Source organism: Pandoraea pnomenusa (assembly GCF_040391475.1).
Classification (GTDB): domain Bacteria; phylum Pseudomonadota; class Gammaproteobacteria; order Burkholderiales; family Burkholderiaceae; genus Pandoraea; species Pandoraea pnomenusa_C.
The window spans coordinates 113,017-153,532 of sequence record NZ_JBEBXS010000014.1 but is presented as its reverse complement, the minus strand read 5'-3'; the positions used below and the strand labels follow the sequence as shown (position 1 = coordinate 153,532).

The following is a 40,516-nucleotide window of genomic DNA, read 5'->3' as shown; positions in this document are numbered from 1 at the left end:
AACGCCATGTGCAGGCTGACTTCCAATTCCTGGGCAATCATGCTTCCTCCATCACGCACTGCAGCGGGTGCCCGGACTGCCTTGCATGGCTAACAACTTGCTCAACTTTGGTCGCCGCGACGTCGCGCGTAAAGACCCCACAAACTCCCCTGCCCTCGCGGTGGACCTTGAGCATGATCTGCGTTGCAGCCTCTCGGTCCTTATTGAAATATTCCTGAATGACCATCACCACGAATTCCATCGGGGTGAAATCGTCGTTCAACAGTACCACCTTGTACATCGACGGCGGCTTGAGCTGTTGCTCCTGCCGCTCCTGTACGGTGTCGTCATGCGTTGTCGGTAAGGTTGCCATACGTGGATTCTAAACAACTCCCGGGTGCAGGAAGCAATCGGAGCTCCTATTGCCGCCTGCCGTCCGGTAGCCCACCGGAATGCCAACACTCGTCGATCAGCGCGTGCGTTGCCCAGCAAGGCGCCGCAGCCCCGACCATCGGGGGTGCCACACCCATATGAGTCAGCTTAACCCAAATTTCAAGGGTGTGTCGCGGCACCCCTTATGCCCTTCCACATATAAGGGTAAAACCTGATCGAACCTATCTTCTATCGTTCAAAAAGGGCTTGACACTATTGGCAGTTAGCGAAAACAATCATCGTGGCGCTTTTCCTCTATAAGCGTTTTAAAAGAAAAGATGCCTGGGTGAGCCTAAGAAGCCGCCGCCAGCCGGCGGGTTTTTCAGATGTGCTCGTTGTTGCGGTGATATGTAGTAGTCGTAATTGTTTAGGGGAAGTTTGTATGGCAACCGGTACGGTCAAATGGTTTAACGACGCCAAGGGTTTTGGTTTCATCACGCCGGATGAGGGTGGCGAAGATCTGTTCGCTCACTTCTCGGCGATCCAGATGAACGGCTTCAAGACCCTCAAGGAAGGTCAGAAGGTGCAGTTCGAGGTCGTCCAAGGCCCGAAGGGCAAGCAGGCATCGAACATTCAGGCAGCGCCCTGAGCTCACGTAGTTCGAAGGCATTGCAAACCCGGCTTCGGCCGGGTTTTTTATTGCGTCGCAACAATTCGTGCACCATGTTGTTTCATTTTGGATCCGATTTTGAATGCAAAATCGTGCGCAACTTTCCACTCACCCCCTGAACCTTTACAGAATTTAACTGCGTTTAATCCGGGATAAAACCGGATTCATCGCAACATTCCACTCAGTTATTAAAATACCTGCCGTTACTCATGGATTGCGGAAAACAATTACGCAATCATCTGGAACGACTAAGTAATCCTACTTAGTACATCCTTCAGACTTCAGTCTCGCAATACCCCCTTTTGCGCAACGACAAGCATCGGAAAGGAAAAGACTTTTAACGTTTCCACAAGCACTGCGCGGACGCTGCTGGCAGGCACGCGAATGATCCGTTTGTTTCACAAAGAACCATATGATTCACGTTGAGCCCGATGCGCCGCGCTTTGCGCAGCCGTGCCGGCATGGCACGGCGACCGGTCGGTCGGGCAAGCTTCGCGACATTTCATGCCGCGCAAATGCGACGGGCTGCCCGTCAGGCAGCCCGTTTGGAAGCATTCCCCTAGATTGGGGTTGCCGCATGCTCGCCACCGTGAGGCCGTGAGGCCGTGACGACGCCGATGCGCGTCTCACCCCAGATCGACGTACACCTTATCGGCCTCGATGCGAATCGGGTAGGACTTCACCGCCTCGGTCAGCGGGGCGCACATTGCCGCCCCGGTTCGCACGTCGAACCGCCCCTGATGCAGCGGGCACTCGATCTCGTGCCCCTCCAGGAAACCGTCGCACAACCGTGCGTTGCCATGCGTGCAGACGTTGTCCGTGGCGAACACTTCGCCCTCCACGCCATACAGCGCGATGTCCCGGCCACCGACGATCACGCCGATCACGTCGTCCTCGGGAATGGCGTCGCGCGACGCCGCCTCGATCCAGTTACCGCTCATGTCGCTCCTCGCTTCAAATCGGGTAGATCAGCGAGTTGGGGATCATCTCGCTGTCGAAAATGCACTGACGCGACGCGAACTTCCAGCCGTCGCCCGTTCGTTTGATGACATCCAGATACCGGCCGACCGACAGAATGTCGCTGAGCTGATCCGGCTTGGTGCGGAACACTGCGTAGTTCGCCTCGACCTGCAGCGTGTCGACGTCCGTCTGCCGGATCGACGGCAGTCCGATCACGTGACGCTGGTAATACGGGTCGTGAAACAGCGTGTCGCGAATGCCGTAGATGCGATCGCGCAGCATGCCCTTGCTCTCGAAGGAGAGCGTGGCGAGCGGCAACCCCATTTCGAAGTTCTCGCGCGGCTGAATCCGGTACACGCAGTCCTCGAGGAAGAACTCGGGCCAGGCGTCCCACTGTTGCGCGTCGAGCGCCGCCGCATAAGCCGCATTGAGCTCGACCACGGCCTGAAACGTTGCAAAATCCACCATCGGGTCGTCTCCTCAAACATCCATCACGCGGCGCCAATAGGCGTACATGCCGCGAATCAAGGTTTCCGTCACCATGTGGTCGGTGTTCTCCACGCCCGTGCCGCCAAGCTCCGCGATCACGCGGTGCCAGGGCTTCTGCGCAAAGCCCTCCTGCGAACACTCGATGGCCTCGCCGTCGTCTGCGGACACAAAACCAGCCGGGCCGAACAGATTCGCCTGGCGCAACCGGCGCTGGGTCATTTCCTCCGTGTCGTCTTCGAAGCCGAAATGCGTCCAGACGAAGTCGAACGAATCGTGACCACGCGGCTGGATGTGTCGCGTGGACACCGAATTGACCTGCTGCTGAAGAATCACGCTCGGGAAGAGCGTCATGAGCACCGCGGTCGGCCCCTTCCACCAGTCTTCCTGCACGATGTCGAGAAAGCGCATGTCGTTGAGCGACATCGATTCCTTGAAGCTCGACACGCCCGACGTGACCTCGCCGCCACCGCCCTGGCCGCGCGTTGAAATCATGGCCGCGTGACGGCCGTGCTCGTCCATCACCAGACGCGACTTGTTATCCGCGCGCCAGAGCCCGAACGTGACAAACCAGGTGTGCAACAGGCCCGGGTGATACGGGTCCTTGATGTTCTCCTGCATGAGCTTCCAGTTGCCCGGAATGCGCTGCTTGTTGTAGCCGAGGAGCTTGAGCTTGCGCCCGTCGAACAGGCGGTCGAAGTAGGCACAGATCTCCGGCCCCAGAAAGTCCTCGAGCGATTCGATGTCGTGATCGAACGACGCAAAGATCACGCCGCCGCGCGTGGCGACCTTCAGCTTCGTCAGGCCGTGATCTTCCGGCTTGAAATCTTTCGGCATGCCCCCGTTGACCTTGCCGTCCTGCTTGACGCCGCGCCGGAACGGCACGCCTTGCAGATTGCCTTTGAGGTCGTAATTCCACTGGTGGTACGGGCAATGAAAATCCGTGCGGTTGCCGCGCTTTTCCCGGCAGAACTTCATGCCGCGATGGGCACAGACGTTCTCGACGACATTGATCTCCCCTGCGGCGTCGCGCGTCACGATGACCGAGCGCTCGCCGATGACCGTGCGCTTGAAATCACCCGGGTTCGGCACTTCGGCTTCCAGCCCGACGTAGTTCCAATGTTTGCGGTAAAAGCACTGTTCCAGCTCGCGTCGGTAGAGCTGCTCGTCCGTGTAGACGCGAAACGGAATGCGGCTCGAACCCTCGGCGGGCCAGATCGCGGATGCGCCGTCGCCCGGCTGGCCGTCGGATTGCGCCGGGTCGAGCCCGGTCTGGGATGTAGTACTCACGGTCGTCTCCTTTGGGGAATGCAAGGGGAATGCACAACGGCAAGAACGGTCGGGCGCCGGTGTCACGATGCGTCAGACGCGTCGTCACCGGGCCCGTTGGTCCGGCCGTTCAGGCGGCCTTGGCGTAGAACGCGTCGGCGTAGATATGGGTGCTATCGATGCCCCGCTCGCGCAGCAGCCGCGTCGCGGCATCGACCATCGGCGGCGCACCGCACAGGTAGGCGCGCCACCCGGCGAGCGCGTCGGATGCGGCGTAGTCGGCGGCGAGCGCGTCGGTCACGTGACCGACGCGGAATGCGGTATCGCGCTCGGCGTCGCCGACCGCTTCGGCAGTCGTCGTCACGACGTGGACACGGATGCCGCCATGACGCGACGCCAGTTCGCGCAGCCACGTCAGCCCGTAAACATCGGCCGGGGAACGGGCGCCGACATAGATCTCGATGGGATTGGTCATGCCACGCGCGAGCGCGCCGCGCACGATCGACAGTACCGGCGCGAGGCCCGTCCCGCCAGCCACGCAGAGCATCGGCCCTTCGTGTCGGGCGCGCAGGTACGACGTCCCCAACGGCCCCGACACGCGCACGGCGTCGCCCACTTTGAGTTGCTCATCGACGTAGCCGGTCACCGCACCGCCCGGTACGCGGCGGATATGGAATTCGAGCGTATCGTCCGCATCGAGGCCAGCCATCGAGTAAGGACGGATATGGGCGGGGGTGAATTGCAGCGTGGCGTACTGGCCCGGCGAGAAACTCAGCGGTTTCGCAGGCTTGAGCACCAGTCGCTTGATGTCGTGGGTCAGTGTCTCGATGGCCAGCACCGTCGCTTTCAGGATCTTCGCGGGATGCACGACGACTTCGTCGACTTCCGGCAATTCGATTTCGCAGTCGCCCTGAATCGTCGATTGGCACGCGAGGACGTAGCGCTCACCCGATCTTCCGGACACGCTGTCCGACACATCCGCACCGCCGTCGAGCACGTCGTGATGGCGATATTCGACGCCGGGCGCTTCCTGAACGTCACCCGAAATGACCCGACACCGGCAGGTGCCGCAACGCCCGGACATGCAACTGTAGGAAATGGGAATCTGGCGATCCGTCAGTGCTTTGAGCAGGTTATCGCCGGGGGTGACATCGATACGCTCGCCGAGCGGCTGCACGTGAACTTGCATGGGGTTTGTCTCCGTTCTGCCGGCACTCGCGGGGCACCGTGCGTGGCGTTCGGACGCCGTTTGCCAGAAGGATCGCGCAACCTGCGATATAAACCAATAGAATCTCGTTTATATGACCCATAAATTTCAGTGATTATGCTGGGCGCCGCATGGACCTCCATTCCGTCGATCTGAACCTGCTGGTGGTTTTCCAGCATCTCTACAACGCGAGACGCGTTTCCCGTGTCGCCGAAACGCTCGGAGTGACGCAGCCCGCCGTGAGCAACTCGCTCGCGCGCCTGCGCAAGCTGTTCAACGACGAACTGTTCATCCGCACCTCGCGGGGCATGCTGCCTACACCGATGGCCGTCGAGTTGGCCGAACCGGTCGCGGCGGCGCTCGATGCACTGCACGGCGTCTTCAACCGCCAGTTGGCATTCGATCCGGCGACCAGCCAGCGCGCTTTCCAGATCGCCATGACGGATATCGGCGAAGTGCACTTTCTGCCGAAACTCATGCACGCGCTGGGCGAGCGCGCGCCGGGCATCACGATCAGCACGGTGCGCAATACGGCAGTGAACCTGCAGGAAGAAATGGCAGCGGGCCAGGTGGACCTCGCCGTGGGGCATCTGCCGGACCTCACGGCCGAGTTCTTTCAGCGGCGGCTGTTCCGGCAGAAGTACGTGTGCATGTTTCGACCGGGGCACCCGCTCGACCGACCGGGGCAGACGCGCATGTCGCGCGAGGATTTCGAGCGCGCCGAACAGGTGATGGTGGTCGCTGCCGGCACAGGGCACGGACAGGTCGACGACTTCATGGCACGCGCCCACGTGCAACGCAATATCCGGTTGCGCGTGCCGCACTTCGTCGCGCTGGCAGACATCCTGCACGCGACGGACCTCATCGCGACCGTCACCGAAAAGTTCGCCCAGCGAAGCGCGCAGCACTTTGGCTTGCGCTATGTCGATCATCCGCTCGACGTGCCCGACGTGCAGATCAACCTGTTCTGGCATGCGCGGTATCACCGCGAACCGGCGAGCCAGTGGATGCGCACGCTGTTGTTCGAATTGTTCTCGGAATAGGCGGACGGTGACGGCGCGGGGAGCGCACGTTGCACCGTCCTCCGACCCGGCGCTTCAGGCGTTGATTTGCGTGTGGAGTTACGCGTTGAAACCGCCGTCGATGGTCAGGCTCGCGCCGGTGACGAAACCGGCTTCTTCGCTCGCCACGTAGGCGACCATCGCCGCGATTTCTTCGGGGCGCGCATGACGCTTGAGCGCCATCAGGTCGTGCATCGCGCCTGCGAAATCGCCCGCTGCCGGGTTCATGTCCGTGTTCGTCGGGCCCGGTTGCACGTTGTTGACCGTGATCCCACGCGGCCCAAGGTCACGCGCCATGCCCTTGACGAGGCCAACGAGCGCCGCCTTGCTCATCGCGTACGTTGCACCGCCGGCGAACGGCATGCGCTCCGCATTGCACGAGCCGATATTGATGATGCGCCCACCCTCGCCCATGTGCGCGAGCGCCGCCTTCGACGCAACGAATACGGCTCGCACGTTCACGTTGAGCATCCGGTCGAAGTCGTCGAGCGCCAGATCCGCGACCGACGCCATCGAGAACACGCCCGCGTTGTTCACGAGAATGTCGATCTTGCCGAGTTGACGGGCGGCGTCGTTGACGGCCTGCGTCAGCGCGGCGGCGTCAGCGGCATCGGCGTACAGGGCGAGTGCCCGGCCCCCCTTGGCCTGAATCGCCGCGACCAATTCCTCGGCCGCCACTTTCGAGCCCTTGTACGTGAAGGCGACCGTTGCGCCGCCATCAACCAGACGCTGCACGATGGCCGCGCCGATACCACGCGAGCCGCCCGTCACGAATGCCACCTTGCCTGCAAAGTTCGTTGCCATCTTGTTACTCCATCGGGTTAAGAAGTGACGTCAGTATCGGTGGCGAATTACCTCCCAACTAGACCATAATGTCGATCATCACTTTCAACCAAATGGAATAAGTGACCGATGGACGCCTTGCATCTGATCGAATCTTTCGTGCTGAGCGCCCGGGCCGGCAGCTTCTCCGCCGCCGCCCGTCGACTGGGCATGACGCCCGCCGCGGTCAGCAAGAACGTGGCGCGTCTGGAGGCGCAATTGGGCTTGCGGCTGTTTCACCGCAGCACGCGCAGCCTTACGCTGACGGCGGGGGGTGAGCGCTTTTTGCTCGACGTCGACGCGCCGTTCGCCGCGCTGGCCGACGCGTTTTCTCGCGCCGCCGAGCGCGAAAGTGCGCCGTCGGGAATTCTCAAAGTGAGCGTGGCACACGCGTTCGGCCGCGAGTATCTGGTGCCGCTACTGGGCGATTTTCTCGCGCGGTATCCCGACATCGTGCCGGACTGGCGTTTCGATAACCGAAGTGTGGATGTCGTCGCCGAAGGCTTCGACGCCGCCATCGGCGGCGGTATCGAGCTCACGCCCGGGGTCATCGCGCGTCGACTTGCCCCCACGTACGCGGTGATCTGCGCCTCTGCCGAGTACATGGCCACACGCAAGGCGCCGCAGCATCCGTCCGAACTGGCCACATTCGACGCCATCATCCGACGCTCCGGCGCGACCGGACGTCTGCGCGCCTGGGAACTGCGCAATGCGGTGGAAGAGCGCGTCAATGTCGAGCCGCGCACGCGCATGATCTTCGACGATCCGGAAGCCATGGCGCACGCCGTCGCGCTAGGCTACGGCGTGGCGCTGCTGCCAATGCCGCACGCAGCGCCATTGCTCAAGTCCGGCAGAATTCAGCGGCTGCTGCCCGGGTGGTGTGAAGAGTACGTCGGCGTGTTCATTTACTACTCGAACAAGAAGCAATTGCCGCTGCGTACCCGTGTGTTCGTCGACCATGTCGCGCAGGCATTCGAACGGCAACGGCTGGCGGCGTATTTCGACGGGCGCTGAATCCTGCTCCTTGCCTTGTCAGCCTGGGTGGACTGTAATGAAAGCGTCGTGCTGGCGGCAGTCTTGGGCGAGGAGAACGCGCGAGGGCCGGTCACACAGGGGGGTGGGAGATCTGTCATGGATACCACCGGATTCGCGCGGCGCGCGACGATGCTTGTCGTGTTCGCGCTGACGACTGGCGCGGCGCGTGCGGAGGTCACCCTTCCGCCGTATCCCCCGAATCAGATCGAGCTCACGGTCGCGATCGGGCAAAAAATCGCCGTTTGGGTACAGCCCAACTACAACGTGTTGTGCCGCTCGCTGGGGCAGCCAACGTTCGAACTCGATTCGAAGCCGGCGCTCGGCGAACTGACGCCCGAGTGGATCGACTACACCGTTCCCGCAGGTCAGCGCTGCGAGACGATGCGATTTCCCGGCATGATCGTCTGGTATCAGGCGGGGCAGGCGCCGGGCACCGATGTCGTTGTGTGGACCGTCGGCTTTCCGCGCGAATTCACCAGTCACACGCCCTCGTCGGGCGATCATCGCGTCACGACCACGATCACCGTGCAATAGCGCGATTCGGGCGCGCAATCGGCGAGCGCCCGGGGAACGCGAGGCCAGATACAGCGCGCACACAGCATTCAGGACTTATCCGATTTGCATGGCGATCTGCGGCAAAACGCTTGCGCTCGACGTATGGGGGCGAAATAGAATTTCTCTCATCCCCCTCGTGATCGTGTCGCATTCCTCTTTTGCCCTACGCGTCCCCATGATTAAGATCTCCTCGGAAACACGCCTGAAGTTGAAGGCCATTGCAGGCTACGCAGTCCTTGGGTCATTCCTGGCCGGCCTCACTTACAGCCGTGGTGACCTGCCATACGATCCACGTGACATTGGCGCCATCATCGGCGCTGCGCTCTCCGCCCTTTGGCTGTTTCGTCCACGGTGATTAGGCATGTGGCCAACGTTTCCGTTCGATGCCAATTGGGTGGACCTCGGTGCAGTGCTTTGCGGCTTCTGTTACGTCCTCTGGCGAATCTGGCGAACACACGGCTCGGCGCATCGCACTGCCACGACACGCTCTTCGGAGTTTGCGTTCGGTGTCGCCTTCTTTCCCCAATTCCTGCTACTGATGTGCGTGATGTCGTCGGCAATCATCGATGGACTTGCCAACTCGAGCCGCGCGAGTCTCTGTGTCGCAGGTAGTCATGCGTTGGGGGCAATGTGGGAAGCCCAGCGGTTGGAACGCTCGCGTCGGCGGCACAAAGGTGGTTAGCGAAGGGGGTCAAACGGCAAATCGTTCGCGCAAAAAATCCCCGGCCAGCATCGCCAGTCCGGGGATTCGTTTCATTAGCACTCCATCGGAGCCTGGATTACATGTTGTCGATCATCACCGTGCCGAAGCCCGAGCACGACACTTGCGTCGCACCTTCCATCAGACGGGCAAAATCGTAGGTCACCTTCTTCGACAGGATCGACTTCTCCATCGATTCGATAATCAGGTCGGCGGCTTCCGTCCACCCCATGTGTCGCAACATCATCTCTGCAGAGAGAATCTCCGAGCCCGGATTCACGTAATCCTTGCCCGCATACTTCGGCGCGGTGCCGTGCGTCGCCTCAAACATCGCAACAGAATCCGACAGATTGGCACCCGGCGCGATGCCGATGCCACCGACCTGTGCAGCCAGCGCGTCGGAGATGTAGTCGCCGTTCAGATTGAGTGTGGCAATCACGTCATACTCTGCGGGGCGCAACAGAATCTGCTGCAGGAACGCGTCGGCAATCGAATCCTTGATCGTGATGTCCTTGCCCGTCTTCGGATTCTTCACCTTGCACCACGGACCGCCATCGATCTCCGTCGCACCGAATTCCTGCTTCGCGAGCGCGTATCCCCAGTCGCGGAACGCCCCCTCGGTGAACTTCATGATGTTGCCCTTGTGCACCAGCGTCACCGTTTCGCGGTTGTTATCGATGGCGTACTGGATCGCCTTGCGCACCAGGCGCTCCGTGCCCTCGCGCGACACCGGCTTGACGCCGATACCCGACGTCTCCGGGAAACGAATCTTGCTCACGCCCATTTCGTTCTGCAGGAATGCAATCAGCTTCTTCGCGCCTGCCGACTCCGCTTCCCACTCGATACCCGCGTAGATATCTTCGGAGTTCTCGCGGAAGATCACCATGTTGATCTTCTCGGGCTGACGCACCGGCGACGGCACGCCCTTGAAATACTGCACGGGACGCAGACAGACATACAGGTCGAGTTGCTGGCGCAGCGCCACGTTCAGCGAGCGGATGCCACCACCGACTGGCGTCGTCAGTGGCCCCTTGATCGACACCACGTAATCCTTGACCACCTGAAGCGTTTCGTCCGGCAGCCAGACGTCCGGCCCGTAGATGCGCGTGGACTTCTCCCCCGCGTAGATTTCCATCCAGCTGATCCTGCGTTTGCCGCCATAGGCCTTCTCCACCGCGGCATCGACGACCTTGAGCATCACCGGCGTAATATCCACCCCCGTACCATCGCCCTCGATGTACGGAATGATCGGATTGTCCGGCACGTTCAGTGAGAAATCCTTGTTGACGGTGATCTTCTCGCCTGCCGGGACCTTGATGTGCTGATACGACATGGTGGGGCTCCAATGGAATGAATCGGGCTGCGCACGCCGAACGTCTGCGGGGGATCAACGCTCGACGCATTTCCGCCCTATTGTAGTCACAGCGTCGGACGCCGCACATGACGCGCCTGAAGTCTTATATAAGACATAAGACTCATGTTCTGGATTATGCATTAACATGACGGGGCTGACCAGCGCCTCGCGCCCCGTACCAAACGTTCGGATTCCGTGCGACGTCACGCAATATCGCAGGGCTTGGCATCGGCAATTTCCGATTTTGTTCTTCCGGTATGACACTTCTCGCACTCAACAAACCCTTCGGTACGATCTGCCAGTTCTCTGCGCACCCGACGCGTCCGACGCTCGCCGAATGCATCGCGCAGCCGGGCGTCTATCCGGCCGGACGGCTCGACGCTGACAGCGAAGGATTGCTTCTGCTCACCGATGACGGTCGCCTTCAGGCACGTATCGCCGAACCGGAACGCAAGCTGCCCAAAACGTATTGGGCGCAGGTCGAAGGGGACTACGACGAGACGGCCGTCGCGCGCCTGCGCGGCGGCCTCGATCTGGGCGACTTCGTCACCCTGCCCTGCGACGCGCGACGGATTCCCGAACCCGAAGCACTCTGGCCGCGCAATCCCCCGATCCGGTATCGCGCGAGTATTCCGACACACTGGCTGGCGATCACGCTCGTGGAAGGCAAGAACCGTCAGGTCAGACGGATGACCGCTGCCGTCGGCAAACCGACGCTGCGTCTCGTGCGTGTCGCCATCGGCCCCGTCGACGTGTTCTCACTCAATCTCGCGCCCGGACAGTGGTGCGAACTACCGCAACAATTACTTACACTTTCCGGTCAACGCCGCAGCGGTCCATCTCGTTGAGGGAACAGGTGCGCAACATACGCACCACGAACCGAAACGAGGAAACCAAGTCATGAACAAACTGCTGCTCGCACTGACCGCCGGCCTGATCGTGTCCGGCGCCGCGATGGCCCAACAATCGGCGCCGGCCACGGCGCCTGTCGCACCGGCGGCGCCTGCAGCAGCAGCGCCCGCACCTGCGGCACCGGCAGCGGCTGACCACGCCGCACCGGCCAAGAAGGCCAAGCACAAGCATCATCACAAGAAGTCCGGCAAGAAGGCTAGCCAGCCGCCGGTCGGTAACAAGCCGTAATACTTGAAATCGAAAAAATCCGCGAACGGGTTGTCAACCGAAGTCCCAACAGGGCGTTAAAGGAGATGACTCACTTCACTTCGCGGGTCAACGAGTACACCACCCAAACATCGAGCTTCAACGAGGAATCTCATGAAAAAACTGATCGCTGCCCTGGTCGCTGGCCTGTTCGCAACTGGCGTGTTCGCTCAAGCTTCGGCTCCGGCTGCTGACGCAGGTGCTGCTCCGGCCGCCGCAAGCAAGCCGGCTGCCAAGAAGAAGTCGTCGCACAAGAAGTCGCACAAGAAGTCGGCAAAGAAGGCCGCTGCTGCTGAAGCGCCGGCTGCTGCCAGCAAGTAAGTACCGCGTCGCGCAGCCCGCCTGCGCAACGGACGGTAATAAGCAGGTTGCGTTTGCAACCTGCTTTTTTTTCGTCCGGCGGCTACAATGGTCCGCCACTTATCTGACGTTCCCCCGATCTTCTCAGGAGTCGTTTGTGATCCGGATTCCACGTCAGCTGGCCGCGCTCGCCGCCAGCGCCACGTTTGCGACCACCGCAGCCATCATGGCCCTCGCGCCTTCGAGCGCCGCCGCACAGATCAAACAGCCCGGTCAATTCCCGACCGTCCAGCTCTCTGCGGGCATGTATCTCATCAAGGCCGAAGTCGCGGCCAACGAAGCCGACCGGGAGCAAGGTCTGATGTATCGGACAACGATGCCGGACAATGCCGGCATGCTGTTCGTGTTCGATCAGCGCGCGGGACACTGCTTCTGGATGAAGAACACCAACCTGCCGCTGTCCATTGCATTTCTGGCCGACGACGGCACGATCGTGAACATCGAAGACATGGCCCCGCAGACGGAAGACAATCACTGTCCGCGTGCCGCCGTTCGATATGCACTCGAAATGAATCAGGGCTGGTTCAAGAAGCGAAACATCGGCCCGGGCGCGAAGATTTCCAGCCTGCCGCGCTGATCGTCCTGCTCACGAAGGTGCGCGCTCGTCTTCCTTGACGCATTCAGCGCGCGCCGCTCGAAATTTCCAGCGCCTCACCCAGTGAGCGCTCGAGAAAGCGATCGAGCAGCCACGGATCGAAGTGACGTCCTCGCTCGGCCAGCATTGCGCCGACGATCTGCGCGGGACTGAGCGCCGCGCGATACGGACGGTGACTCGCGAGCGCGTCGAACACATCCACCAACGCAACGATCCGCCCCGCCAACGGAATCCGATTGCCCGAGAGTCCGAAGGGATAGCCCGCGCCATCGTAGCGCTCGTGGTGGGTCTGTGCGGCGGTGGCCGCCAGGTCACATGCTGCGCCGCCAATCGCGCGGAGCACGTCGGCGCCCAGTTGCGGATGCATGCGCATCACCTGAATCTCGTCGTGCGACAGCCTGCCCGGTTTTTCCAATATGGAATTCGGAATGCAAAGCTTGCCGGTATCGTGCAGCGCGGCGGCGAGCCCGAGCGCCTGCGCCTCGACGGCAGGCAGGCCCAGCGCCTGAGCAAAGCGCCACGCGAGCGCACCGACGCGCCACATATGCGTTGCCGTGCCACCGCGCTTGTGCTCGGCAAGTCGGAAAAGGGTCCAGGCGGCGGGCGGCAAACTGTGCATGAGATGGGTGTCTGCCAGCCAATGTCCGGGCGTGTCGGTGGAGGCGGCATCCGTATCGCGGCATCGCCTCGACCGGTGGCACAGGAAGTTCGTGTGGAACGTATTGGGGCAAGCGGATGGTGCAGGGTCTGGCATACGGTCGGACTTTTGGTTTGAAGCCCTCACTCTAACGACGCGCGCAACGCCGAACGTTGATGTCGATCAAGCACGCGGCACACCCGCGCGGTCCTGCGAATGCTGAAATCAAAAAGCCCACTGCAAGCAGTGGGCTTTTTTTGCCGGTGACGTCGTACGCTCGGGTCGGGCGGCCGACGCTGCCGGACTTCGCCTCCCGACATCCATCGCAGATGTCGTGAAGGCAGTTCCGGGAGAATCGATTACGCGAAATTCTTCGCGGCGAAATCCCAGTTGACCAGGGTCCAGAATGCCTCGGCGAACTTCGGACGGGCATTGCGGTAGTCGATGTAGTAGGCGTGCTCCCACACGTCGATCGTGATGATCGGCTTGTCGGTGGTCGTGAGCGGGGTTGCCGCGTTGCTGGTGTTCACGATGTCGAGCGAACCGTCGGCCTTCTTCACGAGCCACGTCCAGCCCGAACCGAAGTTGCCAACGGCCGACTTCGTGAAGGCTTCCTTGAAGGCGTCGAACGAGCCCCACTTGGCGTCGATGGCCTTGGCCAGATCGCCAGCCGGCGCACCGCTGCTCTTCGGGGTCAGCGTGTTCCAGAAGAAGGTGTGGTTCCACACCTGGGCTGCGTTGTTGAACACGCCACCCGAAGACTTCTTGATGATGTCTTCGAGGCTGGCGTTTTCGAATTCGGTGCCCTTGATCAGGTTGTTCAAGTTGGTCACATAGGCTTGGTGATGCTTGCCGTAGTGATACTCCATCGTTTCCTTGGAGATGGTCGGCGCCAGTGCATCGATGGCGTACGGCAGTTCAGGGAGCTTGTGTTCCATGGCAATTGTCCTTTGTGCTCTGAGGGGAACCCGATTTTGCGTTATCCGGAGCCATCGATTCTAGGGCAGATGCGAAAACCCCGCAAACCCAACGGGTACTTGGTTTCCCGCAATGTGCGCCTTGAATGTGACGATTGTTTGCCGATCCCGGCTAATCGACGCACGATGCCTGCGATTTGCCAGATTCGCCGAACCGCCCACGCTAAAAAGTATCGTCTAGCCTGACCTGAACGTCACCAATGCCCACATCGGCCGCGCCGTCCGCCAGATGCATGGTGACTTGCTGACCGCGCTGCAGCTTGCGCGGGTCACGCAGCGGCTGCCCCTTCGCGTCGAGCACGGCGGCATAGCCGCGCTGGAGCGTGCGGCGCGGATTGAGCAATTCGAGTTGCGCCGTGGCGTCGGCCAGACGCTGCGCCGATCGCTCCGCGCGGCGCGACATCGCGCTGTCCAAACGTTGCGAGAGCAGTGCGACGCGTTCGTGTTGCGATGCGACATCGGGTACGGCGCGGGCAAGACGCAGGCGAACCATGTCGAAACGGCTGCGGCGCTGCGCGAGCGGGCGCTCGAGCGCGTGACGCATGCGATCGGACAAGTGCGCCAGTTCACCGCGCTGGCGAGCCAGGCGCTCACGCGGTGACACCAGCCCGCGCGACAGGCTGTCGAGCTGCTGCGCGCGCTGCTCGAGCAGGCGCCGCATCGCACGCGTCATGCGCTGACGCTCGCGGTCGACCTCGCGCAGGCATTCGTCGCGCGCCGCGCTGATGAGCTCGGCGGCGGCCGTCGGCGTGGGCGCCCGCACATCGGCCACAAAGTCCGCAATCGTGAAATCGGTTTCATGGCCGACGCCCGAGACCACCGGCAACTCGCTGCGCGCGATGGCATGCGCCAGCACTTCCTCGTTGAACGCCCAGAGATCTTCGATCGAGCCGCCGCCACGACACAACAGGATCGTGTCCACCTCGCGGCGCGCATTCGCCGTATCGAGTGCCGCAGCAAGACGGGTGGCCGCGTCGGCCCCCTGGACAGGCGCGGGGTAGACGATCACAGAGACGTGCGGCGCACGCCGGGCAAGCGTCGTCAGCACGTCGCGCAGCGCGGCGGCTTGCAACGAGGTGACGACCCCGACGCGGCGCGCATAGCGCGGCAGCGCTCGTTTGCGTTCGGCGTCAAACAGCCCCGCGGACGCGAGCTTTTCCTTGAGCCGGAGAAAGGCTTCGTAGAGATTTCCCTGTCCGGCGCGACGAATCGCCTCGACGTTGAGTTGCACCTCCCCGCGCGGCACATACATCGACAGCAAGGCGCGAACTTCGACGCGATCCCCCTCCTTCGGCATGAAGTCGGCATGCTGCGCGCGCCCGCGAAACATCACGCAGCGCATCTGCGCCTGGGCGTCCTTGATCGAGAAATACCAGTGGCCGCTGGCCGCGCGCGTGAAGTTGGATATCTCACCGCTGACCCATGCGAGCGGGAAGCTCCGCTCAAGCACGCCGGCCACGGCTTTGTTCAAATCCGAAACACTTAGCACGCGATCCGCACCAACATTGGGCCGGGCGTCGTCGAAAATTGAGTTCATGCGTGTACGCTGACGAAAAACTGTCCACAGGACCGCTAATTTAAGGGTTTTCGCGCCCGGACACTCGATATTTCCTACACCTCAGTGCCAAACCCTTGATTTATCGGGCTTTGCAAGGGCAATACCGATTGCGCGAATGGCAATTTTCGGGACTCCCGCCAAGATATATCCCCAAGGGACGACATGTACACATAGTTATCCACAGGCCGACACAACACCTGTGGGAAACGTGAGCTTGCGGTGGTGTTCATTTCTGAAACCATTTGTTGCCCATTTTTTAATCGCGAACCAAAAAGCCCAGCCGCGTCAAAGAGTTGTCGAACGTATCCCAAGGTTGTCCACATCCTTGTGCTCGTGGGATGTGGAAAACGGTGCTTGCCCATCCCCACCCTGCACGCTACAGTGCGGACTCGTTTGCCCATCCCCTGCAACAAGCAAGAGGTCGTCTTTGTTCGCCGTCATCCAGGCCGCCGGCTGGCCCATCTGGCCACTTCTCATCGCATCCATCATTGCCCTCGCCCTGATCGTCGAGCGCGCCCTGTCGCTGCGCCGCGCGCGCGTACTGCCGAACGGCGTGCTCGAGAACGCGATCACCCTCGCGCGTCGCGGTGCCAAACAGGAAGCCACCGAAGCTCTCGCGCGCGGGTCGCTGCTCGGTCGCGTGCTCGCCACGGGCGTGCGCTACGTCGCGCATAACGCCCACGGTTCGCGCGAAGGCGCGAAAGACGCGCTCGAAGAAACCGGGCGCGCCGTCGCTCACGAGCTGGAACGCTTCCTGCCCGCGCTGGGCACGATTGCTTCCATCGCGCCGCTCATGGGCCTGTTCGGCACGGTGGTCGGCATGATCGAGATCTTCGGCTCGCAAGACGCCACCGGCACCGATCCGGCGCAACTGGCGCATGGCATCTCGGTTGCGCTGTACAACACCGGCTTCGGTCTGATGATCGCGATTCCCGCGATGATCTTCTATCGCTACTACCGCACCCGCGTCGACGCGTTCCTGGTGGAGCTCGAAACGCAAGCGGTTCACTTCCTCGATGCCACGCTGCCGCGGCACTGATCAGAGAGACGCGCGATGAATTTCCGTCGAGGCCTCTCCACGCGCGACGAGCCGGAGATCAACCTGATCCCGCTCATCGACGTGCTGCTCGTCATCCTGATCTTCCTGATGGTCACCACGACCTACACGCGTTACACGGCGCTCAAGGTCAACCTGCCGACCGCCGACGCCGAGAAGGCCGTCGTGCCGCCGCGTCAGATCGTGGTGTCGGTCGGCGCCGACGGCAGCTACGCCATCGATCGCCACGCGCTCACGCAACGCGACGTCGCCGGTCTGACCGCTGCGTTGCGTCAGGCCGCAGGCCCGGCGGGCACCGGCGCGGAATCGCCGGTCATCATCATCAACGCCGACGCCAAGAGCAGTCACCAGTCGGTCATCAATGTCATGGAAGCCGCGCGTGAAGCCGGACTGTCGCGCCTGACCTTCGCCGCACGCTCGACGTCGGCGCGTCCATCCAGATGACGTCGTCCTCGCCCCGGCAACGCTCGCGCGCATTGGTGCCGCGCCTGTCGGGATCGCTCGTGCATTGGGTCAGCGCGCAATGGCAGCGGAGAGGCGTCGCCGCGTGGTTGCTGTGGCCGCTGTCATGGATTTTTGGTGGCATTGCTGCGTGGCGGCGTCTGAGTTTTCGCCGGGGCTGGAAGACGTCGACGCGCTTGCCGGTACCGGTCGCCGTTGTCGGCAATCTCACGGTCGGTGGCACCGGCAAGACGCCGACCGTCATCGCCCTGGTGGGCGCCCTGAAGGCGTACGGCTTCACCCCTGGCGTGCTCTCTCGCGGGTACGGTGCGCAATTGTCCGCGCCGACGGAAGTCTCCCCTTCGGCCCGACCGGACGAAGTCGGCGACGAGCCGCTGCTGATCGCGCAACGCACGGGCACGCCCGTATGGGTCTGGCCGTCGCGGGTCGAGGGCGGCCGAGCCCTGCTCGCCGCGCACCCGGAATGTGATGTCATCGTTTGCGACGACGGTCTTCAGCACTATGCGCTCGCCCGCGACGTCGAAATCGCGGTGTTCGACCACCGGCTCGGTGGCAACGGCTTCCTGCTGCCGGCGGGCCCGTTGCGCGAACCGCTCACGCGGGAGCGCGACGCCAACCTCATCAACGACCCGTACGGCAAGACATTGCCCGCGTGGCCGAATACCTGGCGCCTCACCCTCTCGCTGGGCGACGCGTGGTGCGTGAGCCAACCATCGCTCACGCGCGCCCTGTCGCACTTCGCGGGCAAGCGCGTGCTGGCTGCGGCGGGCATCGGCGCCCCCGAGCGATTCTTCGCGGCGCTGCGGGCCGAGGGGCTGCAACTCGACACGCTGGCCTTGCCCGATCATTACGACTTCGCGACGAATCCGTTTGACGGCGTTGCGGCCGATGCCATCCTGATCACCGAAAAGGATGCAGTAAAATGCGTCACCTGGTCCGACCCGCGTGTGTGGGCCGTACCCGCCGAGGCAGCGCTCGACGCGCGCCTCGTATCACTGGTAGTGGAGAAATTGCGTGGACAACCGACTGTTTGAGATTCTCGTCTGCCCGTTGTGCAAGGGCCCCCTGGCTTACGACAAGAAAGCCCAGGAGCTGATTTGCCACGCAGACAAGCTCGCTTATCCGATTCGTGACGGCATTCCCGTCATGCTCGCCGACGAAGCGCGTCAGTCTGTCGAAGGCACGCCTGTCCCGTCGAACGACGACAAGTCCGCATCGTGAGCATGCCCGTCGACTTCGTCGCTGTGGTGCCCGCGCGTCTGGCGTCGACGCGTCTGCCGAACAAGCCGCTCGCCGATATCGGCGGCAAGCCGATGGTCGTGCGCGTGGCCGAGCGTGCACGGGAGTCCGGCGCCCGTCAGATCGTGGTGGCGACCGATGCGCAAAGCGTGGCCGATGCCGTCGCCGCACACGGGTTCGACGTTGCGCTCACGCGCGCCGATCACCCGACCGGCACCGATCGCCTGGCCGAAGTGGCGGTCCAGCAGGGATGGTCCGACGACACGATCGTCGTGAACGTGCAAGGCGACGAGCCGCTGATCGACCCGCGTCTCGTGCACGCCGTGGCCGCCCATCTGGCCGAGCATCCGGAGTGCGCGCTCTCGACGGCGGCCCACCCGATCACGGACAACGCGGAGATTTTCTCCCCCAACGTGGTCAAGGTCGTGCTCGACGCCCATGGCCGCGCACTTTATTTCTCTCGTGCCCCCATTCCGTGGTCGCGCGACGCGTGGTCCGCCGGGCTTGCCAATACGGCGACCTTGCCCGCCGCCGCCACGCCGATCTTCCGTCACATCGGCCTCTACGCCTACCGTGCGAAGTTCCTGCGCAGCTATCCGAGCCTGCCGCAAGCGCCCATCGAGACGGCGGAGTCGCTCGAACAACTGCGGGCGCTGTGGCATGGCGAGCGCATTGCCGTGCTCGTCACCGACGATGCACCACTGCCCGGCGTGGACACGGCCGACGATCTCGAACGCGTTCGCGCGTTGCTCCGGGACTGACCCCACGCTCACCAGGTCAGCGGCAGAACCCGCCCAAGCACCGCAAACCATACGGACGCCCGGACCCGCGCACGCGACGCACTCGCGCGTCGCCCGGCGCTCCGGGCCGTCGGGCACGTGTCCCGGAATTCGCACAGGCAGACCGCCCATAAGTCGGCAAAACGCCGCCGGGCGGGTGCGTCGTGGCATAATCGCTCTGATTCTCGCGAGCAGACCCTCCGGTCGCGCGCGTCGCGCCCTGCCGAGCGTGACGTCTGCGCGCAGTGCGGTTGGCCGGTCAACGGACCCGCAACCCCACTGCAGACCGCAGGACAGTCTCTGCCTGCCGCACGCACAGCATTCACAAATCACAAACTTTCAGGAGTCATCGATGCGTCTGATTTTGTTGGGGGCACCCGGGGCCGGCAAGGGCACCCAAGCCACTTTCATCAAGGAAAAATTCGGCATCCCGCAAATCTCGACCGGCGACATGCTGCGCGCCGCGATCAAGGAAGGCACCCAGCTCGGCCTCGAAGCCAAGCGGTTCATGGACGCGGGCGACCTCGTGCCGGACGGCGTCATCATCGGCATGGTGCGTGAGCGCCTGACCGCAGACGATTGCAAGAACGGTTACCTCTTCGACGGCTTCCCGCGCACGATCGCGCAGGCCGAAGCCATGAAGGACGCCGGCGTTGCCATCGACTTCGTGCTCGAAATCGACGTGCCGTTCGACGAGATCATCACCCGCATGAGCGGTCGCCGCACGCACCCCGCATCGGGCCGCACGTACCACGTCAAGTTCAACCCGCCCAAGGTCGAAGGTCAGGACGACGTGACGGGCGAGCCGCTCGTGCAGCGTGACGACGACAAGGAAGAAACCGTCAAGAAGCGCCTGGCCGTGTACGAATCGCAGACCAAGCCGCTCGTCGCCTACTATTCGGATTGGGCGAAGCACGGCAGCCAGGGCGCGATCGTCGAGGCACCGCAGTATCGCAAGATCTCGGGCCAGGGCAGCGTGGACGACATCCGCACCCGCGTGTTCGACGCACTCAAGTAAGCACGTCAACGCCTCACCGCACCGACATGACCCGGTCCTGTCGATATCGATGAGGCAATCGTGACGCCAAAGAAAAGGCGGCCAGTTCAGACTCGGCCGCCTTTTTTGCCAAAGGAGGATGACGCATGGAAATTCAGGGCAATGTGTTTCTGATCACCGGTGGCGCCTCGGGGCTCGGCGCGGCGGCCGCGCGCTGGCTTGCCGGGCTGGGCGCGAAAGTCGTGCTCGCCGACGTCAACGTCGAGGAAGGCGAGGCGCTCGCGGAGAAGCTCGGCGGCAAGTTCGTCAAGTGCGACGTGACGCGTGACGACGAGGGCAAGGCGGCCGTGGCCACGGCGCAGGCGCTCGGGCCCCTGCGCGGCCTCGTCAACTGCGCCGGCATCGCCATCGGCAGCAAGACAGTGGGCCGCGACGGCCCGCATCCCCTGGACACCTTCTCGCGTGTCATCCAGATCAACCTCATCGGCACGTTCAACATGATCCGCCTTGCCGCCACGGCCATGAGCCAGGGCGAGCCCAACGGCGAGGGCGAGCGAGGCGTGATCGTCAATACCGCGTCCGTCGCGGCGTATGACGGCCAGATGGGTCAGGCCGCCTACGCCGCATCGAAAGGCGGCGTCGCCAGCCTGACGCTACCCGTCGCCCGGGACCTGTCGCGCAGCGGCATCCGCGTGATGACCATCGCGCCGGGTATTTTCGAAACGCCGATGATGCTCGCCATGCCCGCCGAAGTGCAGGCATCGCTCGGGCAGATGGTGCCGTTCCCGCCCCGGCTGGGCAAGCCGTCGGAATACGCCATGCTCGTCGAACAGATCGTGCGCAATCCCATGCTCAACGGGGAAGTCATCCGGCTGGACGGCGCGATCCGGATGCAACCGAAGTAGCCTTGCCGCACTGACAGCGTTGTCCGGAACGGGTTTGCGGCACGTTGCCGCATCGCAGCAAAAGGTTGTCCGGACTGTGACTACAATGGAATGCCAACCGCGATTTGCGGCTGGCCGAGACGCCGGTTCTCCGCCGGTGCCCCAAGCGTTCTTCCCGTCCCCCGAGGCAGGAGACTGGCATGAAATCACTGGCGCAACAGATGTCGTTCTACCAGCGCTATCACCAAAGTCCGAAGAACCGTCTGACGCATTTCTTTGGCGTTCCCATGATCATTCTGGCTGTGATGCAGCTGCTGTCGTGGGTACCGCTCGGGCCGAACCTGAATCTGGCTCACGTCGTCATGCTGATTCTGCTGACGTATTACTTCCTGCTCGATGTGCCGCTCGCGCTTGCCATGACGGCCTTCTTCGCCGCCATGCTGGCAATCACGCAGCATCTGGCGCGCCTGCCGTGGACCTGGGCACTGGCGGTATTTGGCGTGCTGTTCGTCGGCGGCTGGATCATCCAGTTGATCGGCCACCACTTCGAAGGCCGCAAGCCGGCACTGCTCGACAACTTCTTCCAGATCTTCATTGCGCCGATGTTCCTGATGGCAGAAGTCTTCTTTCATTTCGGCTACAAGCCCGGCCTGCAACGGCGTGTTCAGGAGTTGGCCGCGCAGTCCGTCTGATTGACGAGACGATAACGCGATAAGCGCGCCACGCACCTGAGCGTGCGGACGCAAAAACGCCAGCCTCGGAGGCTGGCGTTTTTTGTTTTCGTGCTCGAAACCGGCAGCGAACGTCTTACCCGTGACTGCCCGGACGCCGACTCAGATCATCGAGCACCTGACGAATCGCGTCGGCATCGTCCGCGTCGGTGCGTGTGCCGAGATACCACTCGAGGTCGTCCTGCGCCGGCCGCACCAGCCCCAGTCGCGCATACGCCAGGCCACGATCGCGCTTCTCGACAGGATGATCCGGCAGCACCAGCACCATGCGCTCCTGTACCGCCAGCAGACGCTCCCATCGCTCGCTCTGCGTGTAGACCGCGCGCAGATTGCGCAGCATCCGCGCGAGGATTTCTCGTGGCGTGGCGGGTTCAAGAAACGGGTGAAGCAGCGCCCACAAGGCCAGCTCCTGAATCGGCTCCGCGCTCTCGTCGCGGTAGTGCTTCAGGTAAGGCTCCACCATTTCCAGCAGACGCTGCGGCGAGAGCGAATTGCCCGACAGCGGATCGATGACCACATCACCCGCCGGGACCGCCAGTCGCAGCAGGAAATGGCCGGGGAACGACAACCCGCGCAGCGGCAGGCCGATCTGATGCCCGATTTCCATGCAGAGGACCGCCAGCGAGATCGGAATGCCACGACGCCGGTCGAGCACCACATGCAGGTGGCTGTTGTCCGGATCGTAATAGTCGTTCTGGTTGACGGCGAACCCGAGTTCGCGAAAGAAGAAGTGGTCGAGCAACTGGAGCTTTTGCAGCGGCCCCGCATCGGGCGGCAAGCGTCGGGACAGGCGCGCCGCCAATGCATCGATCTGCGTGAGCGTGTCCTGCACGTCGAGATCGGGATAGACATCCTGCGCGATTGCAATGGCCGCTTCGGTCAGCGGCAGTCCGTCGTCAGACGCAACCAGCGCAGCAAAGTACTCGAGAATTCGATTCGCCATGCGGTATCCGTAGTGCCTGCCGTACCGACACCACCCGTCCCCGCCCATCCACCGCCCCTGAAGGGTCTGGCTGGTGTCGGGAAGCCCGGGCGATGATCAACGCGTGCGTCGGCGGAAGAACGAGAAGTTGAAACCCATGAGGAATAATGCCCCGAAATACACCACGGCGCATAGCACGAGGCTCGCACCGAGCAGCGCGATCCGCGAGAGCGGCCGCGCGCCGAGGGCCACCCAGTCGAAACTCTGCGTGAACCACAACAGCATGCCGGCGAGAATCAGGCAGGCAGCCAGGAGTTGCACAAAAAACAGGCGCCAACCCGGGGCCGGACGGTAGATCCCGCGCTTGTACAGGCCCGCGAACAACAGCACCGCATTCATGCACGCCCCGACCCCGATCGAGAGCGACAGTCCGGCGTGAGCGAACCACCGCACGAAGAGCACGTTCGAGAGCTGCGTGGCGATCAGGACCACCACGGCGATCTTCACCGGCGTCTTGATGTCCTGCCGGGCATAAAAGCCGGGCGCCAGGATCTTGATGAGGATCAGTCCGACGAGGCCGACGCCGTAGGCCGTCAGTGCATGCGCCGTCATGGCGACGTCGGTCGCATCGAAGCGTCCGTACTGATAGAGCGTGGCCGTGAGCGGCTCGGCGTAGACGAACAAGCCGACCGCGCTAGGCATGGCCAGCAGGAATGTCAGTCGCAGGCCCCAGTCGAGCAATGCGGAATATTCGGCGGCATCGCCGTCGGCATTGGCGCGCGACAGGCTCGGCAGCAGGATCGTGCCCAGCGCCACGCCCAGCAGCGCCGTCGGAAACTCCATGAGACGGTCGGCGTAAGCCAGCCACGACACACTCCCCTGCGCAAGTCGCGAGGCGATGTTCGTATTGATGATCAGGCTGATCTGCGCGACCGACACGGCGAGCGTTGCAGGCACCATCTTGGCCATCACGCGCTTGACCCCGGCGTTTCGCAATGCGGCAACGACATTGAGGGTAATTCGCGGCAGCATGCCGATACGGGCCAGTGCCGGCAGTTGGATCACGAGCTGCAATACCCCGCCCACGATCACGGCGTAAGCCAGCGCGTAGACCGGCGTCTCGAGGTGCGGCGCGACAAACAGTGACGCCACGATCGAACTGACGTTGAGCAGCACCGGCGCAAATGCCGGCATCGAGAACTGGCGCCAGGTATTGAGCACACCGGCAGCAAGCGTCGTAATGGAAATCAGGGTGATGTAGGGGAACATCACGCGCGTCATGAAGACGGCAGCGTCGAACGTGCCGTTTTCTCGCGACAGGCCGGTGGCGACCGCAAACACCACGCCGGACGCACCGAGCACCCCGGCCACCGTGATCGCCAGCAGCACCCAGAAGAGCACCGTTGTGACGGAATCGACGAGGGTTTTGGTTTCCTGTTCGCTACGCTGGGACTTGAATTCGGCCAGAATTGGCACGAATGCCTGCGAAAACGCCCCTTCGGCGGACAAGCGACGCAACAGATTGGGAATTCGGAACGCGACGTTGTAGGCATCGGTCATGGGACCTGCGCCAAACATGCGTGCGATCAGGATTTCACGGACCAGACCGGTGATGCGCGAAAGCATCGTGAAACCGCTGACCGTAGCGAGAGCTTTGAGCAAATTCATGTTGCGCGTATTATACGCACAGCCTTGCAGCAAAGATGTTGCAATTTCCGTTGGCCTTCGGCTATAATCGTCGGTTTCGAAGTCAATGGATTGCTTCCTGGCCACCGTGTCTCCCAGGGAGCCGAGCCACACTGCATAGAAAGCCGCATCAGGCGGAGCAATTCAAGGAATTCACCGAACATGGCAAATACCGCACAAGCACGCAAGCGCGCGCGTCAAACCGTTAAGATCAACGCCCACAACTCGGCGCTGCGTTCGCGTCTGCGCACGGCTGTGAAGGCTGTTCGCAAGGCCATCGCCGCTGGCGACCAGGCCGCTGCCAAGGAAGTGCTGCGCACTTCGGCAAAGACGATCGACATCATCGCTGACAAGAAGATCGTTCACAAGAACACCGCTGCTCGCCAGAAGAGCCGCCTGTCGGCCGCTATCAAGGCGATGTCGGCAGCTGCCTAAGTTGACGAATCCGTCAGCCTAGCTGCAAAGCACACCCAGTTGCTTGCCGGTTCCGACTACGGTCGGGACACTAAAAAGCCCGCTTCATGCGGGCTTTTTTCTTTTGTGGCGTCACTTCGGCAGCACGCTCGCCTTCCCTGCCGCGAATAAGACACACGACCCCGGATCACCAGACGAAACGCCGGCGACACGTACGCGAGAATCACGGAAGGCAGTGAGCGCGAGGAAAACTTGGGGAACGTGGCCCGATGCGGCCGGGACTTGCTGAAGATCGACGGTGAGCCAGGGCCAAAGGCCCGGTACTCACGTCTGGCCGAAAACGGCCAAGGGGAATTACTTGACGTCAGGGACGATGCAGGCTTCAGTCAACTGCAGATCGTTGTCGCGGGCGAAATTCATCACGAAATCGAAAGCCATCGGCTCGATGTCGCGCAGTCGCTCGTCAACCACGACGCACTTGACGTCACCCACCATAATCGGACGCACATAGGGGGAGTACTGCATGTATGCGTTCGGGCCGGTATTGCTTCGGCCGCAGAACGACACGGCGCCGCACAGACGCTCCGCCCAGTCGCTCGGACGGAACTTCTTGCCACCCCGGGTCAGCCCCTGGATGAAATACTCGCGCGCGGAAACCTGGTCGGTCATATCGCTCAATCACCTCAAAAAACACCTGGCCAGCCATACGCGGGTAGCGTTGCCGACAGAGACAGTATTATATCTTATATAAGACTCGAACCCGTCCCCCCACCATAGCTGCGGATGTTTTTTTCGGTCTTGCCCGCCGTTTTTGGCTATGCAGCAGCGGGCTCGATCATACGCTTTTCGTGTGACGGCAAAACGATTTGGTAGACTAGGGGCTGTTCCCCTGAGCCCAGCAACCGGTAGAACACCTTCACGCGCCTGATCGGGGGACAGGCCTCAAGGCTTGTTCGTCGTGCCGCAAGCGAGCGAGTTCCCTGCGAATTCCCGCGACACCGGCCTCCAGCAGAACATCCAAATGACCACCGCCAAACCCATCAAGCATTACCTTCAGTTTTCGGATCTGACGCTCGACGAGTATGACTATGTGCTCGAGCGCACCCGCATCCTCAAGAAGAAATTCAAGAACTACGAGACCTACCACCCGCTGCATGACCGCACGCTGGCGATGATCTTCGAGAAGAGCTCGACTCGCACGCGTCTGTCGTTCGAAGCCGGTATTCACCAGTTGGGCGGTCACGCCGTGTTCCTCAACACGCGCGACACGCAGCTCGGACGCGGCGAGCCGATCGAAGACGCCGCCCAGGTCATCTCGCGCATGACCGACATCATCATGATCCGCACGTTCGGTCAGGAAATCATCGAGCGTTTCGCGCAGCACTCGCGCGTGCCGGTGATCAACGGCCTGACCAACGAATATCACCCGTGCCAGGTGCTCGCCGACATCTTCACGTACTACGAGCATCGCGGTCCGATCAAGGGCAAGACGGTGACGTGGATCGGTGACGCCAACAACATGTCGTACACCTGGATTCAGGCCGCCGAGATCTTCGGCTTCCAGTTCCATATCTCGACGCCGCCGGGCTACCGCCTCGATCAGGCCATGGTGGCCGAGTCGAGCCGCCCGTTCGTGCGTGAGTTCGACGACCCGCGTGCCGCCTGCGAAGGCGCCGACCTCGTGTCGACCGACGTCTGGACAAGCATGGGTTTCGAGGCCGAGAACGAAGCCCGCAAGGCCGCTTTCGCCCAATGGTGCGTGAACGCCGACCTCATGCAGTGCGCCAAGCCGGACGCCCTGTTCATGCACTGCCTGCCCGCCCACCGCGGCGAGGAAGTTTCGGCAGACGTGATCGACGGCGCCCAGAGCGTTGTCTGGGACGAAGCCGAGAACCGTCTGCATGCGCAGAAGGCGCTCATGGAGTACCTGATGCTCGGCCGCGTCTAAGCCGGTCGGAGCAGCGCTCATCAGCATCTCCCTGGCGCCACGCCGCCCGGGAGATGCAACGTTTTCCCGCCTCTCGCCGCCTCCCTTCCGCTATCATCGCTGTCGCGCCGCCGTCCTTTGTTGACGCGCGTTTCATAGCGGCACGTCGCAGTCAGATCCTTCCGTCAGAACATTTCGGAATTTGCACCATAACAGGGCAAATTCGTTGTGCATTGCACAAATTGCTCCCGGGTGGACGTCCGAAACGTGCTAGCATGAATTCACGCCTGCCTCGCCGATCCGTGGGTTTGCCGGGGACGGGCATGTTCACTACTCATTGCGACCTTCCCTCGCATTCGACATCGCATCCGGTCATGACGCAAAACGCAACGCAGTTCGACAACGTTTCCGTAATCAAGCGCGCCAACACCTATTTCGACGGCAAGTGCGTTTCGCACACCGTGCTGTTTCCGGACGGCACCCGCAAGACGCTGGGCGTGATTTTCCCGGCCACGCTCCAGTTCGGCACCGATGCCCCGGAGATCATGGAAGTCACGGGCGGCCGCTGCCGCATCCGTCTGGCAGGCCAGACCGAATGGCAGGAATACGCTGCCGGTCAGCAGTTCTCCGTGCCGGGCAACAGCAAGTTCGACATCGAGGTCGTCGAGACGCTCGATTACGTTTGCCACTACGGCTAACCGACTGGCCTGCATCGCGACGGCGCGCACACCTGCGCGCCATCGCCCTCTCGGCCGGTTCAGCGCGGCCCGGCGCCGCTTCTCACTATGTCGCGTCTGCCCCCCGAATCCGCCAACGACACGCCCGGCGATGCTGCCGCCAGCACGCCATCCAACGACGCAGCGAACGACACGCCGTCTCCTGAGACGCCCATTGGCGCTCCGCGCGCCCTTCGTTCGCCCCGTACGCCCCGTACGCCCCGTACGCCCGGCTCACCCCGTACGCCTCGCGCACCTCGCGCTCCGCGCGCGCCCAAAGCGCCCGCCCCCGCCGCAGAAACCGGTTCCGACCTGGAGCCGAGCGATGTCCCCTTGCTCCCCGCAGACGGCACGACCGCCCCATCCCGCACTCGCGCCACGGCGTCGAAGCCTGCTCGCACGCGTCGCGGCAACCCGAAGCGCAAAGGCATCGACCTGGGCCTGCAAGGCGGCGGCGCGCACGGTGCCTACACGTGGGGGGTGCTCGACAGGCTGCTCGAGGACGGGCGTCTGGAATTCGAAGGCATCAGCGGCGCGTCGGCGGGCACGATGAATGCCGTGGTCCTCGCGCACGGCCTGCTCGACCGGCCCGGCGTCGATCCGCGCGAGAAGGCGCGCGAAGCGTTGCACAGCTTCTGGCTCGGCGTCTCGCAGGCAGGGTCGTCGGCCACGGCGTGGGCACAGACCGTCTTCAGTTGGCTCAACGGACGCCCGACCGAGTATCCGGTGTGGCACGACTGGATGCAGAGCATGCAGCAGTGGATGATGCCGTTCTCGCAGCCACCGGCGGAGATCAACCCGCTTCGCACGGTACTCGAGGCACAGGTCGACTTCGAACGACTGCGCGAGAGCACCAACACGCATCTGTTCGTGTCGGCGACGAATATCCGCACAGGCAACATCCGCATTTTCCGCACCCACGAGATCACGCTCGACGTCGCGATGGCGTCAGCGTGCTTGCCGTGGCTCTTCAAGCCCGTGAAGATCGACGAGGATTTTTACTGGGATGGCGGCTATCTGGGGAATCCTGCGCTCTATCCGTTCTATTACGAGACGGTCACGAGCGACATCCTGATCGTGCATATCAACCCGATCGAGCGCAAGGAAAAGCCCGTGCTGCCGGGGCAGATCATGAACCGCGTGAACGAGATCACGTTCAATGCGTCGCTGCAACGCGAATTTCGCGCCATCTCGTTCGTCCACAAGCTGCTCGACGAGGGCTGGCTCAAGCCGGAATTCCGCAAGCGTCTGAAGTACCCGCTGATTCACTCGATCCGGGCGGACAAGGAGCTCTATGACCTGTCCTCGTCGACGAAATTCGTGACCGACTGGCATTTCCTGACGACGCTGCGCGACCGTGGCCGCGACGCGGCGAGCCGCTGGCTCGAAGCACACTATGCCGACGTTGGCGTGCGCTCGACCGTCGATCTGCGACGCGACTACCTGCAACGTCTGCCGGACGCCACCGCCATCAAAGCATGAGCGGCTCGGGTTCGAGCGTGATGCCGAAGCGCTCCTGCACGCTCGCCTGCACCGCACGGGACAGCGCGACGATGTCCGCCCCGCTGGCGCCGCCACGATTGACGAGCACTAACGCCTGACGCTCGTGCACCCCGGCCTGGCCAAGCGATTTGCCACGCCAGCCGCACTGATCGATCAGCCAGCCGGCGGCGACTTTCCACGAGCCGTCCGGCTGCGCGTAGCCCACGGCCTGCGGAGAGCGCTGGCGCAGCGCGGCGAACGTTGCGGCGTCGACCACGGGATTCTTGAAGAAGCTGCCCGCATTGCCGAGGGCTGCCGGGTCGGGCAACTTGCGGCGACGAATGTCCACGACGACGTCGAAGATCTGGCGGGCGACGGGTTGCTCGATGCCAGCCTCCGCCAGCGTGCGCGACACGTCCGCGTACCCGGTCACCGGCTGCCAGGGCTGCGGCAGCCGCAGCGTCACGGACACAATGATGTAACGCCCCGGCTCTCGCTTGAACAGCGAATCGCGATAGCCGAACGCGCAGTCGTCGCGTGTGAGCGTGACGAACGCGCCGGTGGTCGTATCGAGTGCACGCACTTCGGCGAAGCGCTCGGCCAGCTCCAGCCCATACGCGCCGATGTTCTGGATCGGCGCGGCGCCAAGCGTGCCGGGAATCAGTGCCAGGTTTTCGAGCCCGGGGCAGTCCTGCGCGAGCGTCCAGTCGACGAAATCGTGCCAGACCTCGCCAGCGCCGCCACGCACGTAGCGGGCCTGCGTGCCATCGACCGGATCGGCAAGCCGCTCGCGGCCGCGAATCGCCATGCGAAGGACCACACCGTCGAAATCGCGCGTCAGCACCACGTTGCTGCCACCGCCGAGCACGAGGCGCGGGAGGCCGGCGAGTTCCGGCATGGCAAGGGCTTCGACGAGCGCCGCCTCGCTGTCGATCGTCACGACATAGCGCGCGGTGGCAGGCAGACCGAAGGTATTGAGTTCACGCAGGCTGACGTCGCGTTGCAGCTGGGGCATGGCGTATGGAAAAACCGGTGGGCGCCGCCATGCAGGACATCGCGGAAGGCGGACGCGGGGCCGACGGCTGAATTACAATGTCGGGCGAAAGAATTTTGCGCATCATTATACCGGCCGCGAGGCGGTGCCCCGTTCACGCCCGCGCCGATGCACGCTTCTGGCACGCAAGACGTGCCGTTTCACGAACCCTTTTCAATTCAGGAGATCCAGATGCCATCGTTTGACGTGGTTAGCGAAGCCAACATGGTAGAGGTCAAGAACGCTGTCGAGCAGGCCAACAAGGAAATCTCGACGCGCTTCGACTTCAAGGGATCGGACTCGCGCGTCGAGCACAAGGAGCAGGAACTCACGCTCTTCGCCGACGACAACTTCAAGCTCGATCAGGTCACGCAGGTGCTGGTCAGCAAGATGGCCAAGCGCAATGTCGACGTGCGATTCCTCGACTACGGCAAGGTCGAGAAGATCAGCGGCGACAAGGTCAAGCAGGTCGTCAAGGTGAAGAAGGGCGTCGAGGGCGACCTCGCCAAGAAGATCGTGCGTCTGATCAAGGACAGCAAGATGAAGGTCCAGGCGAGCATTCAGGGCGACAGCGTGCGCATCTCGGGCGCCAAGCGCGACGACCTGCAAAACGCCATCGCACTGCTGCGCAAGGACGTGACCGACACGCCACTGGACTTCAACAACTTCCGCGACTGATCGGACTGGCGATCGAGGCCGCGCCCATACGGGGCCTCCCGACCCCAGCAATAAAAAACCCGCAGACTCGCTGCGGGTTTTTTATTTGTCGCCTCGCTCAGGCGTCGCCCGGCGGCTTACTTCTTCTGCCCGATGCGGCTTTCCTTGCCTGCGATGAGCTTGCCGATGTTCGAACGGTGACGATAGATCAGCAGGATTGCCATCACGATCACGGCCGGCGCATAGGGCCCGAAGCCGAACATGAACACGTAGTACAGCGGCGCAAACACGGCCGAAACCAGCGCAGCCAGCGACGAATAGCGGAAGAAGATCGCGATGATGAGCCACGTGGCCATGACGGCGAGGCCGAGAATCGGGTGGATCGCGAGCAGCACGCCGGCCGCCGTCGCCACGCCCTTGCCGCCCGCAAAGCGCAGGAACACCGGATAGAGATGGCCGACGAAGACCGCCAGCGCCACTGCCGCCAGACCGAAGTCGCCTACGCCCCACGCGTCGGCGAAGCGTTCCGCGAGATAGACGGCGAGCCAGCCCTTGAAGGCGTCGCCGATCAGCGTGAGCACGGCCGCCTTCTTGTTGCCCGAGCGCAGCACATTCGTGGCGCCCGGGTTACCCGAGCCGTAGCTGCGCGGGTCGGCAAGGCCCATGGTGCGGCTGACGACCACCGCAAACGGCACCGAGCCGATCAGATACGCGAGAACGATAAAAACCAGAGTGGCCATGAACTTCGTGCGTGAGGAGAATTTGTAATGGCCGCCATTCTACTTGAGCGGCCCGGGCACCCCATTCTGGCAAACACGGGGTTGCGCCAGAACCCGAACTACCGGGCGGCAGCGCCCTATTCGTCGCTCAGGGCACAGGTCACCGGCTTGGCGCCCAGTGCGTTGAGCAGCACTTGCGGCGCAATGCCGATGAGATACCCGCGACGTCCGCCGTTGATATAGATCTGCGGCAGGTCGAGAATCGACGTCTCGACATACACCACCATCGCCTTCTTCGTGCCGAACGGCGACGTACCGCCGACCATGTACCCGGAATGCCGCTGTGCGACCTCCGGCTTGCAGGGCTCCACGCGTTTCGCGCCGATCTGGCGCGCGAGGTTCTTCGTGGAGACGGTCCGGTCGCCGTGCATGAGCACGATCAGCGGGCGGGCCTTGTCGTCTTCCATCACGAGTGTCTTGACGACCGCGTGCTCGTCGACGCCCAACTGACGTGCCGACTCACCGGTGCCGCCATGATCGACGTACTCGTAGACGTGTTCCGTGAACGCCACTTTCTTTTGCTTCAGAAACTGCGTGGCCGGCGTTTCCGAGACGTGTTTGGTCTTGCTCATGGGCGCCTATTGTAATGAATCGCAAGGCGCTCCGGTCCCGGATTTCGACCGAACGCCGGGTCCTGACGCCGGACGTTCCCTGCTTCCCCGTGGTGAGGGCATTACAATGCCGCCATGTCAGCCTTTCCTGCCCTTTCCGACATGCCGCGCCCAGACGCTCCCGAGACTGCCATTGCTGCGTTGCCCGCACGCATCGACGCCCTGCCCGCGCACATCGCCGAGCAAACGCCCCAGCGCGTGGCGCTGATCGACGACTTCGGCCGTCTGACCTACGGCGAACTGGCACGCGCGGTGGCCGCCAGCGCCGAACGCCTGCGCGCCCACGGCGTGCGCGGCGGCGATCGCGTGATGATCGTCGGCGAGAACGGCATTGCCTACGTGGTGCTGCTGCTCGCCGTCGCCTCGCTCGACGCCTGGCCGCTGCTGTGCAACGCTCGCCTGTCGGCGCTCGAACTCGGTGCGATTCGCGAACACGCGCGCCCACGGTGCGCGATCTACACCATCGACGCCTCGCCTGACGCCGCCGCGCATGCGCGTGTCGATGCCGCACAGATCATGTGGACGGAACTTGCGCTCGGCGCGCTGGCAGTCTCGGATGTCGACGCGCAGAGCGAGGCCGAGCCGGTCTCATCGGACCCGGCCGAACAATGTGCCGCGCTCATCTATACGACGGGCACGACCGGCAAGCCGAAGGGCGTGCGGCTGTCGCATCGCAATCTGTTGTTCGTCGCAACGGTCTCCAGCACGCTGCGACGCGTGAGCGCCGACGATGTCGCGTATGGCGTGCTGCCGATCTCGCACGTGTATGGGCTCGCGTCCGTGTGTCTCGGCACGCTATACGCCGGCGGTACGCTGCGGCTGGCCGCCCGCTTCTCGCCCGATGCCGTGCTCGACTCGCTCGCCCACGACGGCCTCACCATCCTGCAGGGCGTACCGGCCATGCATGCACGACTGATGGCGTATGTCGCCACGCAAGGCACCCCGCTAGTCGCGCCGCGCCTGCGCTTCGTGTATTCGGGCGGCTCGCCGCTCGATGCGGCACTCAAGGCGCGCGTCGAAGCGTTCTACGGCCTGCCGATCCACAACGGCTACGGGCTCACCGAAAGCAGCCCGACCGTCTCCCAGACACGCCTCGACGCCCCGCGTGACGACTGTTCGGTGGGCCCGGTCATTCCCGGCGTGTCGGTTCGAATCGTGGATCGTGAGGGGCGTGACCTGCCCGATGGCGAAGTCGGCGAACTCTGGGTACGCGGCCCGAACGTGATGCTCGGCTACTACCGCGCACCGGCGTTGACGGCCGCGGCGATCACGCCCGACGGCTGGCTGCGCACAGGCGATCTCGCACATCGCGAGGCGGACGGTGCCCTGTTTCTCGCCGGACGCGCCAAAGAACTCATCATCCATTCCGGCTTCAACGTCTACCCGATCGAGGTCGAGCAGGCGCTGGCAAGCCATCCGGATGTGCTTCAGGTCGCCGTGCTGGGTCGCGAGGAAGAGGGCAACGAACAGGTGATCGCCTTCGTGGAGGCACGCCCGGGTCACGTCATCGACGAACCCGCGCTGGCCACATGGGCGGCAGCGAGGCTCGCGCCCTACAAGCGCCCCGCGCAGATCCGGGTGCTCGACGCCCTGCCCGCCGCGTCGACCGGCAAGGTGCTCAAGCACAAGCTCAAGGCGATGCTCTGAGCGACCTCGGCTGAAGGGCTACCCGCGCGGATGATGTTGCGCGTGAAGCGACTTGAGTCGCTCGCGTGCCACGTGTGTGTAGATTTGCGTCGTGGAAATGTCGGCGTGCCCAAGCAGCAACTGCACCACGCGCAGATCGGCGCCGTGATTGATGAGATGCGTGGCGAACGCATGCCGCAATGTGTGCGGCGAAAGCGGCGCACGAATGTCCGCTTGTAGCGCGTAGCGTTTGATCAGGTACCAGAACGCCTGACGGGTCATGCCTTCGCCGCGCTGCGTGACGAACAGCGTGTCGCAGGCGCGACCGTTGAGCAACACTGCGCGACTCTCCGAGAGATAGCGCGCGAGCCAGCTGTTGGCCTCCTCGCCGAACGGCACCAGCCGCTCCTTCGCGCCCTTGCCGAAGATGCGAAGCACCCCCTCGTTCAATCCCACTTCGATGGTCTTGAGCGCCACCAGCTCCGAAACACGCAGGCCGCTCGCGTACATCAGTTCGAGCATGGCACGATCGCGAAGGCCGAGCGGCTGGGTGAGATCGGGAGCCGCCAGCAGCGCCTCGACCTGGGCCTCGGACAACGTCGAAGGCAGGCGTTGTGCACGCTTGGCCGACGCGATGCGCAGGCACGGGTCCTGCTGCGCAATGTGTTCGCGCAGAGCCCACTGATAAAAGCGCTTGAAGACCGACAGACGCCGGTTCACGCTACTCGCCAGACTGTCGCGACGCCACGCCAGGTAGGCAGAGAGCGCCCCTTCGTCGACACCGTCGAGCGACATCGCCGGCTTGGCCGCGAGCCATTCGGCAAATAGCCGCAGGTCTCGACGATAGGCGTCAAGCGTGTTGCGTGAGAGCCCGTCTTCGAGCCAGAGGGTGTCGCAAAACTGATCGATGAGCGTCGCGCTGCGCCCGTACACCGCGCCATCGGCGTCGAACGTCAGTGGATCGTCGTTATCCCTGCTATCGCTGCTGTCGCCGTCATGCTCCCCGAGCGCTGCCTGTTCGAACGGTTCATCGGCCCCGTCGAGTGCATCGAAGGCATCGAACGCGTCGTCACCGGTATCGATCTCGTTGCCCACCCCCTTGGGGGTCGCGGCCGACGACTTTGCATGCTTGGTCAAACCGTAGCTCCTTCCTGGGCCAGCGCCCATTCGACGTGCTCACGCACCAGCGCGGAAGTGTGATCGCGGCGCGCGAGCAATGCCTCGCGCAACGGCGTGCGCGCGTCGGCAGCCTTCGTCTCGCGCAGCGCATTGCCCAGTCCGACGGCCAGGTTGCGCAGCCATCGCTCGTGACCGATACGCCGGATCGGGCTGCCTGCCAACTTTTCCATGAATTCCGCCTCGCTCCATGCGAACAGTTCGACGAGCGACGCGCAATCGAGCCGATGCCGCGGGGCGAAATCGGGAAGCGGCGAGGGCTGTGCGAACTTGTTCCACGGACAGTAGAGCTGACAATCGTCGCAGCCATAGATGCGATTGCCCATCTTTGCGCGAAGCGGCTCGGGAATCGCACCCTTGTGCTCGATGGTCAGATACGACACGCACAGGCGCGCATCGACGCGAAACGCCTCGGTGATCGCGCCGGTCGGGCAAACCTCGCGGCATCGCTGGCATTGCCCGCAATGTTCGCCGCGCTGCATGGCGTGCGCGCCACCTGTCGGCGCTGCCGATGCATCGGCAGCGCTGCCATCTTCGTCAGCTTCGACATCCACCGGCAGCGGCACATCGACAAAGATTTCCCCGAGGAAGAAGAGCGAACCGGCATCGCGCGAGAGCAGCAACGTGTGCTTGCCACGCCAGCCGAGACCGGCCTTCTGTGCGAGTTCGACCTCGAGCACCGGGGCGGAATCGGTGAATGCGCGATAGCCGAACGGGCCGATTGCCGTCTCGATCCTGTCGGCCAGCTGCTGAAGGCGATTGCGCACGACCTTGTGATAATCGCGACCGCGAGCATAGATCGACACGATGGCTTCACCGGGGACGGCCGCACGTGCGGCCTCGCGCTCGCGCCACGTCGCCATGTCGGTATCGCTGGGAAGATAGTTCATGCGCGCGCTGATGACGCGGACCGTGCCCGGCACCAGTTCGGCAGGCCGTGCGCGCTTCATGCCGTGCGTGGCCATGTAGTCCATGTCGCCGTGGCAGCCGTCGTCCAGCCATTGCTGCAACCCCGGCTCGGCGTGCGAGAGATCGGTATCCGCAATGCCGACCTTGCCGAATCCCAACTCGCCGGCCCATTCGCGAATCTGGCGGACGAGCGTGCGCAAGCCCTCGGCATCGAGCGTGGGAGACGTCGCATTGTCGCGCGAGGGCGACACTTCCGAGGGGTTCGGAGGTGCCGATGGCTCGACTTGTGCGGCGGTAGCGGGGAAAATCACGGAAGCTTTCATCGACTCCATTTTACGCAATGCCCGCCATGTCCGATTCCTCGGCGCCGCCCCCACTGGGCGAGCGCATCTTCGCGTTGCCGGACGAAGCTGCCACCGAGGTCTTCGCTGCGGCGCTCGCGCGCGTCATCGTTGCGCGCATGGCGAGCACAGACGCCGCGCACGCAGGCCTGCACGTGCAGCTCTCGGGCGACCTCGGCGCGGGAAAAACCACATTGGTGCGGGCACTGCTGCGCGCGCTGGGTCATGCGGGACGCGTCAAAAGCCCCACCTACGCGCTGTGTGAACCATACAACATCGACACACCACAAGGTGTGTTACCGGTCTATCATTTCGACCTATACCGCTTTGCCGATCCGGCCGAATGGCACGACACGGGCTTTCGCGAGCACTTCGCGGGCGATGCCCTGTGCCTCGTCGAGTGGCCTGAGAAAGCCGAAGGCCTGCTGGGCACCCCCGATTTACGCCTTTGGCTGGAACCTGTTGGCAACAGCCGCCGTCTGACGACGAGCGCCTACACGCCGGCCGGTCTTGCTTGCCTGAACTCATGCTGATCAAACGCTTTGCCCGTACCGACGACGCCTCATCGCCCAATGCCGGCCGACGCCGCGCACTGCGCGCAGGCGCATCCACGCTGATCCTCGCCCTCACCGGCCCGCGCTTCGCCTTCGCCAACGCCATCGTTGCGGTGCGTGTCTGGCCGGCCAAGGACTACACGCGCGTCACGCTCGAGACCGACAATCCGGTCAAGTTCCAGCAGCAGTTGATGGAGAGTCCGAACCGTTTCGTCATCGATCTCGACGAAGTGGATCTGAGCCCTACGCTGCGCGACCTCGTGTCGAAGATCCAGCCGAACGATCCGCAGATCATGCAAGTGCGCGTGGGTCAGTTCAAACCTGGCGTCGTGCGCATGGTCTTCGATCTGAAGGCGGGCGTGAAGCCGCAATCGTTCACGCTGCCGCCGGTCGCCGGCTACAAGTACCGCACCGTGTTCGATCTGTATCCCGCGATCGAACCCGATCCGCTCATGGAATTGCTTGCCAAGTCCGGCCACAAGGCCGAGGCGCTGGCGCAAAATTCGACCCCGCCCGGTGCATCGGCCTCGTCAGGCGCCGGCACCCCGAGCACGGAAGAGAGTGAAGCCTTCTTCCAGCGCTACGCACAGCGCGAGCCGGGAACGGGGCCTCGCCCATCGCGTCCGGCGCCCGCGCCCGACAAGACACCGCCGCTGGCCCAGCGCAAGGACGACGACGACGGCCTGCCCGCACTGCCTCCGGCACGCGGCCCCAAGACGGCCCGTCTGCTCACCATCGCGATCGATCCCGGCCACGGCGGGGAAGATCCGGGTGCGGTCGGCAGCAGCGGCACTTACGAGAAGGTCGTCGTGTTGCAGATTGCCAAGCGCCTGCGCGAGAAGATCGACGCCCAGCCGAACATGCGCGCCATGATGACGCGCGACGCCGACTTCTTCGTCCCGCTCGGCGTGCGCGTGCAGAAGGCCCGCCGCGTCGATGCCGATCTGTTCATGTCGATTCACGCCGACGCATTCACGTCGCCCTCGGCCAACGGCGCTTCGGTGTTCGCGTTGTCCGAGCGTGGCGCCACGAGCGCGACGGCACGCCTGCTGGAAAAGACGCAAAACGCGTCCGATCTGATCGGCGGGGTCAACATCAAGACCAACGACCGCGCCGTGGCGCACGCGCTGCTCGACATGTCGACGACCGCGCAGATTCGCGACAGCAAGGTGTTCGGCTCGGCATTGCTCGCCGAAATCGGCACGGTCGCGGACCGTCTGCACAGCAAGAATGTCGAGCAGGCCGCCTTCGCCGTGCTCAAGGCGCCGGATATCCCGTCGGTGCTCGTCGAGACGGCCTTCATCAGCAACCCGAAGGAAGAGCAGTATCTGAACGATCCCGCCTATCAGGAACGGCTCGCCAACGCTTTGCTAAAGGGCATCAAGGCGTATTTCGCCAAGAACCCGCCGATTGCGAAGAACCGAACCGCCTGATCGCAGACAAGACGGCACCGGGGCGACTCGCTGCCGGCTTCAGGCAAAGAAAAATGGCGCGTCCGACTGACCGGACGCGCCATTTTTTTGCTCTGGGGCGAAGGTCTTCCCCCTCGCCCTATCAACCTTACTCGCCCTGAATCTGCGACGCGCGGCGACGGCCTCGCGTGAAGAGTTTCCACACGGCGCCAAGCGCGATGGGCACCACGGCGGCCGAGATCCCCACCAGCACGATGATGTTCAGGTACTGCTTGACGAACGGCAGGTTGCCGAACAGGTAACCGCCACCCACGAGCAGCAGCACCCAGATCAGCGCGCCGATCACGTTATAGAGCTGGAAACGCGCCCAGGACATGGCCGACACCCCTGCCACGAACGGGGCGAACGTGCGCACGATTGGGACAAAACGCGCCATCACGATGGTCTTGCCGCCGTGGTGTTCGTAGAAGTCGTGCGTCTTGCGAAGGGCGTCGCGATCGAGAAAACGCCAGTTTTTCTCGTACACGCGTGGCCCGATCTTCGAGCCGATCCAGTAATTGAGCGTGTTCCCCGTCACGGCCGCAATGAAAAGCAGGCCGCCGAGCAGCCACGGATCCATCGCGCCGGTGGCGGCGAATGCGCCGCCGATGAACAGCAGGGAATCGCCCGGGAGGAACGGAAACAGCACCAGTCCCGTTTCCACGAACACGATCAGGAAAAGGAACAGATATACCCAGTTTCCGTACTGATCGATAAACACGCCGAGGTGTTTATCGATATGGAGCACCATCTCCAGCAATTGCACCAAAGTATCCAAGACGATTCCTCAAGATAAAGGAGGCCGGCCCGTCCCTGCGGGCGCACGACGAGTCGCATCATACCAGCGCCGCCGTCGGGCGTCGTTAAGTCTGCGTGACGGTCGGCAGGGGGCTGATTCGGGCCGATCGGGGGCCGATCGGGGCCCGGCGAGCGCGCCCCACACCCCGCTACCTTCCCACAGGGAAATTAGTTGTGAATTAAGGGGTGTCGCACGCTGAAACGCCAGGCGATCTATGTCTTTGAGGGCACGCTTTATAATGGTTCCCATGTCTGCCACCCCGACCCCCGCTCCCGACGCGCAAGCCCCGGCCGCCGTGCCCGGCGCCCCGACGTCCGACGCCCCCGAGCGCCGCCCCGGCCCCATGCCGGCGGGCCTCGCCCCGGCGCGCGCCATCCGCGTGCTTCCCGACCAGTTGATCAGCCAGATCGCCGCCGGCGAGGTCGTCGAACGCCCGTCGTCCGTGGTCAAGGAACTGCTCGAAAACGCCCTCGACGCCGGCGCACAGGCACTCCAGATCAAGCTCGAAGAAGGTGGCGTGCGCCGCATCGCCATCACTGACGACGGTGGCGGCATGTCCGCCGAACAGTTGCCGCTGGCGCTTACCCGCCACGCCACGAGCAAGATTCGCACGCTCGACGAGCTTGAATCGGTGCTTACGCTCGGATTTCGGGGAGAAGCGCTGGCGTCCATCGCGTCGGTCGCGCAACTCACGCTGTCGAGCCGCCAGATCGATGCGCCGCATGCCACCGCCATCGACGGCAATACCGGCGCCCTCACCCCGGCCGCCGGCCCCGTGGGGACAACGGTCGACGTGCGCGACCTGTACTTCAACACGCCCGCGCGCCGCAAATTCCTGAAGACCGAGCAGACCGAGTTCGGCCACTGCATGGACGTGATCCGCCGCAGCGCGCTGGCGCGACCGGACGTCGGCTTCTCCATCCTGCACAACAACCGCGCCGTCGAGCACTGGAACGCTTCGGACGCCGCCACACGCGTCTCGCGAGTGCTCGGCAACGATTTCGCCGACGCCCACCTCGCGCTCGACGAAGGCGCCGCCGAACTTCGCCTGTCGGGCTTCGTCGGCCTGCCCACGGCCAGCCGCGGCCGCGCCGACCAGCAGTTCTTCTTCGTGAACGGCCGTTTCGTGCGCGACAAATTGCTCACGCACGCCGTGCGCGCCGCATATGAAGACGTGCTGCACGGCGACCGCTATCCGGCTTACGTGCTGTATTTCGAGCTGCCGCCGCAACTGGTCGACGTAAACGTTCACCCGTCGAAGATCGAAGTCCGCTTCCGCGATGCGCGCAGCGTGCACCAGTTCGTCTTTCACGCCGTGCAACGTGCGCTGTCTCGCGCGGCAGGCAGTGGCGGCGCAACGCATGCCGCTCACCTGACCGACGGCGGCGGCCTCGCGGCCGGTTCGGGCGGACTGGGTGGCGTGACGGGTGGTTTCGCGGGGGCGCGTCCTGCCGGCGGTTTCGGTACGCCCGGCGGCAGCAACTGGAACGCCCGCGCGCAGCAAGGCACGCTGCCAGTCGCCCAGCCGC

The 40,516-nt window shown here is 63.4% G+C and carries 45 protein-coding genes (1 of these 45 cut by a window edge); 26 read left to right on the top strand and 19 right to left on the bottom strand.

Annotated features, from left to right (window positions below; genetic code table 11):
* Positions 1-37: 37 nt before the first annotated feature.
* Positions 38-352 carry an ATP-dependent Clp protease adapter ClpS gene (gene clpS, locus ABWO90_RS16515; RefSeq protein ID WP_353192303.1) on the bottom strand — a complete coding sequence of 105 codons (315 nt, stop codon included), beginning with the start codon at positions 350-352 and terminating at the stop codon, positions 38-40.
* A 441-nt stretch (positions 353-793) separates the two neighbouring features.
* Between clpS and cspD the strand changes: the two genes are divergently transcribed.
* Positions 794-1,000, top strand: a complete 207-nt coding sequence (cspD, locus tag ABWO90_RS16510; protein ID WP_023594576.1) for a cold shock domain-containing protein CspD — start codon at positions 794-796, stop codon at positions 998-1,000.
* Between the two features lie 647 nt (positions 1,001-1,647).
* On the opposite strand, the gene ABWO90_RS16505 is transcribed toward cspD, so the two are convergent.
* The 4 genes from ABWO90_RS16505 to ABWO90_RS16490 all read right to left on the bottom strand — a co-directional run bounded on the left by ABWO90_RS16505 (position 1,648) and on the right by ABWO90_RS16490 (position 4,925).
* Entirely contained in the window at positions 1,648-1,962 is a 315-nt protein-coding gene (locus ABWO90_RS16505; protein WP_353192302.1) for a non-heme iron oxygenase ferredoxin subunit, read from the bottom strand.
* A 13-nt stretch (positions 1,963-1,975) separates the two neighbouring features.
* Positions 1,976-2,449, bottom strand: a complete 474-nt coding sequence (locus tag ABWO90_RS16500) for an aromatic-ring-hydroxylating dioxygenase subunit beta (RefSeq protein ID WP_353192301.1) — start codon at positions 2,447-2,449, stop codon at positions 1,976-1,978.
* Positions 2,450-2,461: 12 nt separating this feature from the next.
* Positions 2,462-3,685: an aromatic ring-hydroxylating dioxygenase subunit alpha gene (locus ABWO90_RS16495; RefSeq protein WP_353192313.1), complete on the bottom strand. Its 1,224-nt coding sequence runs from the start codon at positions 3,683-3,685 to the stop codon at positions 2,462-2,464.
* A gap of 181 nt (positions 3,686-3,866) precedes the next feature.
* Positions 3,867-4,925, bottom strand: coding sequence for a 2Fe-2S iron-sulfur cluster-binding protein (locus ABWO90_RS16490; RefSeq protein ID WP_353192300.1), 1,059 nt, complete (start codon positions 4,923-4,925; stop codon positions 3,867-3,869).
* 149 nt (positions 4,926-5,074) lie between these two features.
* On the opposite strand from ABWO90_RS16490, the gene ABWO90_RS16485 reads away from it, so the two are divergent.
* Positions 5,075-5,986: a LysR family transcriptional regulator gene (locus ABWO90_RS16485; protein WP_353192299.1), complete on the top strand. Its 912-nt coding sequence runs from the start codon at positions 5,075-5,077 to the stop codon at positions 5,984-5,986.
* Between the two features lie 78 nt (positions 5,987-6,064).
* Here the strand turns inward: ABWO90_RS16485 and ABWO90_RS16480 are convergent, their stop codons facing one another.
* Entirely contained in the window at positions 6,065-6,808 is a 744-nt protein-coding gene (locus ABWO90_RS16480; RefSeq protein ID WP_353192298.1) for an SDR family oxidoreductase, read from the bottom strand.
* A 108-nt stretch (positions 6,809-6,916) separates the two neighbouring features.
* Here ABWO90_RS16480 and ABWO90_RS16475 point away from each other — a divergent pair, with 108 nt between their 5' ends.
* From ABWO90_RS16475 to ABWO90_RS16465, 3 genes are all read left to right on the top strand, one after another.
* Positions 6,917-7,840, top strand: coding sequence for a LysR family transcriptional regulator (locus tag ABWO90_RS16475; protein ID WP_353192297.1), 924 nt, complete (start codon positions 6,917-6,919; stop codon positions 7,838-7,840).
* 117 nt (positions 7,841-7,957) lie between these two features.
* Positions 7,958-8,395, top strand: coding sequence for a hypothetical protein (locus ABWO90_RS16470; protein ID WP_353192296.1), 438 nt, complete (start codon positions 7,958-7,960; stop codon positions 8,393-8,395).
* Between the two features lie 196 nt (positions 8,396-8,591).
* The gene (locus tag ABWO90_RS16465; RefSeq protein ID WP_353192295.1) at positions 8,592-8,771 is read left to right on the top strand and encodes a hypothetical protein; all 180 of its coding nucleotides are present in this window, start codon (positions 8,592-8,594) and stop codon (positions 8,769-8,771) included.
* A 424-nt stretch (positions 8,772-9,195) separates the two neighbouring features.
* Here ABWO90_RS16465 and icd read toward each other — a convergent pair whose 3' ends face one another.
* Positions 9,196-10,449, bottom strand: a complete 1,254-nt coding sequence (gene icd, locus ABWO90_RS16460; protein WP_353192294.1) for an NADP-dependent isocitrate dehydrogenase — start codon at positions 10,447-10,449, stop codon at positions 9,196-9,198.
* A 278-nt stretch (positions 10,450-10,727) separates the two neighbouring features.
* Here icd and ABWO90_RS16455 point away from each other — a divergent pair, with 278 nt between their 5' ends.
* The 4 genes from ABWO90_RS16455 (at position 10,728) to ABWO90_RS16440 (ending at position 12,565) form a co-directional block, all read left to right on the top strand.
* A complete protein-coding gene (locus ABWO90_RS16455) occupies positions 10,728-11,318 on the top strand; it encodes a pseudouridine synthase (protein ID WP_353192293.1) in 591 nt (196 codons plus the stop codon).
* Between the two features lie 52 nt (positions 11,319-11,370).
* On the top strand, positions 11,371-11,610 hold the full coding sequence (locus tag ABWO90_RS16450) for a hypothetical protein (protein ID WP_353192292.1): 240 nt from the start codon (positions 11,371-11,373) through the stop codon (positions 11,608-11,610).
* Between the two features lie 132 nt (positions 11,611-11,742).
* The gene (locus tag ABWO90_RS16445) at positions 11,743-11,949 is read left to right on the top strand and encodes a hypothetical protein (protein ID WP_353192291.1); all 207 of its coding nucleotides are present in this window, start codon (positions 11,743-11,745) and stop codon (positions 11,947-11,949) included.
* Positions 11,950-12,154: 205 nt separating this feature from the next.
* Complete coding sequence (locus ABWO90_RS16440) at positions 12,155-12,565, top strand: DUF192 domain-containing protein (RefSeq protein ID WP_353192312.1); 411 nt, start codon at positions 12,155-12,157, stop codon at positions 12,563-12,565.
* Positions 12,566-12,608: 43 nt separating this feature from the next.
* On the opposite strand, the gene ABWO90_RS16435 is transcribed toward ABWO90_RS16440, so the two are convergent.
* From ABWO90_RS16435 to xseA, 3 genes are all read right to left on the bottom strand, one after another.
* On the bottom strand, positions 12,609-13,202 hold the full coding sequence (locus ABWO90_RS16435) for an HD-GYP domain-containing protein (protein ID WP_353192290.1): 594 nt from the start codon (positions 13,200-13,202) through the stop codon (positions 12,609-12,611).
* 377 nt (positions 13,203-13,579) lie between these two features.
* Entirely contained in the window at positions 13,580-14,158 is a 579-nt protein-coding gene (gene sodB / locus ABWO90_RS16430; protein WP_023594561.1) for a superoxide dismutase [Fe], read from the bottom strand.
* 202 nt (positions 14,159-14,360) lie between these two features.
* Positions 14,361-15,734 (bottom strand): exodeoxyribonuclease VII large subunit, encoded by a 1,374-nt coding sequence (gene xseA, locus ABWO90_RS16425; protein WP_353192289.1) that lies wholly within the window; start codon positions 15,732-15,734, stop codon positions 14,361-14,363.
* A 448-nt stretch (positions 15,735-16,182) separates the two neighbouring features.
* Here xseA and ABWO90_RS16420 point away from each other — a divergent pair, with 448 nt between their 5' ends.
* The 8 genes from ABWO90_RS16420 to ABWO90_RS16385 all read left to right on the top strand — a co-directional run bounded on the left by ABWO90_RS16420 (position 16,183) and on the right by ABWO90_RS16385 (position 21,865).
* Positions 16,183-16,794 carry a MotA/TolQ/ExbB proton channel family protein gene (locus ABWO90_RS16420; protein WP_353192288.1) on the top strand — a complete coding sequence of 204 codons (612 nt, stop codon included), beginning with the start codon at positions 16,183-16,185 and terminating at the stop codon, positions 16,792-16,794.
* A 15-nt stretch (positions 16,795-16,809) separates the two neighbouring features.
* Entirely contained in the window at positions 16,810-17,256 is a 447-nt protein-coding gene (locus tag ABWO90_RS16415) for an ExbD/TolR family protein (protein ID WP_353192287.1), read from the top strand.
* The gene (gene lpxK / locus ABWO90_RS16410) at positions 17,253-18,308 is read left to right on the top strand and encodes a tetraacyldisaccharide 4'-kinase (protein WP_353192286.1); all 1,056 of its coding nucleotides are present in this window, start codon (positions 17,253-17,255) and stop codon (positions 18,306-18,308) included. The genes ABWO90_RS16415 and lpxK overlap by 4 nt, the downstream gene beginning before the upstream one ends.
* Positions 18,289-18,495 (top strand): Trm112 family protein, encoded by a 207-nt coding sequence (locus tag ABWO90_RS16405; RefSeq protein WP_353192285.1) that lies wholly within the window; start codon positions 18,289-18,291, stop codon positions 18,493-18,495. The genes lpxK and ABWO90_RS16405 overlap by 20 nt, the downstream gene beginning before the upstream one ends.
* 2 nt (positions 18,496-18,497) lie before the next feature.
* On the top strand, positions 18,498-19,274 hold the full coding sequence (gene kdsB / locus ABWO90_RS16400; protein ID WP_502922638.1) for a 3-deoxy-manno-octulosonate cytidylyltransferase: 777 nt from the start codon (positions 18,498-18,500) through the stop codon (positions 19,272-19,274).
* 370 nt (positions 19,275-19,644) lie between these two features.
* Positions 19,645-20,310 (top strand): adenylate kinase, encoded by a 666-nt coding sequence (adk, locus tag ABWO90_RS16395; RefSeq protein WP_353192283.1) that lies wholly within the window; start codon positions 19,645-19,647, stop codon positions 20,308-20,310.
* Between the two features lie 125 nt (positions 20,311-20,435).
* Complete coding sequence (locus ABWO90_RS16390; RefSeq protein ID WP_353192282.1) at positions 20,436-21,194, top strand: 3-hydroxyacyl-CoA dehydrogenase; 759 nt, start codon at positions 20,436-20,438, stop codon at positions 21,192-21,194.
* 179 nt (positions 21,195-21,373) lie between these two features.
* Positions 21,374-21,865 (top strand): Mpo1 family 2-hydroxy fatty acid dioxygenase, encoded by a 492-nt coding sequence (locus ABWO90_RS16385; RefSeq protein WP_353192281.1) that lies wholly within the window; start codon positions 21,374-21,376, stop codon positions 21,863-21,865.
* A 115-nt stretch (positions 21,866-21,980) separates the two neighbouring features.
* Here ABWO90_RS16385 and ABWO90_RS16380 read toward each other — a convergent pair whose 3' ends face one another.
* On the bottom strand, positions 21,981-22,847 hold the full coding sequence (locus tag ABWO90_RS16380) for a SirB1 family protein (RefSeq protein ID WP_353192280.1): 867 nt from the start codon (positions 22,845-22,847) through the stop codon (positions 21,981-21,983).
* Between the two features lie 96 nt (positions 22,848-22,943).
* Positions 22,944-24,494: a murein biosynthesis integral membrane protein MurJ gene (gene murJ, locus ABWO90_RS16375; RefSeq protein ID WP_353192279.1), complete on the bottom strand. Its 1,551-nt coding sequence runs from the start codon at positions 24,492-24,494 to the stop codon at positions 22,944-22,946.
* Between the two features lie 180 nt (positions 24,495-24,674).
* Between murJ and rpsT the strand changes: the two genes are divergently transcribed.
* On the top strand, positions 24,675-24,947 hold the full coding sequence (gene rpsT, locus ABWO90_RS16370) for a 30S ribosomal protein S20 (RefSeq protein WP_039367301.1): 273 nt from the start codon (positions 24,675-24,677) through the stop codon (positions 24,945-24,947).
* A gap of 333 nt (positions 24,948-25,280) precedes the next feature.
* On the opposite strand, the gene ABWO90_RS16365 is transcribed toward rpsT, so the two are convergent.
* Positions 25,281-25,595, bottom strand: coding sequence for a DUF3579 domain-containing protein (locus ABWO90_RS16365; protein WP_353192278.1), 315 nt, complete (start codon positions 25,593-25,595; stop codon positions 25,281-25,283).
* Positions 25,596-25,947: 352 nt separating this feature from the next.
* Here ABWO90_RS16365 and argF point away from each other — a divergent pair, with 352 nt between their 5' ends.
* The 3 genes from argF to ABWO90_RS16350 all read left to right on the top strand — a co-directional run bounded on the left by argF (position 25,948) and on the right by ABWO90_RS16350 (position 29,051).
* Positions 25,948-26,874 carry an ornithine carbamoyltransferase gene (argF, locus tag ABWO90_RS16360; protein WP_353192277.1) on the top strand — a complete coding sequence of 309 codons (927 nt, stop codon included), beginning with the start codon at positions 25,948-25,950 and terminating at the stop codon, positions 26,872-26,874.
* Positions 26,875-27,227: 353 nt separating this feature from the next.
* Positions 27,228-27,551 carry a pyrimidine/purine nucleoside phosphorylase gene (gene ppnP, locus ABWO90_RS16355; RefSeq protein ID WP_150556707.1) on the top strand — a complete coding sequence of 108 codons (324 nt, stop codon included), beginning with the start codon at positions 27,228-27,230 and terminating at the stop codon, positions 27,549-27,551.
* Between the two features lie 351 nt (positions 27,552-27,902).
* Entirely contained in the window at positions 27,903-29,051 is a 1,149-nt protein-coding gene (locus tag ABWO90_RS16350) for a patatin-like phospholipase family protein (protein ID WP_353192276.1), read from the top strand.
* On the opposite strand, the gene murB is transcribed toward ABWO90_RS16350, so the two are convergent.
* Positions 29,041-30,066: a UDP-N-acetylmuramate dehydrogenase gene (gene murB, locus ABWO90_RS16345; protein WP_353192275.1), complete on the bottom strand. Its 1,026-nt coding sequence runs from the start codon at positions 30,064-30,066 to the stop codon at positions 29,041-29,043. The genes ABWO90_RS16350 and murB overlap by 11 nt on opposite strands.
* Before the next feature lie 210 nt (positions 30,067-30,276).
* On the opposite strand from murB, the gene ABWO90_RS16340 reads away from it, so the two are divergent.
* Positions 30,277-30,762, top strand: a complete 486-nt coding sequence (locus ABWO90_RS16340) for a YajQ family cyclic di-GMP-binding protein (protein ID WP_353192274.1) — start codon at positions 30,277-30,279, stop codon at positions 30,760-30,762.
* A gap of 116 nt (positions 30,763-30,878) precedes the next feature.
* Here ABWO90_RS16340 and plsY read toward each other — a convergent pair whose 3' ends face one another.
* Complete coding sequence (gene plsY / locus ABWO90_RS16335) at positions 30,879-31,481, bottom strand: glycerol-3-phosphate 1-O-acyltransferase PlsY (protein WP_353192273.1); 603 nt, start codon at positions 31,479-31,481, stop codon at positions 30,879-30,881.
* A gap of 116 nt (positions 31,482-31,597) precedes the next feature.
* Positions 31,598-32,092 (bottom strand): Cys-tRNA(Pro) deacylase, encoded by a 495-nt coding sequence (gene ybaK, locus ABWO90_RS16330; RefSeq protein WP_353192272.1) that lies wholly within the window; start codon positions 32,090-32,092, stop codon positions 31,598-31,600.
* Between the two features lie 114 nt (positions 32,093-32,206).
* Between ybaK and ABWO90_RS16325 the strand changes: the two genes are divergently transcribed.
* Complete coding sequence (locus tag ABWO90_RS16325) at positions 32,207-33,778, top strand: class I adenylate-forming enzyme family protein (RefSeq protein WP_353192271.1); 1,572 nt, start codon at positions 32,207-32,209, stop codon at positions 33,776-33,778.
* Positions 33,779-33,796: 18 nt separating this feature from the next.
* Here ABWO90_RS16325 and xerD read toward each other — a convergent pair whose 3' ends face one another.
* Together xerD and queG are read right to left on the bottom strand one after the other, a co-directional pair.
* Complete coding sequence (gene xerD / locus ABWO90_RS16320; RefSeq protein ID WP_353192311.1) at positions 33,797-34,714, bottom strand: site-specific tyrosine recombinase XerD; 918 nt, start codon at positions 34,712-34,714, stop codon at positions 33,797-33,799.
* Positions 34,715-34,890: 176 nt separating this feature from the next.
* Positions 34,891-36,174, bottom strand: coding sequence for a tRNA epoxyqueuosine(34) reductase QueG (gene queG, locus ABWO90_RS16315; RefSeq protein ID WP_353192270.1), 1,284 nt, complete (start codon positions 36,172-36,174; stop codon positions 34,891-34,893).
* Between the two features lie 8 nt (positions 36,175-36,182).
* Between queG and tsaE the strand changes: the two genes are divergently transcribed.
* Complete coding sequence (tsaE, locus tag ABWO90_RS16310; RefSeq protein WP_353192269.1) at positions 36,183-36,716, top strand: tRNA (adenosine(37)-N6)-threonylcarbamoyltransferase complex ATPase subunit type 1 TsaE; 534 nt, start codon at positions 36,183-36,185, stop codon at positions 36,714-36,716.
* Complete coding sequence (locus tag ABWO90_RS16305) at positions 36,710-38,170, top strand: N-acetylmuramoyl-L-alanine amidase (RefSeq protein WP_353192268.1); 1,461 nt, start codon at positions 36,710-36,712, stop codon at positions 38,168-38,170. The genes tsaE and ABWO90_RS16305 overlap by 7 nt, the downstream gene beginning before the upstream one ends.
* Positions 38,171-38,297: 127 nt before the next feature.
* Here ABWO90_RS16305 and ABWO90_RS16300 read toward each other — a convergent pair whose 3' ends face one another.
* A complete protein-coding gene (locus ABWO90_RS16300; RefSeq protein WP_353192267.1) occupies positions 38,298-38,966 on the bottom strand; it encodes a VTT domain-containing protein in 669 nt (222 codons plus the stop codon).
* Positions 38,967-39,234: 268 nt separating this feature from the next.
* Between ABWO90_RS16300 and mutL the strand changes: the two genes are divergently transcribed.
* Positions 39,235-40,516, top strand: partial view of a DNA mismatch repair endonuclease MutL gene (gene mutL / locus ABWO90_RS16295; protein WP_502922633.1) — the 5' portion only. It continues 776 nt past the right edge of the window; the window shows 1,282 of its 2,058 coding nt (coding positions 1-1,282); it begins with the start codon at positions 39,235-39,237; the stop codon falls past the right edge of the window.

What these genes read in the sequence shown, in the direction of transcription:
- clpS (WP_353192303.1), bottom strand. Translation starts at nt 352, where the DNA reads ATGGCAACCTTACCGACAACGCATGACGACACCGTACAGGAGCGGCAG.
- cspD (WP_023594576.1), top strand. Translation starts at nt 794, where the DNA reads ATGGCAACCGGTACGGTCAAATGGTTTAACGACGCCAAGGGTTTTGGT.
- ABWO90_RS16505 (WP_353192302.1), bottom strand. Translation starts at nt 1,962, where the DNA reads ATGAGCGGTAACTGGATCGAGGCGGCGTCGCGCGACGCCATTCCCGAG.
- ABWO90_RS16500 (WP_353192301.1), bottom strand. Translation starts at nt 2,449, where the DNA reads ATGGTGGATTTTGCAACGTTTCAGGCCGTGGTCGAGCTCAATGCGGCT.
- ABWO90_RS16490 (WP_353192300.1), bottom strand. Translation starts at nt 4,925, where the DNA reads ATGCAAGTTCACGTGCAGCCGCTCGGCGAGCGTATCGATGTCACCCCC.
- ABWO90_RS16485 (WP_353192299.1), top strand. Translation starts at nt 5,075, where the DNA reads ATGGACCTCCATTCCGTCGATCTGAACCTGCTGGTGGTTTTCCAGCAT.
- ABWO90_RS16480 (WP_353192298.1), bottom strand. Translation starts at nt 6,808, where the DNA reads ATGGCAACGAACTTTGCAGGCAAGGTGGCATTCGTGACGGGCGGCTCG.
- ABWO90_RS16475 (WP_353192297.1), top strand. Translation starts at nt 6,917, where the DNA reads ATGGACGCCTTGCATCTGATCGAATCTTTCGTGCTGAGCGCCCGGGCC.
- ABWO90_RS16470 (WP_353192296.1), top strand. Translation starts at nt 7,958, where the DNA reads ATGGATACCACCGGATTCGCGCGGCGCGCGACGATGCTTGTCGTGTTC.
- ABWO90_RS16465 (WP_353192295.1), top strand. Translation starts at nt 8,592, where the DNA reads ATGATTAAGATCTCCTCGGAAACACGCCTGAAGTTGAAGGCCATTGCA.
- icd (WP_353192294.1), bottom strand. Translation starts at nt 10,449, where the DNA reads ATGTCGTATCAGCACATCAAGGTCCCGGCAGGCGAGAAGATCACCGTC.
- ABWO90_RS16455 (WP_353192293.1), top strand. Translation starts at nt 10,728, where the DNA reads ATGACACTTCTCGCACTCAACAAACCCTTCGGTACGATCTGCCAGTTC.
- ABWO90_RS16450 (WP_353192292.1), top strand. Translation starts at nt 11,371, where the DNA reads ATGAACAAACTGCTGCTCGCACTGACCGCCGGCCTGATCGTGTCCGGC.
- ABWO90_RS16445 (WP_353192291.1), top strand. Translation starts at nt 11,743, where the DNA reads ATGAAAAAACTGATCGCTGCCCTGGTCGCTGGCCTGTTCGCAACTGGC.
- ABWO90_RS16440 (WP_353192312.1), top strand. Translation starts at nt 12,155, where the DNA reads ATGGCCCTCGCGCCTTCGAGCGCCGCCGCACAGATCAAACAGCCCGGT.
- ABWO90_RS16435 (WP_353192290.1), bottom strand. Translation starts at nt 13,202, where the DNA reads ATGCACAGTTTGCCGCCCGCCGCCTGGACCCTTTTCCGACTTGCCGAG.
- sodB (WP_023594561.1), bottom strand. Translation starts at nt 14,158, where the DNA reads ATGGAACACAAGCTCCCTGAACTGCCGTACGCCATCGATGCACTGGCG.
- xseA (WP_353192289.1), bottom strand. Translation starts at nt 15,734, where the DNA reads ATGAACTCAATTTTCGACGACGCCCGGCCCAATGTTGGTGCGGATCGC.
- ABWO90_RS16415 (WP_353192287.1), top strand. Translation starts at nt 16,810, where the DNA reads ATGAATTTCCGTCGAGGCCTCTCCACGCGCGACGAGCCGGAGATCAAC.
- lpxK (WP_353192286.1), top strand. Translation starts at nt 17,253, where the DNA reads ATGACGTCGTCCTCGCCCCGGCAACGCTCGCGCGCATTGGTGCCGCGC.
- kdsB (WP_502922638.1), top strand. Translation starts at nt 18,498, where the DNA reads ATGCCCGTCGACTTCGTCGCTGTGGTGCCCGCGCGTCTGGCGTCGACG.
- adk (WP_353192283.1), top strand. Translation starts at nt 19,645, where the DNA reads ATGCGTCTGATTTTGTTGGGGGCACCCGGGGCCGGCAAGGGCACCCAA.
- ABWO90_RS16390 (WP_353192282.1), top strand. Translation starts at nt 20,436, where the DNA reads ATGGAAATTCAGGGCAATGTGTTTCTGATCACCGGTGGCGCCTCGGGG.
- ABWO90_RS16385 (WP_353192281.1), top strand. Translation starts at nt 21,374, where the DNA reads ATGAAATCACTGGCGCAACAGATGTCGTTCTACCAGCGCTATCACCAA.
- ABWO90_RS16380 (WP_353192280.1), bottom strand. Translation starts at nt 22,847, where the DNA reads ATGGCGAATCGAATTCTCGAGTACTTTGCTGCGCTGGTTGCGTCTGAC.
- murJ (WP_353192279.1), bottom strand. Translation starts at nt 24,494, where the DNA reads ATGAATTTGCTCAAAGCTCTCGCTACGGTCAGCGGTTTCACGATGCTT.
- rpsT (WP_039367301.1), top strand. Translation starts at nt 24,675, where the DNA reads ATGGCAAATACCGCACAAGCACGCAAGCGCGCGCGTCAAACCGTTAAG.
- ABWO90_RS16365 (WP_353192278.1), bottom strand. Translation starts at nt 25,595, where the DNA reads ATGACCGACCAGGTTTCCGCGCGCGAGTATTTCATCCAGGGGCTGACC.
- argF (WP_353192277.1), top strand. Translation starts at nt 25,948, where the DNA reads ATGACCACCGCCAAACCCATCAAGCATTACCTTCAGTTTTCGGATCTG.
- ppnP (WP_150556707.1), top strand. Translation starts at nt 27,228, where the DNA reads ATGACGCAAAACGCAACGCAGTTCGACAACGTTTCCGTAATCAAGCGC.
- murB (WP_353192275.1), bottom strand. Translation starts at nt 30,066, where the DNA reads ATGCCCCAGCTGCAACGCGACGTCAGCCTGCGTGAACTCAATACCTTC.
- ABWO90_RS16340 (WP_353192274.1), top strand. Translation starts at nt 30,277, where the DNA reads ATGCCATCGTTTGACGTGGTTAGCGAAGCCAACATGGTAGAGGTCAAG.
- plsY (WP_353192273.1), bottom strand. Translation starts at nt 31,481, where the DNA reads ATGGCCACTCTGGTTTTTATCGTTCTCGCGTATCTGATCGGCTCGGTG.
- ybaK (WP_353192272.1), bottom strand. Translation starts at nt 32,092, where the DNA reads ATGAGCAAGACCAAACACGTCTCGGAAACGCCGGCCACGCAGTTTCTG.
- ABWO90_RS16325 (WP_353192271.1), top strand. Translation starts at nt 32,207, where the DNA reads ATGTCAGCCTTTCCTGCCCTTTCCGACATGCCGCGCCCAGACGCTCCC.
- queG (WP_353192270.1), bottom strand. Translation starts at nt 36,174, where the DNA reads ATGGAGTCGATGAAAGCTTCCGTGATTTTCCCCGCTACCGCCGCACAA.
- tsaE (WP_353192269.1), top strand. Translation starts at nt 36,183, where the DNA reads ATGCCCGCCATGTCCGATTCCTCGGCGCCGCCCCCACTGGGCGAGCGC.
- ABWO90_RS16305 (WP_353192268.1), top strand. Translation starts at nt 36,710, where the DNA reads ATGCTGATCAAACGCTTTGCCCGTACCGACGACGCCTCATCGCCCAAT.